This is a genomic window from Alicyclobacillus sacchari, assembly GCF_004366795.1.
In the GTDB taxonomy this organism is placed as follows: domain Bacteria; phylum Bacillota; class Bacilli; order Alicyclobacillales; family Alicyclobacillaceae; genus Alicyclobacillus; species Alicyclobacillus sacchari.
Window position 1 is genome coordinate 1 of record NZ_SORF01000015.1, and the last position, 55408, is coordinate 55408.

Genomic DNA, 55408 nt, shown 5'->3' on the forward strand with positions numbered 1-55408 from the left:
AAACTCTCAATGAAATCTCACTATCCCGCATACGCGAGACAGATAAACTGGCGTGGTGTGTGTTTAGTTTTCAAGGAGCGACGCTGCCGTTCGAGGCAGCCCAATCAATATATCACAGCTTACACTTCATCGTCAATCGGTAAGTTTTGCATCGCTCACTCGCTGGCGAGAAACAGCTTCTTACCGACTGTGCTGCTTGGCGTCGCAAACTGCGCCGTCCGAAGCGGCATCGACTACTATACTACGCAGTCTCACGTTTGTCCACTAGAAGATGTTGGTGCAAAGCCATCATCTGAAGTGAACCTGAAGACGCGTAACTCTGCAAGATGAAGGCCGCTGAATCAGCGGCGAAAAGGATGTTAACACCTTTTGATACAAGTGTCAATATATCAAAATAAAAGTTAAAGGGGACTGTCCACCAGTTCAGCGATAGAACTGTGTCCAGCCCCCAATTTCCTGAAATCCAAGGCGATAATAAATCTCGCCCGCTTTGGGATTATCATAGAACAAACAAAGCCTCTTCCCGCGTTCGTCGTACGTTTCGCAGATTTTAGCCACGCACTGCGTGGCATATCCTTGTCCACGGTACAAAGGCCTTGTACATACACCTACAACCATTGCCGAAAGCGAATTCTCAGCGACAGTTGAAGCGGCCGATGCGAGTTCTCCCGCTTCGCCGGGAACAAAATAGTGGAGTCCTGTACGCGACTGAATGGACTGTCTGAGACTTTCTCGCGTCGTTGTACTATCCGCAAACTCCACGATGGTACGCCGCAACTGTAACAGCGCATCAACGTGATCGAGTGTCGCCTCTTGCACCAGCGACGTATCGATGTGTGGACGGGGCGCACCAGGTTTGCGTTCTGCAAAGTGAAACTCTCGCGTGCGACTTGGTATGTACCCAGCTTGCTTCCGAAACGTCGCAAGCGACAGCGAATCTCCCTGAAGCAACGTCCATGCAGTGTTTGCCGAAAGAATGCGCACAGCTTCCTCGGAGCCTTCTCCCGTTTCTGTTGAGTAAATAAAGCTGCCAAAGTAGCGTAGGAGCACGGTGCGCACATCGCCCCTATCGTCGATGTACCCCCACACTTCCTGAAAGGGCACATCATATCCGTGTGCCTCGATATCACCAAGCAGAAACAGATTCTGCGACGGTCTGCGCGTCAAGAACGGCAACACCCGGTCGTGATCGCACGCGGTCAACTTCCGGAACATTCTTTTCCCTCATTTCCCGATCCGCCGCAGTAACCGGCAGCCAAAACATATTTCGTTATTCCTTAACGAGTGCGTTCACCACGATAAAGCAAAGCCCTACAAAGACCGCAAACGCAAGGTACATGGCTCCTGTATGAACTAGAAACGTCCAAAGCACGTTGGTCATCGGCGTCTCCTCCTCGGATCCTCATCGTAGCAAACTGGAACCACGATCTCCAGTGGGCGGTATGTAGAACCGCCCACTGCGACAACACTCACTCAACTTTGTGAATCGGCTTCGTCAGTGTCGTCGTCCCCAATCACACGGCTGACGGAAGCCACTTCCTGTCCCTCGTCTACGTTAATCAATCGCACGCCTTGTGTATTCCTGCTCTGCGTAGAAATGTCGCGCACATGAATACGTATTGCGACGCCCGATTGCGAGATGATCATCAAGTCGTCATCCGCCGTCACCATGCACATTTCAATCGCCTGCCCGTTCTTTGGCGTGCAATTGATGGTCTTAATCCCTTTGCCGCCTCTGGACTGGGCACGATACTCCTGCACCGGCGTACGCTTGCCGTAACCGCGGGACGTGACCACAAGGACATCGTGATCGTCTTCTGCAATGTCCATTGCGATCACCTCGTCCTTCGCGCCCAGCGAAATGCCTTTGACACCCGTAGCGGCACGCCCCATCGGACGTACATCGGTCTCGGGGAAACGGATCGCCAGGCCCAGGCGAGTCACCATCATGATTTCCTTCGATCCGTCTGTCAACTTAACTCCGACCACATCGTCGTCATCGCGAAGATTGATCGCAATCAAGCCATTCTTGCGGATGTTGGAATACTCGCTTAGCGGCGTCTTTTTGACAATTCCCTGCCGGGTGGCAAAGACGAGATTGATCCCGTCAATCTCGGACGGGTCCAACGATTTTACCGGAATCACGGCGTTGATTTTCTCGTCTTGCTCGACGTTCAGCAAATTCACGATAGGAATACCGCGCGCCTGCCTGCTGAACTCAGGTACGTCATAGGCCTTAATCGCGTACATGCGCCCACGATTCGTGAAAAACAAGAGGTAATCGTGCGTCGACGTGACGTGTAACCCCTCGACGAAGTCCTCATCGCGCGTTCCCATCAGCGACATGCCACGGCCCCCGCGTTTCTGACTGTGGTACGTCGAAAGCGGAATCCTTTTAATGTAGCCGCGATGCGTAATGGCGATCACGACGTCATGTACGGGAATCAAGTCTTCCTCGTTAATCTCGCCCTCTGCCGCGATGATCTTCGACTTCCGATCATCACCATACTTATCCCGAATCTCCAGCAATTCGTTGCGGATGACACCCAAGAGCAGTGACTCGTCGGCAAGGATCGAGCGCAAATAGCGAATGCGCTCCATCAACTCTGCATATTCCTGCTCAATTTTCTCCCGCTCCAAACCTGTCAACCGTTGCAAGCGCATGTCGAGAATCGCTTGTGCCTGTTCCTCGGACAGACCGAATGAAGTCATCAACCCTTCGCGCGCTTCATCGACCGTCTGCGACGCGCGAATGAGTGCGATGACGGCATCAAGGTGATCAAGGGCAATCCGCAAACCTTCGAGGATGTGGGCCCGTGCTTCCGCCTTGTTCAAGTCGTACTGCGTACGCCGACGTACAACTTCGCGTTGGTGATTGAGATAATGAACCAATGTCTCCCGAAGCGTTAGAATCTTTGGTTCGCCGTTCACCAAGGCCAAGTTGATGACACCGAAGCTCGCCTGCAAACTCGTGTGTTTGAAGAGATTGTTCAGCACAACCTGTGGGCGCACGTCACGGCGCAACTCGATCACGACACGCATGCCCTTGCGGTCACTTTCGTCGCGCAAATCGGTAATACCATCGACCTTCTTGTCGCGCACCAGTTCCGCAATCTTCTCGACGATTCGGGCTTTATTCTGCTGGTATGGAATCTCCGTGACGACAATTCGCGTTTTGCCCGCAGACATCTCTTCAAAATGCGTGACGGCACGAACCGTGATGGACCCCCGCCCTGTCTCATACGCTTTGCGGATCCCATCACGGCCGAGAATCAAGCCGCCCGTGGGAAAGTCTGGACCTTTAATCACCTTCATCAGGTCATCCACCGTTGCCTCGGGCCTGTCGATAAGCATGATGACCCCATCGATGACCTCACGCAAATTGTGCGGCGGAATGTTGGTCGCCATACCAACGGCGATCCCACTCGATCCGTTAACAAGCAAATTTGGAAACCGCGAAGGCAAAACGACGGGTTCCTGCTCCTGCTCGTCGTAGTTCGGGATAAAATCGACCGTCTCTTTGTTGATATCGCGCAGCAACTCCAGCGCGATCGCAGACATACGAGATTCTGTATAACGCATGGCGGCGGCTGAGTCACCGTCGATGGAGCCGAAGTTACCATGGCCATCGACCAGCGGATATCGCGTCGAAAAGTCCTGTGCGAGACGCACCAATGCGTCGTACACGGCCGTATCGCCATGCGGGTGAAATTTACCAAGAACGTCGCCGACGATGCGCGACGACTTTTTGTATGGCTTGTCCGGCGTCATGCCGGCATCGTACATCGCATATAAAATCCGCCTGTGAACAGGCTTGAGGCCATCGCGAACATCGGGAATTGCCCGAGCAACGATGACGCTCATTGCGTAATCCATAAACGAGTTCCGCAACTCCTGGCTGATATCGATCGGTAGGACGCCGCGAGAACTATTCTGTTCTGCCATGTCATTCACCCCTCATCGGAATTTTCCCGTCTGGGTTCCCCTGGCGGACTGCCGTCACACGTCGAGGTTCCGCACATAACGCGCGTGCTCTGCAATGAAATCTCGGCGTGGTTCGACCTTGTCGCCCATCAAGGTGCTAAAGATCATGTCGGCGTCCATCGCGTCTTCCATCGTGACTTGCAGCAATGTACGAGACTCTGGGTCCATCGTCGTTTCCCAGAGTTGGTCGGCATTCATTTCCCCGAGGCCCTTGTACCGCTGCAACTTCACGCCCTGTCTGCCCATTTCTTGCAACGCTTGCTCCAGTTGCGCATCGGAGTAGGCGTAGCGAATCACTTTGCCCTTCTCAATCTTGTAGAGTGGCGGTTGTGCGATATAGATATAGCCGGCATCGATGAGCGGCCGCATAAAGCGATAGAACAACGTCAACAGCAGGATGCGAATATGGCTGCCGTCGTGATCGGCATCTGTCATAATGACGATTTTGTGATAACGGGCTTTGCTCAAATCAAACTCGTCGCCGATACCGGTGCCACATGCGGTAATAATGGCCCTGATTTCTTCGTTGGACAACACCTTGTCCAAGCGGGCCTTTTCGACGTTGATAATCTTCCCCCGCAGCGGCAAGATGGCTTGTGTTTGCGGATCTCGCCCACCCTTTGCCGATCCCCCGGCCGAATCACCCTCGACGAGATACAATTCCGAGACTTCTGGGTCCTTTGAAACGCAATCCGTCAACTTTCCAGGCAAACTCGTGACTTCCATCTTTTTGTTGCGAGTAAGTTCGCGAGCCCGTTTAGCTGCCTCTCGGGCACGTGCGGCAAGCACACACTTTTCGAGAATCCTGCGAGCCACAGACGGATTCTCCTCGAGGAAGATTTGTAGCCGCTCTCCGAACAGACTTTCGACGATCCCGCGGACTTCGCTGTTACCCAGCTTTGTCTTGGTTTGTCCCTCAAATTGTGGCTCCGGAACTTTCACACTGACAACGGCTGTAAGCCCTTCGCGGACGTCATCGCCTGTCAGACTGCCGTCACTGCCTTTAACGAGGTTATTGCGACGACCATAATCGTTGATAATACGGGTCAGTGCGCTCTTAAAACCGGCTTCGTGGGTACCACCCTCGCCGGTGTTGATGTTGTTTGCAAACGAGTACAAGGTCGAACTGTAGCCGTCGTTATACTGCAATGCAATCTCGACCGTGACCTCTTCTTTCACGCCCTGTACGTAAATCGGCTCAGGAAACAAGACGTCCTTTGAGTGGTTCAGATAGAGAACGAACTCTTTGACACCACCTTCGTAGTGGTACTCGAAACGCTTCCCGCCCTCGCGCTCATCCTCGAGCACAATCTCGAGCCCGGCGTTTAAAAACGCCAGTTCCCGTAAGCGATTTTGCAGCGTCTCCGCTGAAAACTCCGTCGTTTCCGTGAAAATCTCTGGATCCGGCCGGAACGTGACAGTTGTGCCTGTTCGATTCGTCTCCCCGACAATCTTTAAGTCGTACAGCGGAGTCCCGCGCTCGTATTCTTGTACGTGAATCTTGCCGTCCCGATGGACTTCAACTTTCAGCCATTCAGACAAAGCGTTCACAACGGATGCACCGACACCGTGCAAACCACCTGATACTTTATATCCGGCACCGCCAAACTTGCCACCTGCGTGTAGGACAGTTAAGGCCGTTTCCACCGCGGGCCGCCCTGTCTTGGCGTGAATCCCGACGGGAAACCCGGCGCCGTTGTCTATGACACTGACGCTATTATCCGGGTGAACCTGGACGACGATCCTCGTGCATCGCCCCGCCAGTGCTTCGTCGACGGCGTTGTCGACAATTTCCCAGACCAGATGGTGCAGGCCTTTGACACTGGTCGATCCGATGTACATACCAGGGCGTTTCCGCACAGCCTGCAAGCCTTCCAGGACCTCTATTTGCGACTCGTCGTACACTTGTTCTGACAACTAGGTTCCCTCCACACTCACGTCAAGACAGAGCAAAGCCTCTCGGATGTTCATCTTTACAGAATCACCGAGTTTTTGCTCATTCAGACGTTATCACAGCTTATTATACCAGAAGCGACTCGGAAGAGCCGGGCACCGTCTGCAAGCTCGCGCTCCAAGTGGTATAGGCTCGTCGTTGTAATCATCGTCTGTACCTTTCGGCTCATGGACAAGACCAAATTTCTCTGTCGTCTATCGTCCAACTCGGATAACACGTCGTCCAAGAGCAGCACCGGATACTCGCCGAGCTCCTGGTACATAAAGTCAATTTCGGCCAAGCGGAGAGCGAGCGCGATCGTGCGCTGCTGCCCCTGGCTTGCAAAACTCTGGACATCCTGGCCGTTTAGATAGAGACGCAAGTCGTCCCGATGCGGCCCAACGGTTGTATATCCCATCCTTAAGTCTGTCGAGTGCTTGCCGAGAAGCGCCCGCTCGATTCGTTCCGCGATCTCGTCGATAGAATGGCCCGCTTGCACCTCGCCAATCGAACTTGCATAGCGGAAAGTGAACTGTTCACGTCCTTCGGAAATTTCATCGTAAATCTGCTTTGCATACCGTTGTAGCTCTTCTAGAAAACGCAACCGTCGTTGCAGGACATGAGCACCATGATGAGCAAGCTGTGCGTCAAATGACATGTAAAGAGTTGGATCACTCGCACCGTCTTTTAAAAGCTTGTTGCGCTGGGCAAGAGTTCGGTTGTAATGGGTTAGATGGTGCAGGTACAGAGGTTGGGTTTGCCCAAGTTCCACGTCAAGAAAGCGCCTGCGCTCGCGCGGACCTGCCTTGACCAATTGGAGATCTTCCGGTGCAAACAGCACAACCTGAAAATGACCGATAAAATCGGTCATTTTCCCTAACTGAAGGCGATTGATGTACGCTTTGCGGCCGTTTCCGCCAAGCTCAAGGCGGAGCGAACGAGAACCCGAATGGCACACAATGTCTCCTGTGATCACGGCCTTATCGGCTGTCCAACGAACCATGTCTTTGTCCTTACTGGTACGATGGGACTTGCCAACGGCGAGCAGCAACATTGCCTCGAGTGCGTTTGTCTTGCCTTGTCCATTCTCCCCGCAGAACACATTGACTTCTGGTCCTAATGCGAGCAATTGCTCTTCATAGTTGCGAAAGTTATGCAACGAGAGATTATGGAGCCGCATGCTCATCTCCGACCAATCGATACGTCTGCGAGTCAATCACAAGAACGTCCCCAGGAACTAATTTGCGTCCGCGGCGCTGCTCGGCTTCACCGTTGACATGAACCTTCCGCTCCGCGAGATACGCTTTGACCTCTCCACCCGAAGACACGATATCAAGGCGTTTTAAAAGCTGCCCCAATGTGATGTAGCCATGTTCAATGCGAATTTCCATAGTTACCTCCACAACACTGGCGAGATCAGCTGGAGGATCGATGAATCGCCCGTCTTTTCGATGACAAATGCTTGTGTCGGACCGTTAAACCGAATGTTGACTTCCGCCGCATTGAGGGCTCGCAACGCGTCCATAACATAGCGGGCATTGAATGCGATTTGCAAGTTATCCCCTTGCTTCTGCAAGACTTGAACGGTCTCCAAGACATTGCCGATCTCCGGTGAGCTTGATGAGACAGTGATGGATTCCTGCTCCATTTCTAGACGAACCATGTTGTTATCGCGATCGCGCGCAATCAAGGCGGCTCGGTCGATGGCGCCAAGCATTTCATCGCTTGATACGATCACTTCAGTTTTGGCCGACGTGGGGATCAAGCGAGACGTATCCGGGTATGTGCCTTCGAGCAATCGTGTATAGAAACTCGTTTGCCCGCATACGAACAAGCTATGGCTGGGTGTTAGGTAGATGTCGACTGGATCGTCGTTATCTGGCAAAATCTTGGCCAGTTCAATCAGGGATTTCCCCGGTATGACAGCTTCCCAGTTCGGGAGATTGGCTTGGACAACGCGATGTTTGGCCAAGCGCAAACCGTCTGTCGCGACAAAGGTGAGCTCGTCATTTTTACAGGTAATCGAAATCCCTGTCAAAATCGGGCGAACTTCGGACGTTGCCGTGGCAAATGCCGTAGTCTCAATCAATCGTGCAAGCATTGATGAAGGGATTTGAGCCCCTGTGATACCAAGAAACTTAGGTAGTTCAGGAAACTCATCGGCATCAATGCCGTGCAGGTGGAACTGCACATTTCCAGATGAAATTTCGGTCATATAGTTGCTGGCGACGTGCATAGAGATCTGTGTATCCGGAAGTTTGCGAACGATGTCGCTGAAGTAACGTGCTGGTAGAACGATGGAACCCGGATCGGCAACGATCAACTGGTTATGATCATCACTTGGGATTCGCATTTGGATCGCTAGTTGCAAGTCATATGCCGTTGCAACGAGCTCGTTTTCACTCACTTCAAGCAAGATTCCCGCCAATGCCTGTTTTGGGGTACGAACCGCAACCGCCTTCGAAACAGTTTGTATAGCAAGAGCCAATGCTGTTTTGGATATGGCGAAACGCATGCACGTCGACTCCTTCCTGAGGCCGAAGATGAGCCTTAGGTGTCTCGTTTTCTTGATTTAGAATGAGTAGATTTAGATCTTTAACAAGATCGTATTCATAGTCATAGGTGCGGTGAATATGTGGATAAGTGTCGGATCATGAAGAAATATATCATACACAGCCTGTTGATAAGCATGTGGATAAGTGTAGGGTTCGCGTTGTCCACATGTGCATAGGTGTGTATATCTTCACATCAGGGTTCGGATGGCTTCAGCCAGTCGATCAATCGTTGCTCGTAAATCCACATCTTTCTCCAATTCCTCCGCGACGCGATCGCAAGCATGCATGACGGTTGTGTGATCGCGCCCACCAAACGCCTCTCCAATTCGCGGCAACGACATATCGGTTAATTCGCGTGTCAAATACATGGCGATTTGGCGCGGAAACGCAATATTGCGCGTGCGCTTTTTGCCGCGCAAGTCGTCGATGCGCAAGCCGAAGTGATCACTGATGACTTTTTGTACTTGGTTGACCGTGACGGCGCGTGGCCGATTCGGTTGAATAATGTCTTTCAGCGCGACCTGCGCAAGTTCCGGCGTTACGTCTTCATTGACCAATGACGAATAGGCGACGACGCGTATCAGTGCGCCCTCCAGCTCGCGGATGTTGGAGTCAATCTGATCTGCGATGTACGCGAGTACATTCTCGGAGATATCGAGTCCGTCGGACTTTGCCTTTCGCTGTAAGATTGCAATTCTGGTCTCTAGATCAGGCGGCTGGATATCGGTGATGAGCCCCCATTCAAAGCGCGATCGCAACCGGTCTTCCAGCGTCGGGATTTCACGGGGAGGGCGATCGCTGCTGATGACGATTTGTTTGCCCGCTTCATGAAGGCTGTTGAACGTGTGAAAGAACTCTTCCTGGGTTTGTTCTTTGTTCGCGAGAAACTGAATATCGTCAATAAGTAGTACATCTATGGATCGATACTTGCTTCGAAAACTTTCCGTACTGCCGTCGCGAATCGCCGTGATGAATTCGTTGGTGAACCTCTCGGATGAAAGGTAGCGAACCTTGGCTGGTGGATTGTGCTCTTTGACGTAGTGTCCAATCGCGTGCATTAAGTGCGTCTTGCCCAGGCCGACACCGCCATAGATAAACAACGGGTTATAAGCTTGCGCCGGGCGTTCTGAGACCGCTAAGCAGGCTGCATGGGCAAAACGGTTACTGGCGCCGATGACGAAGGTCTCGAAGGTATAACGAGGGATGAGCGACGCGGTGGTATCTCCGTCCTCTTCGGCCGACGTTTGTCCAGCGGTAGGCACAGGTTGACGATCCACCGGTACCTCCAACGTGGCGGCGGTTTCCTCTTCTTTAGAAGGTGTGACGAATCGAATCCGGTATTCCTGCTCGGTCAGCGCAATAATGAGGTTTTGGATCATCGTTGTATAGCGCTGTTCTATCCAGTTTCGTACGAAGGTAGACGGCACAAGGACATATAAAGTACGCGCTTCTTCATCCAGCCGTATAATCTTCGTTTCTTCAAACCAGATGTTGAATGTTGGGCCGGATAAGCGCTCCTTGAGCATGATCAGCACCTGATCCCAGAGGGTATCGAGGTACGTCGCGTCTAAGCCTGCACTCATAAGACAAGAAGCCCCCTAGTGATGAAAGAAAAAGTTATCCACAGCACCCGGGAGTCGAGGAATGACATGAGACGGCAGCCCTTCAACGAGGCTTCCTGTGGATATTATCTGCGAATCTATCAACATATAAATAGGGTGTGGGAAAGGTTATCCACAATCTGTGGATAAAGCTGTGGATATAAGCGAATCATACACAGCGTCTGTGGATAACGATAGGGCTTATCATAGCAGATAAATTCGGCGTCGAGCAATGTCGAAATGTATCTTTTCCACACAATCCATAGTCACTAGTGTCGAAATGTAGTGGGGCTGTGGAAATGTGTGTTCGGCTGTGGATGATGTAGGAGGTTGGGAGAAAAAATAAGGTTGTGTTCAATGTTATCCACATGTGGATAGGTGGATGGACCCTCGATTGACAAGTGGAGTATCATTGTGTATTGTACCTAACGTCTGTCTTTTGCCTGAAAAGGGAGGTGTCCTGATGAAGCCGACCTATCAACCGAATGTACGGAAACGCAAAAAGAACCACGGATTTCGTAAGCGGATGTCGACAAAGAACGGTCGTCGCGTCTTGGCCGCACGCCGCGCCAAGGGCCGTAAAGTTCTATCAGCGTAAGGGCCACGTTTCGTGGCCTTTTTTGATGAATGTACCGGGACTGGAGGACTGGGTTTGCAGAGCCAGTTTCGTTTAAAAGAAAACCGAGATTTTCGCCGTGTGTTTCGGCGCGGGAAGTCGTTTGCGACAGCGAGGCTCGTATTGTATTATTGCGACAATCGTGAAGGTCGTGTACGTGTTGGTTTCTCCATCAGTAAAAAAGTGGGCAATGCGGTGGTTCGCAACCGTCTAAAACGGGTGTTGCGGGCGGTTTTCCAAACGTGGCTGCCAGAGTTGAAAGACAAGTCCATTGATATTGTAGTGGTTTGCCGTACGGACGCCGCAGGTGCGGATTTTCAAATTTTGTATCAAGATGTGTCGAAGCTCCTCCATAAGTCCAAAATCGTGATATGATGTGACCGGAGATGAGTGCGGATGCGATGGTTTCTGATCAAGCTGATTCGTGCATATCAATTGTTCATTTCACCGATGACGCTTCCAACTTGTCGGTTTACACCATCGTGTTCTGAATACGCTGTACAAGCTCTTGTGAGATTCGGGCCTGTCTACGGTAGTTGGCTCGCGATTCGCCGATTGGTTAAATGCGGTCCATGGCATCCAGGCGGCGTTGACGAAGTTCCGCAGACGAAGTAGGGGGATATCTGGTTGAAGTCGAAACGCACGCAGAGAAAATGGACGTTTTTACTCAGTGCGGTGGTAGTGCTTGCCCTGACAGGGTGCGGTATGTACCCAAGCAAGCCGGGCCATTGGCCACATAATGTATGGGGTACAATTCTTCATGGCATTTCAGACTTGATGGATTTCTTTGCCCGGCATCTCGGCAATAACTACGGGATCGCCATCTTGATCATGACGGTCATCGTTCGTTTGATCATCCTGCCGCTGTTTATTCGGCAACTTCGGTATCAGCGTGTCATGATGGAGTTGCAGCCGCAGATTCAGAAGATTCGTTCCAAGTACAAGGGAGACAACCAGAAGATTCAAGAAGAAACCATGAAGCTGTACCAAGAGACAGGTGCCAATCCGCTTGCGGGTTGTTTCCCCATGCTCATCCAGCTTCCGTTTTTATACGCGTTTTACGGCGCTATTCTCGGCAATCCCAACATGCGTGAGAGCACGTTTCTTGGGATCTTTCGTTTAGGACAGCATGATCCTTATTACGTTTTGCCTATTTTGGCAGGCTTGTCGACGCTGCTATCGTCGTGGTTGACCATGCGTAACCAGCCTGCGCAGCAGCGTGCCATGTTGTTCGTGATGCCTGTCATGATTTTCTTCATCGGTGCGCGTTTACCCGGTGGACTTGTGTTGTACTGGATTTACACAAACCTAATCACGGCGATTCAAACATACTTTTTCATCACCCGTCCAACTGCAAAGGGCAATTTGGCCACAGCAGGAACGACTGCTGAAGTAGCGGCACCTGTGAAAGCGAATCAAAGATCTACGAAGGTCTCGACGGGATCGAGAGCTTCCGGCCGCGGATCTTCTGCTAAGGCAAGTGGTGATCGGAAGGACAAGTCGAAACCTGTTTCGGCAAGCGGGGGTAAATCGGAAAAGCGTAAATCAAGTGCTCCTAAACAGGCTGATCAACAGGATGACTCGACTGCGCGTTCCGATACAGAGACGGTGGACTGAGGGATACTTGAGGGCTGCGTGTAACGTGTTGACTGAGGGAGTGGCCTAGATGAAAAAAGTGGTCGCAACCGGACGGACGGTTGAAGAGGCGGTTACGTCGGCGCTTGTGCGCCTTGGCGTCTCGAGGTCGCAGGCGGAGATTCGTGTGATTTCTGAGCCAGTGAAGGGGCTGTTTGGTTTTATTGGTGGCAAAGATGCCGAAGTGGAAGTTCGCGTCATTGATACTCCGCTCGATATGGCCAAGGAGTTCTTGCATGGGTTGCTCGAAAAGATGGGGATTTCCGCAGGTGTTTCAGCCGATGAGCAATTGACAGAGGAGGGCGCAGTGCCCTTGTCCATTTCATGTGGAGAAGATGCATTGCCAATTGTGATTGGACGTCACGGGTCGACGCTTGATTCCATGCAGTACTTGGTCAATGTTGTTGCAAACCGCAATGCCCATTCCGTTGTCAAATTTGCAGTCGATGCCGGAGGATATAGACAGCGACGTAAGGATAACTTGCGTCGAATAGCTGACCAGGCGGCGGAGCGAGCTGTTCGCTTGGGACGGCCAGTGTCGTTAGAAGCGATGCCGTCGGCGGATCGCAAATGGGTTCACACGTATTTGCAAGGGCGAGAAGATGTCACCACGTTAAGCGAAGGTCAAGAACCGTATCGGCGGGTGAAGGTGGCCCCTAAGCGGAACCATTTTGTCGATTAAGCGGACGAAGGGACAGTTGGTACCCATCGGATAGAACTGAACGACTCTTGCGTGACCCCGCTGCGAAGTGGGGTTTCTTGTTACGATCTGTTGGAGGTGAGGGTGTGCAGGAGGATACCATCGCGGCTATCGCTACGGCAATCGGAGAGGGCAGTGTTGGCATTGTCCGAGTGAGCGGTGAGATGGCACAATCCATCGGTGAGAAGTTGGTGCGAACCCCTTCTGGACGGCCGCTCCGTTTGGCTCGACGCACAATGCGCTATGGGCACGTTGTGCAGCCGGGTTCGGATGATCCGCTTGATGAGGCGATCGTGCTATGGATGCCTGGACCCCACAGTTATACGGGCGAGGATGTTCTTGAGTTGCAGGTGCACGGGGGCGTGCATGTGTTGCAATCGGTGCTTGCGGCATGTCTCGCGGCAGGTGCCCGCATGGCGGAGCCGGGGGAGTTTACGAAACGTGCATTTCTCAATGGGCGGATGGACCTGTCGCAAGCCGAAGCCGTGATCGACCTAATCAGGGCGAAGACAGAGTTCGCCGGCAAGATGGCGTTGCGACAGGTGGAGGGCCGCTTTGGTGACGAGGTGCGCTCTATTCGCAAGGAATTGTTGGCCTTGCAAGCGCATGTAGAGGTGACGATCGACTATCCCGAACACGATGTGGAGGACGTGGCTTGCCAGCAGGTGTTGACTGTCGGCGAACAACTGTTGGGGCGTATCGATCAATTGATTGCCTCGGCAGCGCTTGGGCGGGTGTTGCGCGAAGGTGTAGCGACGGCCATCGTCGGTCGTCCGAATGTGGGTAAGTCGTCGCTGTTAAACGCGCTGCTGCAAAGGGAACGTGCGATTGTAACGGATATTCCAGGGACGACGCGCGATGTGCTCGAGGAATATATCAATTTGCGCGGCATTCCGCTCAGGCTGATGGATACAGCGGGCATCCGGGAAACAGAGGATGTCGTCGAGCAGATCGGCGTTGTTCGATCACGCCAATCGATGGCCGACGCGGAGTTGGTTCTTCTGGTTTACGACGGAAGTCAACCACTGACGGACGACGATTGGGCACTCGAACGGGAGACGGCCAAAATGCGGCGAATTGTCGTGGTCAACAAGGCGGACCAGGGAGTGCGGCGGGATACGCAAGCATGGATTGAAGGATTGGTTGCTCGGGGTGTCGTCTACCTTTCAGCGAAGACGGGAGAGGGCATTGATGCACTTGCGGATCGCGTGATCGACGTCATCGAACAGGAAATCGCAATGGATATGGACGCCAGTTATATGGCAAATGCACGTCAGACGCAGTTGTTGCAATTGGCAAAGCAGGATTTGTCCTCCGCTATGGATTCGGCTGCCGCAGGTGCTACGCTCGACTTGATTGCCGTTGCGCTTCAATCGGCCTATGCCCAGCTTGGTTACGCGATTGGCGAAGAGGCGGGAGAAGATCTTTTGGACGAGATTTTTTCACGATTTTGTCTAGGTAAATAGAACAAGGTTTCAATTTCAGAAAGAGGTGAAACAGATGCGGTTCTTTGCTGGTGAGTATGACGTGATCGTCATTGGAGCAGGCCATGCTGGCTGTGAAGCGGCGTTGGCGTCGGCACGGATGGGGTGCAAGACGCTTTTACTCACGATCAACTTGGATACCATCGCGTACATGCCTTGCAATCCGTCGATTGGCGGGCCTGCGAAGGGGATTGTCGTTCGCGAAATCGATGCGCTTGGCGGCCAAATGGCTCGCAACACGGATGCGACCTATATTCAGATGCGGATGTTGAATACGGGGAAGGGGCCTGCGGTGCAAGCGTTGCGCGCACAGGCGGACAAGGCGTATTATGCGTTGAACATGAAATGGACTTTGGAACGGACAGAGAACCTTGATCTGAAGCAGGCTTTGGTCGAAGAGTTGTTGACGCAAAATGGTGCCGTATATGGTGTTGTCACCAAAAGCGGGCAGGAGTTTCACGCGAAGGCGGTCGTGTTGACAACAGGAACGTACTTGCGCGGGCGTATTTTTATCGGGGATGTCTCGTATGAAAGCGGTCCGAATGGACAAATGCCAGCGGTGAAATTATCCGATTCGTTGCTCGATCTCGGTTTTCAACTGGTCCGTTTCAAGACCGGCACGCCGCCGCGGATCAATCGAAATTCAATTGATTTTAGCAAATTAATTGCACAACCCGGGGATCCAGTTCCCAAGCACTTTTCGTTTGATCCAGACACTCCGATTCGCGATCAGGTGCCGTGTTGGCTGACTGGCACTACGGAAACAGGGCATTCTATTATTTTGGAAAACCTCGATCGCGCACCGATGTATAGCGGCGAAATTAAGGGAACGGGACCCCGCTATTGTCCGTCCATTGAGGATAAAGTTGTGCGTTTCCGCGATAGACCGAGTCACCAGATTTTCTTGGAGCCAGAAGGTCCCAATACGTGCGAATGGTATGTACAGGGCCTATCGACGAGTCTGCCTGAAGATGTGCAGATCAAGTTATTGCACAGTATTCCTGGCCTTGAAAAGGCAGAGATGCTGCGGCCGGGTTACGCGATCGAGTACGACGCCATTGTGCCAACGCAACTTTGGCCATCGTTGGAGACCAAGCGCGTTGCAGGTCTGTTTACGGCGGGGCAAATCAACGGCACATCTGGGTATGAAGAGGCTGCTGGCCAGGGCATTATGGCGGGTATCAACGCCGCTCGCAAGGTGCGGGGTGAAGAACCTGTCGTGTTGTCGCGATCAGACGCCTATATCGCGGTCATGATTGACGATCTTGTCACCAAGGGTACCAATGAGCCGTATCGGCTCTTGACTTCGCGGGCCGAGTACAGGCTTTTGCTCAGACATGATAATGCGGATCTTCGGCTGATGGAGATTGGTTATCAGGTTGGGCTTCTGCCAGAAAAGGCTTATAGTCGGATGATGCGTAAGAAAGAAGGTATTTCGCAGGAATTGCAGCGTTTGTCGAGAACGCGGGTCAAGCCGGCGGAAGCCAATCCGAAGTTGCTGGAATGTGGTTCGCAACCGTTGGAAGATGGGGCAACACTTGCTCAATTGCTCAAGCGACCGGAATTGAGTTACGAGCAGGTGAAGATGATGGATCCAACGGGCGGCGTTGAGTTGGATCCTGAGATACAGGAACAAGTCGAGATCGAAATGAAATACGCTGGATATATTCAAAAGCAGGCCCAAGTCATCGAGCGTCAGAAGCGGCTTGAGAATCGCGTGTTGCCAGACGAGATTGACTATCAAACGATCCGTGGACTGGCTATGGAAGCGCGAGAGAAATTGTCGCGTATTCGACCTCGGACAGTGGGGCAGGCCTCGCGCATACCTGGCGTAACGCCGGCGGATATTTCTATCCTGCTCGTCTATCTTGAATCATACGAAGGACGCATGATGCATGGTTCATGAAACGGAAGGGCCTCTTTGGCCAATTGAGTTGAGTGAATTACAGTTGAGTCAGTTCGCTCGCTATTATGCAATGCTTGTCGACTGGAATGAGCGTATCAACTTGACCGGTATTGTCGATAGGGATGAAGTATATATTAAGCACTTTTACGATAGCCTCGCCGTCTCGAATCTGCCTTTGTGGCAGGAGATGGTGAGGCGAGGGGCGCGTGCCATCGACATCGGGTCGGGTGCTGGCTTTCCTGGAATTCCGTTGGCAATTGCCTATCCAAATATGTCGTTTGTTCTATGTGATGCGCTTCAAAAGCGTATTCATTTTTTGCAAGCGGTCTGTTCTGATCTCGGCCTGAATAACGTTGCGTGCATTCATGGTAGATCCGAGGATATGGGACGCGATTCGGCTCTGCGGGGTGCGTTTGATGTGGCTCTGGCAAGGGCGGTTGCACGTGCGAATGTGCTGATGGAGTACATGGCTCCTTTTTTGAAGTCTGGTGGCGTGGGCATCTGTTATAAAGGGCCTTCGTTTGTACACGAAGAGTTCGACGATGCCAAACGTGCCGCGCCCACATTACATTGTCGTCTACTTGAGCCCCTGACATATGAGTTGCCCCACGGCCTAGGGAGCCGAGCTTTAGCTCCTTTTATACAGATGCAGCCTGTGCCGAAGGCCTATCCGCGGAGAGCAGGTATACCGACTAAGCAGCCGCTGTGACATCCTGCAGACGTGGTGTGTCGAAACGTGTCAATTCGGTTCAAGTTTTGTAAATATATGAGAACGTTTGTCACCATGAAGGAATCCGAAGCTTATATGGTGAATTCGACAATTAGTGTCGATACTCGTTCGTTGATCGGAATTGAGGGGTCATCATGAGGGAATCTTGGGGACGATTCATCAGTCTGCGCGATTCCAGCAGCGCGAATGCACAGACGCAGGTAGTGGATATCCCTGTTCAAAACATTGTGTCGAATCCATATCAGCCACGTACCATCTTTAATCAAGAAGCGATTGAAGAGTTGGCGAAGACGATTCACACACACGGCGTCATTCAGCCGATTGTCGTCCGGAAAAAGGGGAATGTGTATGAGTTGATCGCGGGGGAGCGCCGTTTGCGTGCGGTTCGTCACCTCGGCTGGTCATCGATTCCGGCGATTGTACGCGACATGAACGATGCGCAAACGGCTTCAGCGGCGTTGATCGAAAATTTACAACGCGAAGGGCTAACACCTATTGAAGAAGCGGTGGCTTATCAGCAGTTACTGGAGTTGCACGGCTTGACGCAGGAAAGCCTCGCTCAGCGTTTGGGCAAGGGTCAGTCCACCATTGCAAATAAATTACGACTGTTGCACTTGCCGGAGACGGTACAACAGGCTTTGTTGACCAAGCAGATCACGGAGCGACATGCCCGGGCTTTACTCGCATTGCCAAGTGAAGAGATGCAGATTGAACTGTTGCATGAGTGCGTGGAAAAAGGTTGGAACGTCAAGCAGATGGAGGAGCGCGTAAAGGCTAAGCTCACCTCGCTTGAAGCAGCGGGTGGTAAGCGGTCGAAGTCACGTCGACGCGCATTATCAAAGGATGTGCGTTTGGCGGTCAATACCATCCGGCAGTCACTGGAAATGATACAGCAGACGGGTCTTGATGTCATGTGTGAAGAGTCTGATGAAGAAGCATTCTACCAATTTACCATTCGTGTACCAAAATCAGTATGACGAGTAGACACTCTTTTGTTTTGGTAATAATAACCTTATATCTTCAATTTGCGTGAAAGCGGCCGTACAGGCCGCTGATTCGCAATCTTCCTCCCCTGGGTGTATGCTAGAATGCGTTGTTTTCTCCATACTTTTTCGCCACATCCACCAGGTTTTGAAGTAGAATGATAAAAGTCCGTGACGTTATGGTCACCCACGTATTTGTAAGGAGGACTGTTTGTGTCCAACGCCCGTGTGATCGCCATTGCAAATCAAAAAGGTGGCGTGGGGAAGACGACAACTGCAGTCAACCTTGGCGCGTGTTTAGCAACACTGAATCAGCGCGTCTTGCTCATTGACATCGATCCGCAGGGCAACACCACGTCCGGTGTGGGCATCAACAAGGCGGATGTGAAGTACTGTGTGTACGATGTCATCATCAACGACGTCGCGATGGCGGATGCGATTATGCCGTCAGGGTTGGAGAATTTGTCGCTTCTGCCTGCTACCATTCAGCTTGCCGGTGCGGAAATTGAGTTGGTACCGACCATCTCGCGTGAAGTTCGCTTGCGGCGGGCAATTCAAACCATGCGTAATCAATATGACTATATCGTGATCGATTGTCCGCCATCACTGGGTCTTCTAACTGTGAATGCCTTAACGGCTGCGGACTCTGTCATGATTCCGATTCAGTGCGAGTACTACGCTCTGGAGGGATTGAGTCAGCTCCTCAATACCGTACGTTTGGTGCAGAAACACCTGAATACTTCACTTGAAGTTGAGGGTGTCGTTTTGACGATGTTGGATGCGCGGACCAACTTGGGATTGCAGGTTATTGAGGACGTGAAGAAGTTCTTCCGCGACAAGGTCTACAAGACCATCATTCCGCGAAATGTACGTTTGAGTGAAGCACCAAGTCACGGGAGACCTATTATTCACTATGATCCGAAGTCACGTGGAGCCGAATCCTACATGGAGTTGGCGAAGGAAGTGATCGGGCGTGACTAAACGCGGTTTGGGGCGTGGGCTCGATGCTTTGATTCCGCAGTTGAGTGTATCCGACGAAGATAAGGTCGTATCTGTCGACATCCGCGATTTAAGGCCAAATCCATACCAACCTCGGCGTACGTTCAATGAGGAGAAGCTTCAAGAACTGTCGAATTCGATCCGTGAGCACGGGATTATTCAACCACTGATCGTGCGGAAGAGTGAAATTAAGGGGTTTGATATCGTCGCAGGTGAACGGCGTTTTCGAGCGGCTAAGCTTGCCGGACTTCAGGTCGTGCCTGCGGTTGTGCGTGATTTTAGCGATGTCCTTCTGATGGAGATTGCGTTAATTGAGAACTTACAACGAGAAGACTTGAATCCCATCGAAATTGCAGACGCTTACGCCAATTTGATCGAGAAGTGTGATCTAACCCAAGATGAATTGGCGAAGCGAGTTGGGCAGAGTCGCAGTCATATTACAAATATGCTGCGTTTATTGCAGTTGCCGAGTGAGATTCAAGATATGGTTTCACGTGGAACCTTGTCGATGGGGCACGCACGCGCCTTGCTTTCTGTCGAAGACAGCGATGTACAGCTAAGTTTGGCTGAGCAAGCCGTGCGAGAAGATTGGAGTGTTCGTAAATTAGAAACGGTGATTTACGAACCTAAGAAGAAAGTTTCACGTGAAACCAAGTCGAACAATTTGCCAGCCGAATTTAGACGGTATCAGGAACAGGTACAAGCGTATCTTGGTACGTCGGTTCGTATCCAACCAGGGAAAAAGCGTGGCAAAATTGAGATCGAGTATTTCTCGGATGAAGATTTGAAACGCATAATGGATTTGATGCTTCTGCATGCACCATGAACTTGGATGTCAGCTAAGCACGATTTTAGATGAGGTGAACGTATGTTTCTGTTCGGAACCGTCGTGGACGCATTATCCATCATTCTAGGAACGGCGATCGGGATGATGCTTCCACGAATTCCGGACCGAATGCGCGACACGGTAACAAAGGGACTTGCACTCTGTGTGATCGTCATTGGCCTTAGCATGGCTCTGAGTGATATGTCCGACATCCTGTTGATCATTATCTCCATCGTCGCTGGAACAATCCTGGGAGAGTTGCTGAATATAGAGGGCGTGCTGAACAAGATTGCACATCGATTGGAACGTGTGGTGACACGGATCTATCGTGGCCCCATCGCGGAAGGTTTTATTTCATCTACTCTATTGTATTGCATCGGATCCATGGCGATTGTCGGTGCCATCCAGGATGGCATTCAAGGTGAACATAGGACTTTGCTTGCCAAGTCGATGCTAGATGGATTTATGGCAGTTGTGCTGTCCTCCACACTCGGACTAGGTGTTGGTCTGTCAGCCATTCCGGTTTTTTTGTACCAAGGTACCATTGCGTTTGTTTCGCACTTGGTCGGTAACGTGTTGAACACACCAATGTTTATCGACACGGTGACAGCGACAGGAGGCTTGTTGATTGTCGCTATCGGGCTGAATATCAGTGGCCTAGCCAAAATTGCTGTCGGAAACATGTTGCCAGCGATTGTGCTGGCGCCAGTTTGCAAAGAAGTGGTACACGTATTCCATGGCATTTTGTGATATTCTAGCCCAGCATGGTCTGGATGATGCAACCAATGATTGGATGACGGAAGGAATGGCGATCACGCTATACTACAACCGTTCGCGTATTCGGGGTTCTCTGCAATACATCCCGTATGTATCCTTTTGCGAAAGGACGACACGCCACAATGAGCTTAGCTTCTCTACAGCCGTACACCCTGGATATCGCGTTAGCGAGCGGTGCAGTGGCCATCATTTGTTTTATCCTTGCAGTGTCCAGTTTGGCACGAGCATCAAGTTTACTCCGGAAATTCAATCGATTACGGGAGATCAGCTCAGCCGCGGACTTGGAGCAGGTATTTACAGAAACCAAGGATGCAGTTCAGTCTTTGCAAGAGCAGCTGAGCGCCGCAAAGGCACATATTTCACAGTTAGAGAAAGCGCTGAACAAAAAAGTGTCAACTCCTGTGATTCGTCGGTATAACGCATTTTCGGAAGTGGGCAGCGATCTGAGCTATTCGGTTGCGTTCCTCGACGATGAAGGGGATGGTGTTGTCCTGACATCCATTTATGGTCGAGAAGATTCCGTAACGTACGGAAAGCCAATTGAAGCAGGGGAGTCTCCGTATCTTCTGACGGAGGAAGAGCAAAGCGTGATATCCGGTGCGATGGGCACTTTAGAGCGTCAGCCTGCAAGAATTTCATGATGATACATCGGGACTAGCGTGGTGCTATTTCGTGGGGATGTGAACAGGCAGTTGGTTCACATCCCCACTCGCATTGCCGTCGATCGTTGCCATGTTTGCAGGCTCGACGACAACGCCTGTGCCACGATATCCGACATGCGCATGACAATTCCGAGGCGCGTGTTCTGCAGCACGAAGTACTCCATAAAGCCACTGACATTCACAATTCCTGTGATTGTCAGATCTCCGAACTCTGGCAACACTTTTTTGACGCCAGCCCCGGGGCGTAAAGGGCCACGTTCGATGGCGATTTGGCCAACGTGATCGAACTTGCCAAGACAGGCGTCTATCGCGATGATAAACGGGCGTTCGCTATAGATTGTCTCGATTTTGTCCAGAGTTGCACTCAAATTGACGGCGTGCACTGGCTCGTCCAGCGTGCCTAACACGTCGACGTTGGGAATGAGGAGGTTATGACAAAGGCGAGAACCGATGATGGGACCAAACGCATCACCGGTTGAACGGTCTGTACCCACACAGACAATTACAATGCGCTGTGACCGGACGGAATCAAGAATGCCATCCAAATGTCTCTCGAGTTTCTGTGCCGCGAAGGTGTCGTCCAAGGAAACGCGACCGATCACGTCCCCGGTTTCAACTGCAGGAGTCTCTATCTGCCGATTGTTCACGGGATATCCCCCTAGCATGGAATATTCCCAGTATACGTTGGCGTAGCATCAACTATACCTGTCCAAGATTCCTGTAAATTAGGGGAGACAAGCGTGATTGACCTGTGTCTATTCGTAGAGGTCTGCTGGGTTTGGTTGTGGATTCGAACGAAGTCAGCCGAGCGGGCGCTTTTGTACATGGCGGCCATTTTGACCTCTATGTATGTGGCTTTGCATCTCACACCATGGTTTGTACGGACATTCATTCAAACGGGGGCTGCATTTTCGTGGCTCTTACGGGAGATATCCTTGAACACACACGCCGTTGGGTGGATGCAACACATCGTACCGCCTGTTCCCACTTCCGGTGTGGACGCGTCAACATATTCACGATGGCTAAGCCTGCAGGTATTACACACCTTGGTCACTATTCTGATGGCTTGGGCAGTCTTTATGGTGTTTGTTGCCGCTGATTCACTTGCAGAAGCGGTTTGGGACGAGCCGGAACATGTTCAATACGTTGTGGGCGAGCGAATGTTCCGGAATCTTGCTGGGATGTTTGCTGGATTATGGATCGCAGCCACCACATTGTCCCTGCTGGTGACGTTGGACTGGATTCAGCCGTTTCAGCCAGTTGCGGAGCATGCAATCCGGTCGTTGAGTTATCAAGGGTTGGATATGATTCTGCGTGCCATACCCGGACTGCGCGTTATGATATCATGAGCATAATGCGGGACAGGGGGGTGGACGATTGCAGTCGTTCTGGAAACATATTCAGGACAAGGCGTTCAGCGACATGCCGAGCGTGGAAGTGGTCATCTGGGACGTCGTAAAAATCGCCGTGTTTTACTTGCTCGCAAGGCTCGTCATCCGTGCAGGTATCCGCATCATGAAGCGTATGCTCGCTATGCATACGCGCATGGAATTGCGGCGAAAGGCAACTATGGAATCACTATTTGCCAACGTGATTCGTTATACCGTGTATTTCGTACTTGTTGTGCAGATATTGGCGGTTTTTCATGTCAACGTCTCGGCGATCCTCGCCGGTGCAGGTATTGTCGGTGTAGCCGTTGGGTTTGGAGCCCAGAGTCTCGTCAAAGACGTGATCACGGGGCTGTTTATCTTATTTGAAGATCAGTATGCTGTGGGCGATACGGTTCAAATCAATGGATTCACGGGGACGGTTGTATCCATTGGTGTTCGCTTGACTCGCGTTCAGGCGTGGACGGGAGAAGTGCAGGTGATTCCAAACGGACAGATTGCGATGATCACCAATTTTTCGCGAACCCATTCCACGGCGGTGATCGATATCACGGTTCCGTACGACACGGACGTCAATCAAGTGAAATCAGTCATGGAGTGCGTGCTCAGTGCGATGAAGCGGGAGCAGCCAGATGTTCTGACTGGTGATATCCATGTGCTTGGGGTTCAAGAAATGTCCAACTCGAATGTGGTTGTCCGGGCTACAGCCATCTGTGCGCCGACGAAAAATGCGTCCGTTCAACGCGAAGCACAGGAACGGATTAAGGAAGCTCTTGATAGGCTACAGCAAACGGAAGCTGAAGGTGGCTACCAACATGGCACGGGGGAGTTGGCGACCGAATGATCAGGGGGCGATATCATGCCGATCTCGTTTGGCCTAAACGACATAGTAAAGATGAAAAAGCCACATGCGTGCGGAGAAAACATGTGGCAAATCATCCGGCTGGGCATGGATATTCGCATCAAATGTCAAAGGTGCGGTCACAGCGTGTTGATTCCAAGAGCGCGCTTTGAGCGGTTGGTTCGCAGTGTGATCAAGAAGGGGGAGGAGGCCAACGATGAAAGTCAAAACAGCATGTCCGATGGACTGTTATGATGGTTGCAGTATTCTTGCCGAGGTCGATGAAACGGGCAATATTAAGCTCGATGGCAATCCAGAGCACCCGATTACAAAGGGTGCTTTGTGCAACCGTGGTAGGCAACTGAGCGTACGGCGTAACAGCGAGAACCGGGTATTGCATCCACTCAAACGAGTGGGTGATGGGTTTGTTCAAATCTCCTGGGAGCAAGCGATCGCCGAAATCGCTCAGCACGTTCATACGACGCTTGATGAAGTGGGGCATCATGGTATATTCCACTGCTATGACTGGGGTTCTGGAACGCTGCTGAAGAATTTGAATCAGCGCTTTTTTTACGGACTTGGGGGTTGTACCGAGACGGTCGGGAGCTTGTGCTGGGATGCGGGGCTTACAGCACAAACGTACGATTTCGGCCGCGCAAACAGTCATGCTCCTGAGGATACAGCGGAACATGCACAGGCCATCGTCGTCTGGGGACGCAATGTGGCTAACACCAATGTGCACATGACTCCGTTCATCAAGACAGCCCAAGCACGTGGGGCTCAATTGGTGGTCATCAGTCCGCTGGCACAGGACCTCGGCCGCCGTGCAGATAAGTGTATCTATCCGCGCCCAGGGACGGACGGTCTTTTAGCTCTTGCCGTGCTTCGCATCTGCCGCGACCGCGACTGGCTCGATCACGAATTTATCCGCGAGGCCGCGCTTGGCTGGGAAGAGATTGCTACCGAACTCGATGTCTACGATCCCCAGATGGTTGCTTCGCTGACCGATGTGCCGATCGAGGACATCTACTGGTTGGCTGAGCTATACGGGCGTAAACGACCTGTGGCGACCATTCTTGGCATTGGCATGCAACGTTATGCGCAAGGTGGACAGACGGTGCGCGCCATCGACGCCCTGGCTGCTGCCACGGGTCATGTCGGCATACCGGGCGGAGGTGTGAGTTATGCACAGCGTCAACTTGCCCTCTTTTTTGACGAAGAGGCGTTGACAGGGCGTAGTCGAGCCGACGTTCGCGCGTTTGAGCGGACCACACAGGCAACTGACATTCTCTCTGCCGATCCGCCGATTCGCGTCGTATTTGTCACACGCACGAATCCGGCGTTGCAGGTGCCTGATTCGGCACTGTTCCGCAAGGCGTTCGCGTCCATACGTTGCAAGGTTGTCATCGATACGTTCATGACGAAGACGGCGGAAATGGCTGACTATGTCCTGCCGTGTACGAATGTACTGGAAGAAGAGGATGTCGCCTACACGACGATGTGGCATGACTACGTGAGCTATGTCCGACCCGTCGTTGAGCCAAAAGGGGAAGCGAAGCCAGATTGGCAGATCTTCGCCGATCTCGCTAGTGCGCTTGGCAGGCCCGATATCATGGCGGGGAGTGTGGAGGCGTGGATCGACATGGCGTTGTCCAAGTGGCCACAGGAGAAAATTGAGGCATTGAAAGAGCATGGCTTTGTCAAATTAGATGTGCCGCCTGTTGCCTGGGCGGATCGCAAATTTGCTACACCAAGCGGGAAGTTTGAGTTTGTATCGAGTTTGGCGATTGCGGATGGGCATCACCCTGTCGCACGTATCGAGATCGACAAGCTGCAAAGGGGAACTGAGGCGTATCCGTATGTTCTCCTGACCATCCATCCTCGCAAATGGCAGTTGTCGCAGCGCGAGACGTTCCCGGAAGCCCGTAAGGAATATCCAATCGTCGAGATTGGACTTGCGATCGCGCATGAACAGGGGATTGCCGATGGCGACGTCGTCTATGTGGAAAATGAGCGGGCTCGGATTCAGGCGATTGCTCGCGTGCAAGCAGCCGGACATGCGAAGTCAGTGCGCCTTGAAATTGGTTGGTCGGGACAGGGCGTGACTGCGAACGACTTCACGGATACACGAAAAGCCGATTTCGGAAGCCAAAGTGCCCAGTACGATTGTTTTTGCAGTATTGCTCGCGTTCAAGAAGAAGAGCCCTCCAGACGAGAGCTCTCCGCAATCGCACCGGCAAATACCGGTCAGTGAGTGTAGCTGTAGGAATTACGACGCATGATAACGGGGTCTTGTCCGGTTCGCACGAGCGGAGGGTCCAGTTTCGATGGCCAATGCTTTCGGTGAGAGCTTGCGGACCCTCAATCGACGCAAAAGTCGACGCAGCATTCGCAATCACCTCCTCAGTGGATTAGTATTCCTACGTGGAGATTCTCTATCCAGGTAAATGTCCGGGTTACGACTGTATTGACAAAAATTTTTTTGATTACGCGTACCGGACGTTTATGAATCTCCAATTGTGCTTTGCCAGTTGGGGACAACCGTCTATACTTATCCTGCAAAGAACACGGCGAGGTGTCAACATGCCACTACAGGCTGGAATTGTGGGCTTGCCAAATGTCGGCAAGTCGACTTTGTTTAATGCTATCACGAAGGCTGGGGCAGAGGCCGCAAACTATCCTTTTTGTACAATTGATCCGAATGTCGGTGTCGTGGAAGTACCGGATCCGAGGCTGCAAGGGTTAGCGAAAATCGTACATCCGAAGCGGATCGTACCGACAGCCTTTGAGTTTGTCGATATTGCAGGTTTGGTCAAAGGGGCAAGTCAGGGTGAGGGGCTTGGGAACCGGTTTCTCGGCCACATTCGTGAAGTCGACGCCATTGTTCATGTTGTTCGTTGCTTTGAGAATGGCGACATCACGCATGTGTCTGGTTCTGTTGATCCCATCCGGGACATCGAGACTATTGATCTCGAGTTGATTCTGGCTGACCTGGACACTGTCCAAAAACGTTTGGAGCGCACCAAGAAGAATATGAAGAGTGGCGATAAGCGCTTCAAGATGGAAGCGGAAGCCCTCGAACGTTTGGCGGCTTCTCTGGAAGCGGGACAAGCAGCCAGAACCGTTGAACTCAACGACGAAGAGCAAATACTGCTACGGGATCTTCATTTATTGACGCGCAAGCCGGTTCTGTATGTGGCCAACGTGGGGGAAGAAGATGCTTCCGACAGTTCTGGCAATCCGTACGTAAAAGCGGTTGAATCAAGGGCAGAGGCCGAAGGGGCACAGGCAGTGGTTGTCTGTGCACAGTTGGAATCGGAGATTGCTGAACTCGAGGGAGAAGATCGAGATGCCTTTTTGTCCGATCTCGGCCTCGCCGAGGCTGGCTTGGATAGGCTGATCCGCAAGGCCTACCAATTGCTTGGGCTGCGGACGTACTTTACAGCTGGCGAACCTGAGGTTCGGGCGTGGACGATTCGCGCCGGAACCAAGGCTCCACAGGCGGCTGGCGTCATTCACAGCGATTTCGAGCGCGGCTTTATCCGGGCTGAGGTGGTCGCTTATGAAGATTTGATTGCCGCTGGCGGTTATCAGGCTGCCCGAGAGCAGGGCAAGATTCGTTTGGAAGGCAAGGATTATGTTGTGGAAGATGGCGACGTGATGCACTTTCGCTTTAACGTCTGATGAATTTTGCTTGTGAAGTTTGGATGTTCGTGATAGCATAGACAATCGGTGCATGATCTATGCTGCCAACATCCTTGCTCCGCAAGGGGCCATCAGACCAGAAGGAGGTGTCACGGTATGCGTCAGTACGAAACGATGTTCATTGTGAATCCAACGTTGGAGGCTGAGCAGACCTCTGGGTTGGTTCAGAAATATCAAACGCTCATCTCTGAACAAGGCGGTCAAATCGACGAACTTCAGGAGATCGGCAAGCGTCGTTTGGCGTACGAAATCGAAGGCAACCGTGAGGGCTACTACGTGTTGTTCAAATACACGGCGGGCACAGATGTGTCCAAAGAGCTCGAACGAGTCATGCGCATCGACGAAAATGTCGTTCGTTATTTGACGGTCCGCGTAGGTGAGTAATTCGCGGAGGGGAAAACGATGCTGAACCGGGTCATTTTGATTGGACGGTTGACGGCGGATCCAGAACTGCGCTACACAAACAGCGGAACGGCAGTTGCGTCGTTTACGCTGGCGGTGGATCGGATGCGTTCAGGGCAGACCGGCGAGCGCCAGACTGATTTTATCAACATTGTCGTGTGGCAGAAGCAGGCCGAGATTGTCGCGCAGTATCTGCAAAAAGGCAGATTGGCGGCGGTGGATGGCCGCCTTCAGATTCGGACCTACGACAATCGGGAAGGTCAAAAAGTTCGCGTCGCGGAAGTGGTCGCGGAGACGGTTCGCTTTTTGGATCGCGGATCGGATACTGGCCAGTCAACTGCTGGCTTCGGCGGTGGCACTACACCAATGAACAGACCACGTCCTGATCGGAGTTCAGCGCCTCCTCTTTACGAAGATGATCCGTTTGCGGATGACAGCCAAACCATCGATATTTCGGAAGATGACTTGCCTTTCTGATTTCTGAGCCCAGGGCCAGACAATTTCTCGCACGGCTGTGTGGGACAGGCGTAAGGCTGCTGGAGAAAACGACGAGGAGTGAGTGGAATGCCGCGTAAAGGTCGTGGTGGAAAGCGCCGCAAGGTATGTCAGTACTGCGTCGATAAGATTGACTACGCAGACTACAAAGACGTAGGCCGTTTGAGCAAGTTCTTGACGGAGCGTGGTAAAATCCTCCCGCGGCGCATTTCTGGAAACTGCGCGCGCCATCAGCGCCAGGTGACGGTCGCTATTAAGCGGGCTCGCCAGATTGCGTTGATGCCATACACAACAGAGTGAGCTGTCTAGATACGGCGAATGGCCGTTCGGGATTGCGGATTGCCCGCAATTTCGGGCGGCCTTTCTTCATCTCGCTGCAGCAGGACTTATCCGTGAACTTGTGGAATGCGTTAAGATATAGGATTTGCCGAGTGCACCAATTGGGAGGTAGCGCGGTGACTGGTATGGAAGCGGAGACAAACTTGACGAGGAAGCTGCAAGCTGTGGAGCATGATCGAATTGAGTTGGTGCAGCAGGCGGTTGAGGTTTTACGCAGTGTCCAATCGGGCAACCAGACACTTTTGACCGAAGCGTTAGCTGGCGTCGTCGGTTTCGCATACCTGCTTGGTGTGCAAATGGGCATCGCACCGCATCGGATCGATCGCGAAGTCATAGCGGCCTTTCAGGATGCGCCGTCTGTAGACAACCCACGACGTGAGGAAATGGCGGACGTCGTGCGCCATCTCCGCGGTCGCATCTGATCTAATACGTGGTTGGCGGGACATGCCTGTCCGATCCGAAGGTGACCGATGTTGGTCGGTTTTGCATTTGCGCCCGTATCTAAGCGGCGATACGATGGATTTTGATCGGGGGTCGGTACGATGAAAGTGATCCTTTTACAAGATGTTAAAGGTCAAGGTAAACAAGGCGAGATCAAAGATGTGAGCGAAGGGTACGCCCGCAACTTTCTGTTTCCACGCGGGTTGGCGGAGGAGGCTACGCCTGCTGCCTTGCGGGAGTTGGAGCAGAAACGCGAGAAGGACAGGCGCCACAAGGCACAGGAATTGGCTGACGCAAAGCATTTGGGCGCACAGCTAGAGAATCAAAAGATTGTCGTGAAGACGCAGGCCGGTGAAGGTGGACGCCTGTTTGGAGCCATTACGAGCAAACATATTGCCGATGCGATGAAACAGCATGGCTTTAGCGTCGACAAGCGCAAAATCAGCCTCGGTGAACCCATTAAGTCCTTGGGAGGGCACCGTGTGACCGTTAAGCTCCATCCGGAGGTTCACGTTCAGGTGCTCGTCTACGTCGAGGCGGAATGACGGATGGCCATGGCGAGTGAGGGTGCCGTCTGGCAATCGACAGCTGCGGACACAGGACTTCGCATGCCACCGCAGCAAGTTGAGGCGGAGCAGGCTGTCCTTGGCGCGATGCTAATTTCGCCGGACGCTGTCGCAGAGGCGCTTGAAATACTTGAGCCGGACGATTTTTATCGAGCGGCTCACCAGTCTATATTCCGGGCGATGCGCGATGTCTACGATGCGGGGAATCCAGTCGATGTGGTCACCGTGGCGGCCGCCTTGCGTACGCGCGACGATGCCCTCGATGCCGTAGGGGGTGCGGAATACCTCGCCGATCTCGCCGCTGCGATGCCGACCGCGTTGCATGTCGTTCAATACGCAGAAATTGTGCGCGAGAAGGCTCTCATGCGCAGAATTATTGCGGCTGCCACGCAAATTGCAGAAGCCGGCTATGCGCAGGAAGCGCCAGCGGCAGACGTTTTAGCTGATGCAGAACGTGTGATACTCGAACTTGGACAGTTTCAACGCACTCGGGATTTCACACACATCTCCGACGTACTACAGACGACGTTCGAGCGGATCGAGCAGCTATATGAGAGCGAAGGCAACATCACAGGCGTTCCAACGGGTTACAGTGAGCTCGATAGGATGACAAGTGGCTTCCAAAAGTCAGACCTCATCATTGTTGCGGCTCGTCCTTCTGTCGGTAAGACGGCGTTTGCTCTGAACATCGCGCAGAATGTGGCGGTGCGAAGCGGATTGCCGGTTGCGATTTTCTCTCTCGAAATGTCAAAGGACCAGCTCGTGCAACGTATGCTTTGTGCTGAGGCATACATTGACGGTCACAAGTTGCGCAACGGAACGCTGGATGACGAGGATTGGCCGAAGCTGTCCATGGGTGTGACCACTTTGGGAAATTCGCCGATTTACATCGACGATTCGCCGGGGATCACCGTGCCGGATATGCGCAGCAAGTTGCGCAGATTGAAGATGGAGCATGGGCTTGGTTTCGTCGTGATCGATTATTTGCAGTTGATTCACGGCCGTCGTTCTTCTGGCGAAAACCGTCAGCAAGAGATCTCGGATATTTCCCGATCTCTTAAGCAACTCGCCCGTGAGCTGGAAGTCCCCATTGTGGCGCTCGCGCAGCTCAGTCGTTCGGTCGAGCAGCGTCAGGACAAACGCCCGATGCTCTCGGATATTCGCGAATCTGGGTCCATCGAGCAGGACGCGGATATTGTCGCGTTTCTCTATCGCGATGATTACTATGACCCGGAGACAGAGCGTCAAAACATCGTCGAGGTTATTATCGCGAAGCAGCGTAACGGCCCAACTGGCAAGGTCGAGTTGGTATTCCTCAAAAACTACAACAAGTTTGTCAATCTGGAGAAAGCGCACAGCGGACCATGAACAACGATGATTCGGAACAACTAGCAGGGCTTGGAGCGCCGCGGACACTGACGCGGAAAGAGCGCCGCGAAATGATGCTGAAGCAGCAAAAGCGCCGCCGCCGCCGCAGACGGGCGCGCTTGCGTCGCGTGAAGGCGTGGCGGGCCTTGCGCAGTCTGCAATTCTGGACGCGCACGGCGATCGCGCTCGTACTGCTGCTATTGTTCGCATTTTGGGCGCGTTTCGCGTACGTGTATGACATTCCAAGCTATGCGGCGTCTGTTTTGCCGCCGCACATACGCGCATATGTCACAGTTAAGCCGTGGTGGTTTGGACCGCCCGTGTTCGATCTCGGCCTGTACGCGCCGGATGTGGGCGGCGGTGCGATCCCTGATCCATATGCGGTGTTGCTATACAAGCTGGGACAGTATGCGCCGATATTGACCCACCCACAAATCATCTGGGTGAGCCACTGAACACCGTCGGGAGGAGGGCAGCATGTGCAGCACATTTTGGTCGTCGAGGACGAGGAGCCCATTGCCAACATTCTGCGTTTTGCACTCGAACGCAGCGGCTACCGCGTGACATGTGCGTACGACGGGCGGGAGGCAGTCGATCTCTGGCGGGCACATGCGCCGGATTTAGTATTGCTCGACGTGATGTTGCCAGAGTTAGACGGTTTCGATGTATTGCGCACTGTGCGTCAAACTTCCGGTGTACCGGTCATCATGTTGACGGCTAAGGATGACGAGGTTGACAAGGTGCTCGGTTTGGAGCTTGGCGCAGATGATTATGTGACAAAGCCGTTTAGCACGCGAGAGTTGCTTGCGCGTGTCAAGGCAAACTTGCGGCGGGCTGGCGATGTGCTGAACGATGGTAAGGCAAGCGAGCGATACGTGGTGCAGGATGTGGTCGTCGATCTCGGAGAGTACAGCGTGACGAAGGATGGACAGCCCATTTCGTTGACTCACCGTGAGTTCCAAGTGCTCGCACTGCTTGCGGCGCATCCTGGGCGCGTTTTTACTCGCGAACAGCTGGTCGACCAAGTATGGGGCATCGATTACGTCGGGGACACACGAGCGGTCGACGTCACGATCCGCCGCCTCCGCGAAAAACTCGAACCTGACCCGAGTCAGCCGCGCTATGTCATGACGCGACGCGGCGTCGGTTACTATGTGAGGAACGAGTAAATGCGCTGGCGGAGTCTGCGCGTCAAACTTGTGCTGGTGTACACCTTGCTCATCCTGTTTGCGGTCGAACTGATTGGTGCGTACTTTGTACGAGCCTTGACGTCGTCGCTGATTCACAACCAAGCTGCGGCTGCCAAAAACCAAGCTCAGCTCATGGCGACATTGGTGGCACCCCAAATTCAGAGCGATGCCAAAAGTGTTGGCACGTCCATCACGACCGTCTTGCAATCGGTTCCGCAATTTTTGAATGGAACCGTTTATGTCCTGAACGAGGACGGCTATGTCATGTATACAACCGCAGGCGGGGCGTTAATCGGGCAAAAGCGGATCGACTCTGTCGCAACCGAGGCTTTGTTACATCACTCGAATGCCCAATCGGTACGGTACGATCCGGTTTCAAAAAGCCATCTGCTGGCGATTGCAGTCCCAATCGAGCTGCATGGATCATACCTTGGCATCCTCGAATATGTCTTATCCATCCAACCCACGTATGAGACGATTCATCAGGCGACCAGCATCTTTTACACCGGATCGATGGGTGTCCTGGTACTTACCGTGATCCTGGGGATGGTCGTCGCGCGCGCACTCACGCGCCCTGTGTTGGAAGTGACGCAGCAGGCCCAAATCATGGCGAAGGGCGACTTCTCCCAGCGGTTGGTGGCGAGTGGGAACGACGAGTTTGGTGAACTCGTTGCCTCCATCAACCACCTTGCGGATGAACTTGATGAAGCGCTTGCCAGCAATCGACTGGAGCAGGAGCGGCTGCGCGCTGTCATTACGTCGATGGGCGAGGGTGTCATTGTGCTCGATTCGTCGTGCAAGGTCTTGATGATGAATCGGGCGGCCCGACAAATGCTGCGGACTGCTGCGAGCGAAGAGGACGAAGCACTCGCGCTTTTGCAGCTCGACGAAATGGCGAATGCGGATGTGTCATCCGGTGTCCGCCAAGTGCGTGTCGTCGGCAACGCCATTTTTCATGTCATCCTCACGAGCATTCAACGGCGCGGTCAAATCGATGGATTCGTTGCCGTCGTCCGCGATGTCACCGAGCAGGAGCAGCTCGATCAAGCGCGCCGCGATTTTGTCAGCAACGTTTCGCACGAATTGCGCACACCGTTGACTACCGTGAAGTCATACATCGAAGTTCTGCGCGATCTCGATGATGACGAACATGCAACCAGGCAGGAGTTTCTCGGCGTGATCGCAGAGGAGACGGATCGCATGGTACGGCTCACACGAGATTTGCTGCAACTGTCCGGGCTGGATCGCGGTGGCCCGAGGGCGTTTGCACTAAAGCTGCTGCACGTCCAGCCCTTGCTTGCCGGCGTGGCACAGCGATTTGCGCTGCAAGCATCGCGCCAGCAACTGACGTATCGAGTGCACGCAACCGAACCGTCACTGGCGGTGTATGGGGATGCCGATATGGTCAATCGGGTTCTCGACAATTTGATTTCCAACGCGCTGAAATACACGGCGCCTGGCGGCGAGATCGAGGTTCGGGTGAAGGTGGCTGGAGAATTCGTCACGTTTGCTGTGTCGGACAATGGTATTGGGATTCCCGCTGAAGATTTGCCTCATGTATTCGAACGATTCTATAGGGTCGAAAAAGGGCGCAGCCGGCGGCGCGGCGGGACAGGCCTTGGTCTTGCACTTGCCCGCGAGATGGTTGAGCGCATGGGTGGAGAAATTCGCATTGTCAGTGAACCCAACCGCGGAACCACAGTATACGTATCGTTGCGCCGCGCAGAGGAGGCAATCGTATGATGCTGCGATCCGCTCTGCGAACGGCGAAAACAGCGACTCTCGTCCTGCTTGTGGCAAGCAGTATGGTCTTGAGCTATTTGCTGTGGTCAGACAATCTTCAAGAAGGGACGGAGATTGGTCTGGCCCAGCCACATTCTTTGCCCATCGCAGCGACGCCAAGTTTAACGGAAACGATCCGGCCATATGAGATTGATGTGAAGACTGGCAATAGGTATACCGTGATCCGGCCCGGCAGCAGCGCGTATTCGTTTTGGACCGAGCAATTGCTCACCGTTCGGCCCACGCACCCGGTTGCGACCGTCGACATGCCCAGTAGGATGAGCTTGCGCGTTGCATTTCAGTTCGGCATTCCGCTCGATGGAGCCATCGGCAAGGCGTGGCTGGATGGACTAGGACAAGAGTTGGTCGGTTGGCAGTGCCGCACCATCGTGATCTACGCTATGCCCGGTTGGCGCACGTGCAACATTGCATTGATGGGAACCGATGCAGGAGGACAGACGCAAAATTTCGTCGAGCAAACGCCCCTGTCCGTGCAGTCAATCGAGAGCGCGGCGCAAAGCGAGGCAGGATCGGCACCATACAGCGTATGGAGCGACTTTGAGGGAGAAAGTATGGTTCCCGAAAACGGCCATATGCAACGTATTGTGTACAGTTCTACGGAACCACAAGTGCTACCGCTCATTCAGTCGTTTTTCCTCAATCCACAAGCCATCACCAAAATACAAGAAAACGCTTCAACGACACTCTGGACCGATGGAAGCCGGGCTGTACAAATCGACAAGGGTGTGGACGAGTTGGAATATGAGGACCCGAATGCAGGAGCCTCCGGCCTACATACGGAAGATTATCTTACCGCTATCGATTTCTTGCACGCGCACGGGGGAGGTCCCGAAAACCTTATCGGCTTTGATCTGCTGGGGATGTTGACCGTCAATTTGAATGGGCCAACACTGTCATTTGCGCAGTTTGTCGATGGTTATCCCATTCTCGACAATGCGGCTGATTATAATCTCGATATTGCGAGCGGACACGTACTGGAGTTTGATCGCCCGTTGTGGACACTCGGCACGGTCGTGAAAACAACACAGGTTGGCGTGATCGGCCAAAGTCAACTGGCGTCATCCCTAGAGAGGCTTGGATCACGGGTTAGTGTACACACGTTTCACGTGGAACTTGGTTATATTCCTGCGCGCCAAGGTATGCCTGCAGGTGAGATAGAGCTCGAACCGGCTTACTATGTGACCAATAGCAGCGGCGACGTCTGGGTCTTGGATGCCGTGAACGGAACCGTCATTGCGGAGGGGTTGGCGTGAACTGGGAGGTTGCAAAATCGTGGCTGATCGCGTTGTTTATCGTTCTGGATGCTGTCCTGGGCTGGCAGTTGTATGAGTCAAAGCAGTTGGCTAGCGATTATGCAGAATCCCCCGCAGACTTGCTCGCAAATACAAAGACGTTGTTGGCTAATCATGGTTTCAGTTTGGACACTCAGGTGCCAAGCGGGCAACCCAATCTTGTGACTTTCCAGGCGGATCTCGCCAACCCCAGATTAAGTGCGTTGGTTCAGGCTGCATTCCCAAATCCAAAGGGCAAGTGGACCTACACAGGCAATGTTGGCGTGACGACCAACCAAGGTAGCATTACCGTAACGGCAGAAGGCAACTGGACGGTCGAATATCAAAGTCCAATGCAGATTACGCCGACACACACGGTGCTTTCCTACGTATATCGGGGCAGCGAATACACAGCCGATCCCATCTCGTCGGACCCAAATCACGCGGTATATTATGAGATGGTGGACAACTACCCGATTTTCGATGCCGCCATTGTTAGCACAGAGTCAAAAGGTCTATTGATGGCATACAGCCAGACGCTGGTCGAACATGTTGTGGCGAACAGTTCGCCAAAGCCTGTGATCAGTGCGTTAGATGCCTTGGACAGTTTGGCTGAGGCAGTCGACAAGACCGACACCGCTACGAGCAGCACGGTTGTCAGGGTCGATCTCGGGTACGCGCGTAAGGTCCAGGTCGCGTCAGGCAACCAACAGGTACTGCAAAGCTACTGGTTTCCGGTTTGGCGCATTGTGACGACGGCCGGAACCTATTACGTCAATGCATTTACGGGCGAGGTCGAAATGGCGACCGCGTTTTAATGATTCTGGATGAGAGAACCGAAACGTAATCACCTAAGGAGGTTCCATTCGTGCGCTTTTCAGTACTTGCGAGCGGAAGCAATGGGAACGCCGTCTATATTGAGTACGGCGAAACCAAGATTCTGCTCGATGCAGGCATCAGCGGCAAGCAGTTGCAGATGCGGTTGCAAGCTGCTTGTGCTCGGGAAATGTCTGATTTAACGGCCATTTTGGTCACGCACGAGCACGATGACCATGTCCGCGGTTTGACGCAGGTATGCAAGAGAAGCCATGCCTCGATCTACATGACTGAGGGTACATACGCAAGCCTCCCAGACAAGGCAAAACTCGATGACGAGTCGCGTTTTCATGCGATCCGTGAAGAACAGTCGTTCACCGTTGGCGACATCCAAGTCACTCCTTTTGCCATCTCGCACGATGCGGAACAACCCGTGGCGTTTCGCTTTGATACGCCAGACGCCAGTCTTGCCGTCGTGACCGATCTTGGATATGTCAGCGATCGCCAAAAAGCGCTTCTGCAAAACTGTGACGCATATGTGTTTGAGAGCAATCACGATACGGATATGCTGCGAGCCGGCAGATACCCATGGCACCTTAAACGGAGGATTCTTGGTGACAAAGGGCACTTGTCCAACGTCGATGCAGGTTACGCTCTAATCGACATTCTCCCTGAATCGCCTGTTGAGGTCTATCTGGCTCACTTAAGTGCCGACAATAACTTACCCGATCTCGCCGAATTGACCGTGGAACAAATCGTGATCGACGCGAGGCCAAGACTGGCTGAGGTCCTTAAGCTTAAACGTACAAGTCGCCAAGAGGCAACGGCCTTAACGGAAATTTCCCGGGCAAGGGTATGATCCCATGCCTCAACGCCCAAAATAATCCCTGATTATCGCGTGGTATGGTTTTGGCTCAAACCGCGCAGGCCGGCAGGAGGGGTGTTGAGGTGAACGGGAACCAGGACAGAGGGCAAACGCGCCGTTCAAGGAGGTTACGATCAGGGACTGTGGCTCGCTGGATGACAGCGGTCGCCTTGTCGGCACTTTCAGGATCCGCTTTGACGATTGGGTTGACACGCGTTTCTGCACAAAGTCATCATGTGGCTGCGTCGAAGCCCATTGCGACACGTTTGGTTGAGCAGCCCATGATGATTCAAATTTCAAGCGATGTCACACAAGCAGTTCGTAAAGTAGAACCGAATGTGGTTGGAGTCGAGAATTATCAACTGGTCTCCAACTTTTTCTCCCAGCAATCAAAACTGCAGGCTACCGGCATTGGAACTGGTGTCATGTTTTATAAGGACGACAAGTTGGCGTATCTGGTCACCAACAATCATGTGGTTGAAGGTGCCGCGAAAGTGGACATTGTCCGTGATTCGGGTAAACACTATAATGCTGAGGTCGTGGGCACAGATCCGTACACGGATCTCGCGGTTTTGAAGGTCCCGGCGAATGTGTTCAAAGGCGTCGATCCCATTAACTTCGCTGATTCCGATAAAATTGAAGCGGGGGAACCAGCCATCGCCATCGGCACCCCGTTAGGACTGGACTTTGCGGACACGGTGACAAGCGGTATTGTAAGTGCGAAGTCGCGCATTATGCCGGTACAGGATGAGGCAACTCAACAGACCTTGGATTATCAGACGGTGATACAAACGGACGCTGCCATCAATCCAGGCAATAGCGGCGGGCCTTTGGTTGATATTCATGGCGATGTGATGGGTATTAATAGCAGCAAAATTGTTGCGCAAAATTTTGAGGGTATGGGCTTTGCCATCCCGTCGAACGAAGTCAAAGTTGTGGCCAAGCAACTCATGCAAACTGGACACGCGATTCACCCTGCTCTTGGAATTGAGGCGTATTCGTTGACCTCATTGCCGCAGCAGATGTGGCCGGACGTGCCGGTGGATTACGGTGTTTGGGTGAAGAAAGTCACCTCTCCGGAGACGCGTGCAGCTGGGTTGCGATCCAACGACGTGATCGTCGGCTTGAATGCCGCAACGATTCGCACGATGGCAGATCTGCGGACGCAGGTGTTCCAGACGAAGCCTGGGGATACGGTGACGTTGAAGGTGTACCGGGACTCGCGCCTATTGACGATGCGAGTGAAGATTGGCTCGATGGACACGCAATTGACGACGGGAGATGTGGGCTCTCCGTAAGAAGAGGACGAGAGGAACATGCAGGTTGCCGTGATCGCGGTGGGGAAACTGAAAGAACGGTACTGGCTGGAGGCGCTTCGCGAATATGAGAAGCGCCTTTCGGCATATGTCGAGCTGACGATGCACGAAGTTCAGGATGAGCCTGTGCCGGAGCGGCTCAGCGAGGCGGACAGGCAGCAGGCCTTGGCGCGGGAGGCGGATCGCATTGAGAGGCTGTTGCGGCCGCGCGACGGCGTGATCGTCCTTGACATCGAGGGGAAACAGTTTTCGTCGGAAGCATGGAGTCAGGCGTACGCCGATCTACAGGAGCAGGGTTATGGGCGATTGGCGTTTGTGATTGGTGGATCGTGTGGTGTGCATGAACGCTTGCGAAAACTTGCGGCGATGCGGTGGAGTTTTGGGCCGATCACGCTGCCGCATCAGCTGGCCCGAGTGGTGCTGCTCGAGCAGTTATATCGTGGGATTCGGATTATGCGAGGGGAACCGTATCATAAGTGATGGTGGTTTTTTCACTTTCCTGATAAGGCGTGGATTCATATTTTTACGGTACCAGGTTATTCAAATCCGGTTGCCGTTTTCTTCGTAGAACATAGAGCATGATAGCTCCAACAAGGAACGCGACGGCATCCGCAATCACGAGTGACCACACCACCCCGTGGAAGCCATACGTACGATTCGCGATATACAATACAGGAATCAGAGTCATGCCTTGAATCACAGACCTAGTAAATGCTGCGGTTCCCTGCGCTGTTGCTTGGAAGATATCCGTAAACAGAGAAGTAGAATGTAAAAGGCTTGCCGTAATGGCGGCTGGCGTAGCGAACCGGATCATAAGTAGATTCGGACAAAGCGTTGACTACCCATGGGAGGTCCTCGAGGCGGCTCTCTTCAAACTTACGAACCGCACTTTAATTTTGGACGAGAGAAGGGCGACGGGCCCCTTCAACGACCTACCAGTCTTGCCGCCTTGCTCTTGGCAAGTGGGATATGCCTATCGAAGACACTCAGGAGGAGTATAGAGGAATGGCATCATTCCATACGTTTTTGTCTAGAAGTACTAGGGGCGAAGCGATTCTTTGCTCAATTTGCCGGACAAGCGGACAATCTCCCCATAATTCAGACAGATGGAGGATTGAACCCAGTCTTCGCGTGTGGCCTTAGGGAGTTGATTCACGGCCGTTGACCATGTGTAATTATGTAGAAAACGAACGAAGCGCTCTTGCATATGTGCCCTCCTGTTTCAAAGACGGTGTGAAAGCCTTATCAAGATGTTTCGTCAAATGCGCAGGATTGTCAATGATCAAAAGTTGATGACAGCCTCGGAGGGCAGTTTTTAGCTGTTTTCAACCATTTCAAAGCATAGAGTTGCGATCGTTGGCACAAGGTTTACCCGCGCAGCAGTTGTGCCAAAATTCACGGCTGGAGCGGCTGCTCAAAGACAAGTGGGCAGCCGCTTTACAAATCACTGATGGAACACAGAATGATTCGGCGTGTACATATGGCCGTAAGTCGGCGTGGAGAGAGAGCCTTGGTATGCAGATTGTACTTCCGCACCCAAGCGGTCGCACATTTGCTGAATGTGTTGTAGTTGTTGCATGACCATCTGGTGTCCCTGTAACGCCTGTTGGATCATTTGTGCGGCTTGGTGTTCTCGTTGTGCCAACTGTTCGAGCGTTTGGGCGTTTTGTAGTTCTTGTTGCATCATTTGTTGATACTGCATCGACGCTTGTTGGGTTTGCTGCATCAACTGCTGAGCCGTCTGCCGGCACTGGTTCAGATATGTGTACGTTGCGCTCAGAGTATCCATGTCCAAGCCCCCATTTTACGTGAATTTGGAAATCTCCAATTCGAAGGCTAGAATACCCAGTCCTCGGCGATGTATACCAACTTGCAATGCGATCGCGCTGAGACAAAAGGGCACAGCGGGGGCTATGCCTCTGTGCCGGATGAATAAGCCTGGAGTTACGCGTGAGGCCTGCACAGACAGCGGGGGGCGGGGGAGCCGCCGCGCAGTGTTCGGCCTTTACGCGGCTATGTTACCGTGTGGGCTCATCGCGATCGTTTCGTTTGCCGCGAAACCGCACAAGTGCGTATATCCACACAATCAACAGAAACACGACTCCGGAAAAGACCGATATGCGTGTGAGAGGCGACAGGACAATGAACACAAATGTACCGATGAGCAGAACCATGCCGACGTACGACAGAATTGGCGTGTGCGATGCCGTGGAACGCGCGGCTGCTTCGCCCATCATGGCCGTTTTACGCCCGGTGACGTGCAACAGCAGGATGATAAACCAGGTCCACAGGGATGCGAACGCGGAGGCGCTGGTAATCCAGACATAGGCGTGGTTGGGGTTCAGATACGTAACCAGGATGCCAGCCGCAATCGCGAGCGATGTAATCCATACAGCCACATGTGGCACGTCCCTGCGGTTCAAGCGAGCCAATCCATCCGCGAGTTGTCCTTGCCGGGCCATGGCGTACAACATGCGGCTACCGCCATAAAGGCCGGTATTGCAGGAAGACAAGCCAGAACACACAATGATCAAGTTGACGAGGCCTGCCGCGATAGGGATGCCGGCGCGTGCAAACATCAGGGCATACGGACTGCCGTTATGGTGAATGAGGTAGGTCCAAGGGAACGCACAAAGCATGACGAACATGGACCCGATGTAGACGACGAGGACCCGCCAAGTCACACTGCGAAACGCGCGCTGCAACGTGTGTTTCGGGTTGGCCGTCTCCGCGGCTTCCACACCAAGTGTCTCAATGCCGCTGTAGGCCTGCACCACAAGGGACAAGGCCATGACTGCGCCTAGCCATCCGTTTGGCAGAAAGCCTCCATGTGCATACAGATTCGCGACGCCGAGTGGACTGCCTGCATGCAGCCAGGGAGTGGCCATCATCAGTAAGCCAAATACCATAAAAACGGCGATGGCCAACGCTTTAAGCACGGCGAACCAGTATTCGATCTCGCCAAACATCCGTACAATCAGCAAATTCGACAATGTAAATAGCACGAGTGCAATCAGCCCAGGCAACCAGGCTGGAACGCTCGGCGCCCAAAATTGAATCAACTTGCCGATGGCGGCCAGCTCCGACATCACCGTCGCTACCCAGTAAAACCACCACATGCCTGCCGTGAGAAAGCCGAGTCGATCACCCCATCGACGCTTGGCAAGCATCGCGAACGATCCGGCCGACGGATCGGCAACGGTCATCTCGCCGAGAGCGCGCATGACAATAGCCACCATGATGCCGCAAAGCAAGAAATCGAGAATCACGGAAGGACCGGCGAGTCGTACGGACACCGTGGCACCATAAAACAATCCGACGCCAATAACGCCGCCAAAGGCGAGCATCTGCACGTGACGTGACGAGAGTGCCCGTCTTAAGTGCCTTTCGCCGCGCGATTGGTTTGCAACTTTGTTGTCCATGCCATCACCACCAGGTAGGCTGATACACTTACCCTATGGTCGGTGCAGGGACACCTGTGTAGGATTCCAGCCTAGGTGGATATCTGCCCACTCTGTAAAAATTCCCGGAACAACAAGGTCGCGCGTGTTTCAAATTCGGATCGCCGCGTAACGATCGAAAACCAGCGGGTGATCGGTTGGTGGATTGCCGGTACGATGCGCAGCGTTCCCCATGCCAGCTCTTTGCGAACGACCCAGCGCGACAGTAGTGCAATGCCGAGTCCGGCCTCCACAGATTCTTTAATGATTTGCGTGCTGTTGTACTCGGTGACAGACGTGGGAGCGATACCGAGGCGCAAAAAGAGTTGATCGACAAATTCCCGCGTGCCTGAGCCGGGTTCGCGAATCATCCAGTTGGCCGCCGCGAGATCGGCCGGAGTGACATCACCTTCCGGCGGCCACGGCGCATTCTTGGCGCATACAATGACCAACTCGTCCTCGGCAAAAGGCGTCAGTTCCACGTCGTCGTGGACGACGTCACGGCCCTCCACCACGCCGATGTCAAGATCGCGTACCGCAACGCGATGGGCAATGGTTTGCGTGTTTGCGATCTCGACGATGGGCTGAATCCTTGGGTACCGTTGGCGAAACGAGGCAATCACATGCGGGAGTACATATTCTCCGTATGTGAGGCTGGCGCCGACACGCAATGCGCCGGACGGCTCCTCTTGGGCCTGTTCGAGCATGCGCTCCATGCGGTCGTACAGAGCGAGGATTTCCTTTGCATGTCGATATACGATCTCGCCGGCAGGGTTCAAGCGAACTCGTCGCCGTTCACGATCGAGCAGGCGCACGTCCAGCCGCTGCTCTAGTGTTTGTATGTGCTGGCTGATGGCCGGCTGGCTGATATGCAGCTTCTCGGCGGCACGCGTGAAGCTTTGTTCTTCGACGACTGTGACAAAAACAGTGAGTTGCCAATCCACACAACCGCCCTCCTTGCGATGCCATCATAATAAATCGCTTATTACCTATATTGATATTATGTATTTTACCTAATGGTAAACAGGTCATACCATAAAGGAGGTTGAAATAGGAGGGGGACTTATGAAGCACATCATTCGTCAATTCGGGTTAAACTGGTTTACAACCGTGATGGGTATCGGTATTGTAGCCGCTTTGACGTACACATCCCCAGTGGAGATCCCGTTGCAGCATGTGGTAGGAGTCATCCTGTTTGTCATGTTAAACATCGTGTTCATCCTCGCATTTGTCATGTGGCTGTTGCGCTGGCTGATGGCAACGAAAACCGCGGTGGACGATTTCCACCATCCCGGTAGAGCGCTTTTTTACGGCGCGTTTGCCATGGGTATCAACGTGCTCGGCAACGATTACTTTATCATCGGAACACATCTCGTGCCGCGTGTGCTGGCGATTCACATCAGTATGTGCATCTGGTTGGCAGGCACCGTGGCTTCGCTATTTACGGTCATCGTCATTCCGTACCTATTGTTTACCGAACACCGAGTTGAACGCGACGAGACCGTTGCGTCTTGGCTCATTCCGTTGGTACCACCGATTGTGGCAGCAGCGACCGGCACAAACCTCGTTCCTTACGTGGGTGGTACGGAGAAACAGTTCGCGATGATAGCCGTTATTGTTGCGATGTTTGGCGTGACATTTTTTCTGTTTATGTTGACAAGCACCTTGGTTTATGCACGGCTGGTGTACCATCGTCGACTCAGTGGTCAGGAGGCACCAAGTCTGTGGGTGGAAATTGGTCCGATAGGCATGTCCATGGGCACGATGTGCGGCCTGCCCACCGTAGCGAGTCATTTGTTTGGGGCTTATGCGAACACATTGCATGTACTGGCTGCCGTCTTTGCGATGGCGATGTGGGGAATTGGCCTCTGGTGGATTCTCATGTCCTCACTGCACACGCTTTTGCACTTGACCCCGCGGGGAGATGGGCTGCCATTTCACCTGGGGTGGTGGAGTTACGTATTCCCGATTGGGAGTTTTACGAGTGGGACCTACGCGCTTGATCATCTCCTGGGGCACTCGTTTTTTGCAGTGGCGGGAGTCGCACAACTCGCCGTACTGTGGGTATGTTTTGCAGTGGTCTTTGTCCGCACCATCATTGGTACCGTCAAGGGCGATTTAGTCGCTTGGCGATCCGTACGGCAAGTGAAAACAGGCGGCGACATGGGTACACGAGTCAAGCAAGCTTGACGCCAGCGGGGCGGGCTGGCTCCCCAGCCCGCAGCGAGAGAACGCCGCTACGCCGATTCATCAAAACTCCGGATTGCGCTTGCGGAATCCCATCCACATCTGTTGTGCCGCCTCTGCCAGTTCCTCGCGGGAGGCGTGCAATCGCCGCTCGGAATCTCCGTACCCGATTTCGATCTCGCCGCGCTCGAGTGACGCGAAGACGCCATCTACAAACTCGTTGAGCGGCGCACCAAACGTATGTAGCCCTGGGCCGCCGAGATCGGTATTGACGGCGGGAGGCAGGATTTCGATCACGTCCACATTGGTGCCTTCGAGTTGCAAACGCAGGCTTTGCGTGAACGAGTGCAGCGCTGCTTTCGTCGCACTGTAGATGGGGGCCCAAGTTGCGGGCGCCAATGCCAATCCAGACGACACATTGACGATGGCCCCATGCGGCTGCTTTACCAAGTGTGGGAGAAGGCGCAGGGTCAGATGAATCGGGGCATCGAAATTAATGGCGATTTCCTGATGGAAGTGTGCCCAGTCGTCGTCCGCACGCAACACGTTGACCCACTGTTGAATTCCAGCGTTGTTGATCAAAGCATTCAGGTTCGGGAATTCACGGACAAGCCAGTCGCAAAGCTCTAGACGGTCTTGTTCATTCGCTACGTCACAGACACGAGTATGAAGTGCCGGAAACTTCGCTTTCGCTTCTTCCAGCTTTTCGGCGCGGCGGCCGCAAACGATGACCTGGTTTCCGGCTTCTAAAAAGCGCTCGGCAAACGCTAGGCCGATGCCCGACGCACCGCCTGTGATCAGGATGGTATTGCCGCTTTGCAGCATGAGGGATGCTCCCTTCCGGTCGGTGTGGAGAGCCAGGTCAGGCTTCGGAATCGACACCAAGCTTCGTCAGCAGATAGAGAAGCTGCAGTGCGCCAACCATGGCGAGTCCCAATAGTACCACGAGCGCCAATTTCGATCCAAATAGCCCTGTAAAAATGGCCCCACTGATGGTCAAAGTCGTAAAAGCACCAACTCCGGCAAATGCATAGCCAAGCCAGCTCCTTTGCGCCTGCGAGGGCATCTGCCTGCCGCCAAAGCTATAGCGTCGCCAGATGGGGCCTTCCGGCTTGCCGCGATCATCCGCCTGCCTCTGCCCCTGAGCCCGTGTCTGTCGGTATTCCTTTGGCTTTTTGGCCGTCCCTTTCGCCTTTGCATCCTTTGTTTTGTTGCCCTTATTCGAAGTACAGTTTGCGTCACCTGCCGATGCGGCAAGTGACAAGTCATACTGTTCGCGCATGATTGGATCGCTCAATATGGAGAACGCCTGCGCAATTTTCCGAAATTGCCGTTCAGCAAACGCTCGATCTGGGTGTACATCTGGATGCCAAGTCTTCGCTGCGCGTCGATAAGCAGCTTTGATCTCGTTTGCCGAAGCGGCCGATGTGATACCGAGCACTTCGTAGTGAGTCAGTGCTATCGGAGATCCACACTTGCCGCAGCGACAGGTGAGGCCGATTTCGACACGAATTCGATTTGTGGTTCGACAGGATGCGCACTGTTTAAACACAACCGTATCGCCCACCCCAGACACGCCCCTCATCCATAGCAATGGCATTCATATACATTGTAACACGGCACGGACAAACAACTGAAACAATTTCCACAACTGCCCCTTGACTCATACACCTAAATATATTAAATATACATAGTGGTTAAATAGTACACTCTCTAAAAAGATAGCGATCGAAAAACAGCCGCAAAGGCAACGTCGGATCGCAGATACGAGGAGGAAGCGTATGAACCCAGCAAACAGTTTTCGGAAGGTCATCGTCTTTAACATCATTCTATTCGTCGTTTTGGTTGCGGCGGCCATCACGGGCTACTACTTCTACAACCAGTCGACATTGTATTTGAAGACGGACGATGCGCAAATCAGTGGCACACAAATCACCGTTGCAGCACCTGCTACCGGCAAGTTGATCAATTGGCAAGGTAACGTTGGCACGAATTTCACAAGCGGACAACAGGTAGCTGAAGTGCAGACTCAGGAAGGGAACAAGGTGGTCGATATCCCTGTCACGATGCCTGCAGCAGGAACGATTGCCCAAGATGATGCCGTCAACAATCAAATTGTCGCAGCTGGTACGCCGCTTGCCTATGCATATGACATGAGTCACCTCGACGTCGTTGCGAATGTCAAAGAGACGCTGATCGACAAGGTGAAGGTTGGCCAGCAGGTCGACGTGTATGTCGCCGGTAAGGCGGGTTCCATCAACGGCACGGTAACGCAAATTGGCGATGCGACAGCGGGTACGTTCTCGCTTTTGCCATCGCAAAGCACGACGGCTGACTACACGCCAGTGACACAAGTTGTACCGGTGACCATCTCGCTTGGGACGACGGCTGGCAGTGGATTGGTCCCGGGAATGAGCGCGACGGTTCGCATTCATAAGTAAGAGGTGAGCTTAATGTCGAACGACACGCTGCAACCGACCGCGAACCAGGCGGTCATCGCCGCCTCGCCCGGTGCAGCTGGCGCCCCGCCGCAGGAGGCGGCGCATGGCCATCCGCACCGGGGTTCTATTCTCGCAACTCTCATATTCGGCGCCTTTGTCGCCATTCTCAACCAGACCTTGTTGAACGTAGCCTTGCCGCATTTGATGTCGGCGTTTAATGTCAATGCAACCACAGCGCAGTGGTTATCGACTGCGTACATGTTGACCAATGGCGTATTGATTCCCATCACTGCGTTTTTGATGGGGACGTTTACGACGAGACAACTGTTCATTTCCGCCATGTCCCTGTTCGTCGCGGGATCGTTCTTGTGTTCCATCGCTCCGGTGTTTTCCATGATGATTGTTGGACGTATTGTTCAAGCATCGGGATCGGCGGTGATGATGCCACTGCTCATGACCGTCATCTTGGAACTCTATCCGGCTGAACAACGCGGTAAAGCGATGGGGACGATGGCAATTGCCATGTTTTTTGCACCGGCGATTGGCCCTACGCTTTCCGGTTGGATGATTATGCACTGGTCTTGGCGCCTGCTGTTCTGGGTCGTCATCCCCTTGGGCCTGCTCGACATGGTGATTGCGATTTTTGTGCTCAAGAACGTATCGAGGCCGGTTCGTCCGAAATTTGAAGGGATCGGCTTGATTACGTCGCTGATCGCATTTGTCAGCTTGCTTTATGGGCTGAGTGAAGCGGGGAACAAAGGTTGGGGCAACTCGACCGTCGATATCTCGCTCATCATCGGTTGCGTGTTCCTTATTGTCTTCGTGATTCGCGAGTTGACCTGTAAAGAGCCCATGCTCGATTTGCGCGTCTTCAGGTACGGAACGTTTTCCTTAACTACCGTCGTCGGTTGTGTCATCAACATGGCGATGTTTGGCGGCATGATTCTGACGCCGATTTACTTGCAAAACATTCGTGGTTTTACGGCCCTGCAATCAGGCCTCCTGATGTTGCCAGGCGCAATTTTAATGGGTGTGATGGCGCCTGTCTCCGGTGCCGTTTTCGACCGTATCGGCGCTCGCCCGCTTGCCGTGCTTGGGCTTGCGATCACGACGGTGGCAACGTACGAGTTCACGAAACTCAATGCCCAGACGACCTATGGTCACGTCATGCTGCTCTACACGTTGCGCATGTTTGGTATGTCAATGCTTGCCATGACCGTACAAACGGCAGGTATGAATCAGTTGCCAAGACACTTGTATAGACACGGCACGTCGGCATCCAACACCGCACGAACGGTTGCGTCGTCCATTGGCACGGCGGTATTGGTGACCGTTATGACGGATCGCACGAAGGTGCACTATGCGGAGTATCAGAACGTCATGACGAACAACAATCCGTCCGTGAGTGGGTTCTTCCACGAGCTTGTACAATACTTCACACTGCAGTTACATGATTCGACCGTTGCTGCGACACAGGTCGCACATGAAGTGTTGTACGAGCTCGCCATGCAGCAGTCGACCATTCAAGGTATTAACGACGCCTTCTGGTGGGCGACGATGGGTTCACTGCTCGCCTTCGTACTCGCATTTTTCATTCGCCGCGTCAAGGCTCCGGAAGCGGCACAAGCCGCGGCTGGTGCGGGTGGCGGATCTCCCCAAGCGGGGATCCAGGCGACACCATCACTGCCCGGTGAGACGCCGCAACCACAAGGTGATGCGGTCGACGCGGTTGGCGAAAACAGCTTGCCTGGAGAGGGTGCGGTTGCGTCAACGCCAGATGAGGAATCCACGCCGCATGAAGAGGACGAGCGAACGGACGGTGATCCGGCTTCGCCCCTCGACGACATCAGTGACGACGAATTTGACGATATCGATTCGCATCCGGATGTTGAACGAGAGCCAGAACCGGTACAATAAAGTATCATGTTGAACAGCGCTGCGAACGCGTCATTGCGTTTCGCAGCGTTGTTTTCGTGGAAAGAGGGATGATGGGTGGAGTCACTGAACTTCCGATTAGATGGTAAAATTGCGCTCGTCACGGGGGCGTCGCGCGGGATTGGGCGAGGGCTGGCTCGCCATCTTGCAGCCGCCGGAGCGACGGTCATCGCCGCTGGTCGCGACGCAAATGCGCTCGAATCGCTTGCAAGCGAAGGAGGCGACCGCGCAGGCGTCATTGAGCCGCTATTGTTGGATGTGCGATCCGTCGCCAACATCCGCCGGGCATTCAGCGTGATCGACGGCAAGTACGGGAGGCTCGACGTGCTCGTCAACAATGCTGGGCTCGGGTACAACCATGACGCCATCGACGTCACGGAGGAAGATTGGGACGAGATGATGGCGGTCAATATGAAGGGCGTCTTTTTCTGTAGTCAAGAGGCCGCGAAGTTGATGATGCGGCAGAACAAGGGGCGCATCATTCAGATGAGTTCACAGGCGGGCATCGTTGGTATTGAACGGCATGCGGTGTACTCGGCATCCAAGGGCGGCGTCAACATGCTGACGAAGGTCCTTGCGCTCGAGTGGGCGCCGCACGGCATCACCGTCAATGCGATCGCGCCGACATTCATCTACACGCCAGGGACCGCGGAGCGGCTTGATCAACCGGAGTTTCGCGAATCGGTGGTTTCGCGCATTCCCGTCGCACGGGTCGGCACCATTGAAGATGTGGCTGGCGCGGTTTTGTACCTCGCCTCCGACGCGGCTGGCTTAGTCAATGGCACGGTCTTAGTCGTGGATGGCGGTTGGACGGCAAGATAAGGCTGGCTCCAGGCCACTTGCCATTACCGCTGTTGTAACTGTCGCAGCAATCCCCAATCTCCCCGCCAATAGGCCTCCACATGGGCCGCCTGCGAACTGCGAGCGGGTGATACGTCGCGATGAGGATTTGATCGCGCCATGTATGCACTCGCCCGCGCATGTCCTTGACATGAACCTCCGATTTCATCAGGGCACTCAGCGCGACATCTCCCATCGCGAAGATGACGAGCGGATGTGAAGGACGCAAGGGCGTTGTCGCGACAGGATCTTCCGGCGAGGCCGTCGCTTACGGTTGTGCCGGGGCTATGCCACGCGTCGCACCGCGAGTGGCAGCAGAATGGGCTCTGGGAATACGGACAACAAATGTCGTACCGCGATTTATTTCGCTCGTGACTTCAATTGTTCCACCGAGTTCGTGCACCATTTTATATACGAAGGTCAGCCCCAAACCGGTTCCACGCGATCTCGTCGTGTAATGCGGTTGCCCAATCCGCTTCAAGGTTTTGGCGTCCATGCCACGGCCATCGTCCGCGACACGCCAGATGATCCACTTGCCCTCGCATCGCGTGGACACGTCGACGTTCCCTGCGCGATCGTGCGATTCGATGGCGTTTTTGATGAGATGAATGGCACACTGCAACAAACCATCGCGATCCGCCAACACGACGGCACGCTCGTCGCAATCGCTGTGGAGCATGACGGCGTGCGACTGTGCGTACGGCCCCAACAAGTTACACGCGTGATCGACGACAGCTTTAAGGGATATCTGTGATTTTTCTTCGTCGCTACCCATTTGCGAGAGTTGCAGGTAGCTGGCGATCATGGCGTCTGCTTGATCCAGTTCGGCCATGATGGTCTCCAGATACGTTCGATGTGTCTCCGAGGTCTCGGGATGATGCGCCATCAGTTGGGCGAAGCCGCGAACGACCGTGATCGGATTGCGAATTTCATGTGCCATGGAGGCCGCCAACTGGCCAATGAGTTCATATTGCTCTTGCGTCTTCGCGGCAGATTTGGTGGCGTCGATAGCTTGCACTGCAAATACGAAACGAACGCAGATTAACCACAGTGCGATAAAGCCCAGCACATACGTGATGTACATCCCGACGTGAAAGCCAATCAAGTCGCTGTCGTGCTGTACAATGGCGTAATCCAAGCTGGCATACAAAAATAGCACAAGTGCAAACCAATAGCTGCGCCGATAGGGGTTTTTTGACCGCGTCGCGTACGAACACAACATCATCAGCCCAACGTACACGATCACGATGGCAAGAGATTTCGGGAGAATGTGGACCAAGTTCCCTACAGAGTGCGATGAGATGTGTCCGTGACCAATTATGTAGACGCCGACAGCCGTCTGCACAACGATGTACACAAGCATCCAGAACAACGACCACAGCGGGCTCAGGAGAAAGAAGTTAAATGTGAGTGGAACAATACTGAAATTGACCATGATCGATGGACCTAGGTGGAAACTGAAATAGTTGCTAGCAATGGCCGAAGTTACGAACAGTGGGCCAGCGACGTACGGGGATTGATACGTACGCGTTGGTGGCAACGCACTGCGCAGATGCCAGGCGTCTAACACCAGTAGTGGTAGCACGACACAAACCAGGTCAATCCAAAAGTGAAACAAATCCAAGTTATCACACTTCCTCGGCGATGGTCGGCATGTGTGTATGCACATCGGATATAATAACGGTGGTCTATGGCCGTTGGACAGTCCTTTTTGGCGTCGATTTTTGACAGGATGGGGGAATGATCAACATGACGACAGCGACAGCCAATCAAGACTTTTTAACAGCATTGCGGGAGAGGCGATCCATATACGGCATCGGCAATTCTTCACCAATTCCTGACGCAAAGATTGAACAGATTGTGGCTGATATCGTAAAATATATGCCTTCCGCGTACAATTCGCAGAGCACACGGTTGGTTTTGTTGCTTGGTAAGCATCACCAGAAATTCTGGGAGATTGCCGAAGAAGTTGTCAAAGCCATCATGCCTTCTGAGAAATTTCAAACGGCACAAGCACGGTTGCAGAGTTTTCGCAACGGTTACGGAACCGTTTTGTTCTTCGAGGATCAAGCCGTGGTGGAAGAATTCCAGCAGAAGTTTCCGATGAATCAAGAGCTTTTCCCAGTTTGGTCCGAACAAACCAACGGAATGCACCAGTATGCCGTTTGGGTTGCACTGGAAGCCGAGGGTCTGGGAGCGAGCTTGCAGCACTATAACATGGTCGAAGAACGCGCCAAGGCAGAGTGGGAGCTTCCAGAGACATGGCGGATGATCGCGCAAATGCCTTTTGGAACGCCAACGCAAGAGCCACGCGCAAAGGAAGTAAAGCCCGTGGAAAAACGAATGCGCGTGTTCCGGTAATCATCAACCAAAAACGCCTTCCCTGGCGATGTGCCAAGGAAGGCGTTTTTTCCGAAGTGGACCGCGCTTTTCATATTCTCGCATTCAGCTTCAGCTGTGCAAGTCAAACACACTGCGCATACTTACGCACCGCTTCCGATATCTACGTTGTAGCCGTTCGTCCTATCTGTCGCTTGCCGGCGATTGGCCATCCATACAAGTACGATGCTGATCACAAACGTCGCAATCACCAAGTCAATGGGGATTTGCGGATTTATCCCATACGTATACCCGCCGATCACGCCTGCAGGAGACGTGCAGGCAAGGATCATGACGTTCAGCACCGAGAGCATGGTTGCCCGTTGTTCATCATCCATCGCATTTGCCACGACAGACTCGACGAACGGATTGGCAAGAATCGTGCCAATCGCCGCAAGAACCGTGCTCACGACGGCCCATGCAAAGTTACCTTGAGGCATCAAGATGAGCACGAGATTCGCAAGCCCGATGAGCACGAAGCCTGCATTCATCCAACGGGCCGCATGTTCCTCACGAAAACGCGGAACAGCGGTCAACAACAGGGCCATCATGGCCAGCGATGAAATCGCCGGGAACAGCGAAATCAGCGAGGCGGGAATATGGAGATAATCGATTTGGTACACCGATACGAATGTCGTGCGAATGGTGGTTTGAATATTCCACAGCACATAGACCGCAAATAGCAGCAAAAGCCTGCGACTTTTCATGATTTGGCGGACGACGTTCATGTAACTGTGCCATTCGCTGTGGGCATCGAACGTATGGCGCTCTGTCATCTTGCGCAATCCGATGTCAGTCTCGCGAAGACCGATATGACGGACATAGATCATGACCGACATGCTGAGACATGCAAACAAGTACATGACTCTGGTTGCAGGTACCAGTGAAAAGTGATTGACTAGAATACCGCCGATGGGCGCAAACAGGCCGCCTACAACACTGACAATTTGGAGACCCGTAAATACCCAGGTTCGTTTGTCGACAGGGGTGTCTTCGACCAACAAGCAGTACCAAGCGGTTGCAGGTATTCGCTGAAAACCGTTGAGTACTGCCGCGAGCAAGAACCACCAGATGTTTTGGGACACTGCCCAGACCAATGTGGCGAATGACCAACTGACAATGTCATACAACCAAAGGGCTTTGCGTCTGCCCATGCGATCAGTCAGATATCCGCTGACAAAAGCGGACATCATTTGCAGGATGAGGTTGATGGTGGTCACGATCCCAAGTCCAGCATCAGACACATGAAGATCAAGCATGTAGACAGATGCGTATGTTGTGTACATATTGTATGGGATGACGAATAACGGTTCCGCCAACACACAACTGCGGGCGTTTCCTCGAACTTTGGCGAAAGCCATCATGGCACCTCTATGAAAAAGTCTAATGATCATAATACATCAAAAAACTGGGGGGTGCGAATGCGTTTTCGGCTTGGTGATGCACGATCTTCCGGGAACTATGTGACGTTTGAACGATACGCGTTTTTCGGTAGACTCTTCATAGCGAACTGTGAAGGAGACTGGCAAGTTGGAGCAAGGGTTAGAAACACCAAACTACATACGATTGATATCCGATAAGACTGGCATTGCGGAAATCCGGGTGGAAGCGGCGCTTCGCCTGCTGGATGAAGGCAACACCATTCCATTTATAGCTCGTTATCGAAAGGAAATGACTCGCGAGCTCGACGAAAATGAGTTGCGATCGATCGCGCGCGAGTATGAACAAGCCAAACATCTGGAAACGCGGCGCCAGGACGTGCTACGGCTCCTCGCGGAGCAAGGTGCGCTGGAAAATGAACCCCAGGCTAGCCAATTGCGGCAGGCCATTCAAGCGGCGCAAACGCTCACCGAGATCGATGACATCTATCGCCCTTACCGGCCGAAGCGGCGAACACGCGCCTCCATCGCTCGCGAACGGGGATTGGGGCCGCTCGCGGTCTGGCTCCAGGAAGCGGATCGGACGACGCCCTTGGCGAGGGTGATGGAAGAAGCGCAGTCCTATGTGAACGATGAGGCAGGCGTCGAGTCGGCTGACGCAGCCGTGCAGGGGGCGTTGGACATCCTGGCAGAGGCCATTTCAGACGATGCCAATAACCGCCGTTTTATCCGCACGGCCACGTTGCGACACGGCAAAATCGTCAGCGCGGCAGCCGATGAAACAGCAGAAACGGTGTACGAGCAGTATTACCGCTACGAAGAGCCACTTTCCGGTGTGCCGCCGCACCGCATATTGGCCATGGAACGGGGCGAGCGCGAAGGAGCCTTGCATGTGTCGATCACGGCGCCGGAAGCCGACGTTGTCGCTCGGTTGTATCGTCGCTATGCCGGATCGGACAAGCCGGATACTGCTACGGCTGCCGGGCTGCTGGCGCGCGCGGCACTGGACGCATATAAGCGGTTGATTCAGCCTGCCGTGGAACGAGAGGTGCGGGCTGAACTGCAGGCGCGGGCAGAGGAGCATGCCATCGGGATATTCGGGGCGAATTTGCGCAGTCTTCTGTTGCAGCCGCCTCTGCGCGGAAAGCGAGTTCTCGGGGTCGATCCCGCTTACCGGACGGGCTGCAAATTGGCGGCGGTCGACGATACAGGGAAATTGCTGGAGGTCGCTGTCATCTATCCGACGCCGCCGCAAAATCGAGTGGAAGAGGCGCAAAAAATCCTCCTTTCGTTCGTCGAGCGGCATCGAATTGACGTGATCGCCATCGGCAATGGCACCGCGTCGCGCGAAACGGAAGCGTTTGTCGCAGATTGTATTCGTACGTGGCATGCGCAGCCGGATCATTGGCAAATTGCCTACGTTATGGTGTCGGAAGCGGGGGCAAGTGTGTATTCTGCGTCGGAATTGGCGGGCGAGGAGTTCCCTGACCTCGACGTCGCCGAGCGCAGTGCGATTTCAATAGCCCGCCGTTTACAGGATCCCCTCGCAGAGTTGGTCAAGATCGATCCGAAGTCGATTGGTGTTGGCCAATACCAACACGATGTCTCGCAAGCCCGGCTCGGCGAACAGCTTGGCGCGGTCGTCGAAACGGTGGTCAATGAGGTCGGTGTTGACGTCAATACGGCTTCGTCGAGCCTGTTGTCTTATGTCGCCGGGTTGAATCGCACAACGGCGCGCAACATCGTGCAGTTTCGGGAGGAAAACGGGCGTATCCGCAACCGCAAGCAGCTGGCCAAGGTCCCGCGGTTAGGACCAAAAACGCTGGAACAGTGCCTCGGTTTTCTGCGAGTGATGGACGGGGATGAGGTGCTGGATGCAACGCCGATTCACCCTGAGTCGTACGGCGTCGTGGAGCGCTTGTTGGCAAAACTGGGGGCGAATGCGGACGATTTGCGCGAGACATCCAAGCGTCGGGCGCTGATCGCGGGGGCACGGCAACTGTCGCAAAGCGATTTAGCAGAGGAACTCGGGACGGGTGTACCCACATTGCGAGACATCCTTGACGCTCTGGAGCGTCCTGGCCGCGATCCGCGTGAAGATGTGCCACCGCCCATCCTGCGCACCGACGTCATGCGCATGGAGGATCTGTCGGTGGGTATGGAGTTAAACGGAACCGTGCGTAACGTGGTCGATTTCGGGGCATTTGTCGATATTGGGCTAAAGCATGACGGACTGGTTCATATTTCGGAGCTTGCCGATCGATTCGTGAAACACCCGCTTGATGTGGTCTCTGTCGGCGATGTTGTGCGTGTAAGAGTGGTACAAATTGACGCAGCCCGCGGGCGGATCGGCCTCTCGATGAAAGGGCTGCAGGACAGGCTGTGAGCGGCGTAGGTTCTCGGGGCGTTCATTCTGATGGTGGACGTCCCATTTGCCGTGCGGACTCACACAAGATACAATGAACCGATGGACTTGTACGGATCTTATATAGGAATTGGTGATACATGATGAGCACGCCAGCCAAATACGTGGTGGTCAAGGAACAAATTAAAGAGTGGATCCGCAGTGGGAAGGTAAAGCCGGGGGAGAAGATATACTCGGAGAACGAG

Annotated in this window: 54 protein-coding genes and 1 pseudogene; 38 read left to right on the top strand and 17 right to left on the bottom strand. The window is 53.4% G+C overall.

Annotated elements, in window-relative coordinates; all coding sequences use genetic code 11:
• Positions 1-423 precede the first annotated feature (423 nt).
• From C7445_RS12335 to dnaA, 7 genes are all read right to left on the bottom strand, one after another.
• The gene (locus C7445_RS12335) at positions 424-1215 is read right to left on the bottom strand and encodes a GNAT family N-acetyltransferase (RefSeq protein ID WP_134160749.1); all 792 of its coding nucleotides are present in this window, start codon (positions 1213-1215) and stop codon (positions 424-426) included.
• A 258-nt stretch (positions 1216-1473) separates the two neighbouring features.
• Complete coding sequence (gene gyrA / locus C7445_RS12340) at positions 1474-3945, bottom strand: DNA gyrase subunit A (RefSeq protein WP_134160751.1); 2472 nt, start codon at positions 3943-3945, stop codon at positions 1474-1476.
• 54 nt (positions 3946-3999) lie between these two features.
• Positions 4000-5901: a DNA topoisomerase (ATP-hydrolyzing) subunit B gene (gene gyrB / locus C7445_RS12345; RefSeq protein ID WP_134160753.1), complete on the bottom strand. Its 1902-nt coding sequence runs from the start codon at positions 5899-5901 to the stop codon at positions 4000-4002.
• An 83-nt stretch (positions 5902-5984) separates the two neighbouring features.
• Positions 5985-7097, bottom strand: a complete 1113-nt coding sequence (recF, locus tag C7445_RS12350; RefSeq protein ID WP_134160755.1) for a DNA replication/repair protein RecF — start codon at positions 7095-7097, stop codon at positions 5985-5987.
• Positions 7084-7308 (bottom strand): S4 domain-containing protein YaaA, encoded by a 225-nt coding sequence (yaaA, locus tag C7445_RS12355; RefSeq protein ID WP_134160757.1) that lies wholly within the window; start codon positions 7306-7308, stop codon positions 7084-7086. The genes recF and yaaA overlap by 14 nt, the downstream gene beginning before the upstream one ends.
• Positions 7309-7310: 2 nt before the next feature.
• On the bottom strand, positions 7311-8432 hold the full coding sequence (dnaN, locus tag C7445_RS12360) for a DNA polymerase III subunit beta (protein WP_134160759.1): 1122 nt from the start codon (positions 8430-8432) through the stop codon (positions 7311-7313).
• A gap of 228 nt (positions 8433-8660) precedes the next feature.
• Positions 8661-10055, bottom strand: a complete 1395-nt coding sequence (dnaA, locus tag C7445_RS12365) for a chromosomal replication initiator protein DnaA (RefSeq protein ID WP_134160761.1) — start codon at positions 10053-10055, stop codon at positions 8661-8663.
• 481 nt (positions 10056-10536) lie between these two features.
• On the opposite strand from dnaA, the gene rpmH reads away from it, so the two are divergent.
• From rpmH to C7445_RS12430, 13 genes are all read left to right on the top strand, one after another.
• Positions 10537-10671 (top strand): 50S ribosomal protein L34, encoded by a 135-nt coding sequence (rpmH, locus tag C7445_RS12370; RefSeq protein WP_040288739.1) that lies wholly within the window; start codon positions 10537-10539, stop codon positions 10669-10671.
• Positions 10672-10725: 54 nt separating this feature from the next.
• A complete protein-coding gene (gene rnpA, locus C7445_RS12375) occupies positions 10726-11064 on the top strand; it encodes a ribonuclease P protein component (protein WP_134160763.1) in 339 nt (112 codons plus the stop codon).
• 21 nt (positions 11065-11085) lie between these two features.
• Entirely contained in the window at positions 11086-11304 is a 219-nt protein-coding gene (yidD, locus tag C7445_RS12380; protein WP_134160765.1) for a membrane protein insertion efficiency factor YidD, read from the top strand.
• Between the two features lie 12 nt (positions 11305-11316).
• Positions 11317-12306 (top strand): YidC/Oxa1 family membrane protein insertase, encoded by a 990-nt coding sequence (locus tag C7445_RS12385; protein WP_134160767.1) that lies wholly within the window; start codon positions 11317-11319, stop codon positions 12304-12306.
• 49 nt (positions 12307-12355) lie between these two features.
• A complete protein-coding gene (jag, locus tag C7445_RS12390; RefSeq protein WP_134160769.1) occupies positions 12356-13006 on the top strand; it encodes an RNA-binding cell elongation regulator Jag/EloR in 651 nt (216 codons plus the stop codon).
• A 104-nt stretch (positions 13007-13110) separates the two neighbouring features.
• Positions 13111-14490, top strand: a complete 1380-nt coding sequence (mnmE, locus tag C7445_RS12395) for a tRNA uridine-5-carboxymethylaminomethyl(34) synthesis GTPase MnmE (RefSeq protein WP_134160770.1) — start codon at positions 13111-13113, stop codon at positions 14488-14490.
• Positions 14491-14524: 34 nt separating this feature from the next.
• Positions 14525-16414, top strand: coding sequence for a tRNA uridine-5-carboxymethylaminomethyl(34) synthesis enzyme MnmG (gene mnmG, locus C7445_RS12400; protein ID WP_134160772.1), 1890 nt, complete (start codon positions 14525-14527; stop codon positions 16412-16414).
• Positions 16404-17123: a 16S rRNA (guanine(527)-N(7))-methyltransferase RsmG gene (gene rsmG, locus C7445_RS12405; RefSeq protein ID WP_134160774.1), complete on the top strand. Its 720-nt coding sequence runs from the start codon at positions 16404-16406 to the stop codon at positions 17121-17123. The genes mnmG and rsmG overlap by 11 nt, the downstream gene beginning before the upstream one ends.
• A 155-nt stretch (positions 17124-17278) precedes the next feature.
• Positions 17279-18121 (top strand): nucleoid occlusion protein, encoded by an 843-nt coding sequence (gene noc, locus C7445_RS12410; RefSeq protein WP_134160776.1) that lies wholly within the window; start codon positions 17279-17281, stop codon positions 18119-18121.
• Positions 18122-18340: 219 nt separating this feature from the next.
• Positions 18341-19108 (top strand): ParA family protein, encoded by a 768-nt coding sequence (locus C7445_RS12415; protein ID WP_074693577.1) that lies wholly within the window; start codon positions 18341-18343, stop codon positions 19106-19108.
• Positions 19101-19952 (top strand): ParB/RepB/Spo0J family partition protein, encoded by an 852-nt coding sequence (locus tag C7445_RS12420; RefSeq protein WP_134160778.1) that lies wholly within the window; start codon positions 19101-19103, stop codon positions 19950-19952. Before C7445_RS12415 ends, C7445_RS12420 begins: the two co-directional genes overlap by 8 nt.
• Positions 19953-19994: 42 nt before the next feature.
• Positions 19995-20702: a DUF554 domain-containing protein gene (locus C7445_RS12425; RefSeq protein WP_134160780.1), complete on the top strand. Its 708-nt coding sequence runs from the start codon at positions 19995-19997 to the stop codon at positions 20700-20702.
• A 149-nt stretch (positions 20703-20851) separates the two neighbouring features.
• Complete coding sequence (locus tag C7445_RS12430; RefSeq protein ID WP_134160782.1) at positions 20852-21370, top strand: DUF4446 family protein; 519 nt, start codon at positions 20852-20854, stop codon at positions 21368-21370.
• 56 nt (positions 21371-21426) lie between these two features.
• Here the strand turns inward: C7445_RS12430 and yyaC are convergent, their stop codons facing one another.
• Positions 21427-22038, bottom strand: coding sequence for a spore protease YyaC (yyaC, locus tag C7445_RS12435; RefSeq protein WP_243835175.1), 612 nt, complete (start codon positions 22036-22038; stop codon positions 21427-21429).
• Between the two features lie 93 nt (positions 22039-22131).
• Here yyaC and C7445_RS12440 point away from each other — a divergent pair, with 93 nt between their 5' ends.
• The 19 genes from C7445_RS12440 (at position 22132) to rlmH (ending at position 38677) form a co-directional block, all read left to right on the top strand.
• The gene (locus tag C7445_RS12440; protein WP_134160786.1) at positions 22132-22740 is read left to right on the top strand and encodes a hypothetical protein; all 609 of its coding nucleotides are present in this window, start codon (positions 22132-22134) and stop codon (positions 22738-22740) included.
• Positions 22741-22768: 28 nt separating this feature from the next.
• Entirely contained in the window at positions 22769-23623 is an 855-nt protein-coding gene (locus C7445_RS12445; protein WP_243835176.1) for a mechanosensitive ion channel family protein, read from the top strand.
• Between the two features lie 15 nt (positions 23624-23638).
• Positions 23639-23875: a DUF951 domain-containing protein gene (locus tag C7445_RS12450; RefSeq protein WP_134160788.1), complete on the top strand. Its 237-nt coding sequence runs from the start codon at positions 23639-23641 to the stop codon at positions 23873-23875.
• On the top strand, positions 23838-25874 hold the full coding sequence (locus C7445_RS12455) for a molybdopterin-dependent oxidoreductase (protein ID WP_134160790.1): 2037 nt from the start codon (positions 23838-23840) through the stop codon (positions 25872-25874). The genes C7445_RS12450 and C7445_RS12455 overlap by 38 nt, the downstream gene beginning before the upstream one ends.
• A gap of 329 nt (positions 25875-26203) precedes the next feature.
• The gene (gene ychF / locus C7445_RS12460; protein WP_134160792.1) at positions 26204-27304 is read left to right on the top strand and encodes a redox-regulated ATPase YchF; all 1101 of its coding nucleotides are present in this window, start codon (positions 26204-26206) and stop codon (positions 27302-27304) included.
• A 117-nt stretch (positions 27305-27421) separates the two neighbouring features.
• Positions 27422-27709, top strand: a complete 288-nt coding sequence (gene rpsF / locus C7445_RS12465) for a 30S ribosomal protein S6 (RefSeq protein ID WP_134160794.1) — start codon at positions 27422-27424, stop codon at positions 27707-27709.
• Positions 27710-27727: 18 nt separating this feature from the next.
• Positions 27728-28204, top strand: a complete 477-nt coding sequence (ssb, locus tag C7445_RS12470) for a single-stranded DNA-binding protein (protein ID WP_134160796.1) — start codon at positions 27728-27730, stop codon at positions 28202-28204.
• Positions 28205-28291: 87 nt separating this feature from the next.
• Positions 28292-28522, top strand: coding sequence for a 30S ribosomal protein S18 (gene rpsR, locus C7445_RS12475; RefSeq protein WP_134160798.1), 231 nt, complete (start codon positions 28292-28294; stop codon positions 28520-28522).
• A gap of 164 nt (positions 28523-28686) precedes the next feature.
• Positions 28687-28983, top strand: coding sequence for a MazG-like family protein (locus tag C7445_RS12480; protein ID WP_243835182.1), 297 nt, complete (start codon positions 28687-28689; stop codon positions 28981-28983).
• 120 nt (positions 28984-29103) lie between these two features.
• The gene (gene rplI / locus C7445_RS12485) at positions 29104-29547 is read left to right on the top strand and encodes a 50S ribosomal protein L9 (RefSeq protein ID WP_134160802.1); all 444 of its coding nucleotides are present in this window, start codon (positions 29104-29106) and stop codon (positions 29545-29547) included.
• A 3-nt stretch (positions 29548-29550) separates the two neighbouring features.
• Positions 29551-30936, top strand: a complete 1386-nt coding sequence (dnaB, locus tag C7445_RS12490) for a replicative DNA helicase (RefSeq protein ID WP_424923014.1) — start codon at positions 29551-29553, stop codon at positions 30934-30936.
• Positions 30933-31391, top strand: coding sequence for a hypothetical protein (locus C7445_RS12495; protein WP_134160804.1), 459 nt, complete (start codon positions 30933-30935; stop codon positions 31389-31391). Before dnaB ends, C7445_RS12495 begins: the two co-directional genes overlap by 4 nt.
• Positions 31392-31415: 24 nt before the next feature.
• Positions 31416-32105: a response regulator gene (locus tag C7445_RS12500; RefSeq protein ID WP_134160806.1), complete on the top strand. Its 690-nt coding sequence runs from the start codon at positions 31416-31418 to the stop codon at positions 32103-32105.
• On the top strand, positions 32106-33869 hold the full coding sequence (locus C7445_RS12505; protein WP_134160808.1) for an ATP-binding protein: 1764 nt from the start codon (positions 32106-32108) through the stop codon (positions 33867-33869). It abuts the gene before it with no gap.
• Entirely contained in the window at positions 33866-35182 is a 1317-nt protein-coding gene (gene yycH / locus C7445_RS12510) for a two-component system activity regulator YycH (RefSeq protein ID WP_243835177.1), read from the top strand. The genes C7445_RS12505 and yycH overlap by 4 nt, the downstream gene beginning before the upstream one ends.
• Positions 35179-36018, top strand: a complete 840-nt coding sequence (gene yycI / locus C7445_RS12515; RefSeq protein ID WP_134160810.1) for a two-component system regulatory protein YycI — start codon at positions 35179-35181, stop codon at positions 36016-36018. The genes yycH and yycI overlap by 4 nt, the downstream gene beginning before the upstream one ends.
• A 50-nt stretch (positions 36019-36068) precedes the next feature.
• On the top strand, positions 36069-36875 hold the full coding sequence (locus tag C7445_RS12520) for an MBL fold metallo-hydrolase (protein ID WP_134160812.1): 807 nt from the start codon (positions 36069-36071) through the stop codon (positions 36873-36875).
• Positions 36876-36964: 89 nt separating this feature from the next.
• Positions 36965-38179: a S1C family serine protease gene (locus tag C7445_RS12525; RefSeq protein WP_243835178.1), complete on the top strand. Its 1215-nt coding sequence runs from the start codon at positions 36965-36967 to the stop codon at positions 38177-38179.
• A gap of 18 nt (positions 38180-38197) precedes the next feature.
• Positions 38198-38677, top strand: coding sequence for a 23S rRNA (pseudouridine(1915)-N(3))-methyltransferase RlmH (gene rlmH, locus C7445_RS12530; RefSeq protein ID WP_134160814.1), 480 nt, complete (start codon positions 38198-38200; stop codon positions 38675-38677).
• A gap of 43 nt (positions 38678-38720) precedes the next feature.
• On the opposite strand, the pseudogene C7445_RS14850 reads toward rlmH, so the two are convergent.
• The 5 genes and pseudogenes from C7445_RS14850 to C7445_RS12550 all read right to left on the bottom strand — a co-directional run.
• Positions 38721-38960, bottom strand: a pseudogene (locus C7445_RS14850) (MATE family efflux transporter); the annotation flags it as partial.
• A gap of 276 nt (positions 38961-39236) precedes the next feature.
• A complete protein-coding gene (locus C7445_RS14670; protein WP_166669135.1) occupies positions 39237-39404 on the bottom strand; it encodes a hypothetical protein in 168 nt (55 codons plus the stop codon).
• A 237-nt stretch (positions 39405-39641) separates the two neighbouring features.
• Positions 39642-39986 (bottom strand): AMP-dependent synthetase and ligase, encoded by a 345-nt coding sequence (locus C7445_RS12540; protein ID WP_134160816.1) that lies wholly within the window; start codon positions 39984-39986, stop codon positions 39642-39644.
• 229 nt (positions 39987-40215) lie between these two features.
• On the bottom strand, positions 40216-41619 hold the full coding sequence (locus C7445_RS12545) for an amino acid permease (RefSeq protein ID WP_134160818.1): 1404 nt from the start codon (positions 41617-41619) through the stop codon (positions 40216-40218).
• A gap of 71 nt (positions 41620-41690) precedes the next feature.
• On the bottom strand, positions 41691-42581 hold the full coding sequence (locus C7445_RS12550) for a LysR family transcriptional regulator (protein WP_134160820.1): 891 nt from the start codon (positions 42579-42581) through the stop codon (positions 41691-41693).
• Positions 42582-42702: 121 nt separating this feature from the next.
• Between C7445_RS12550 and C7445_RS12555 the strand changes: the two genes are divergently transcribed.
• Positions 42703-43827: a TDT family transporter gene (locus C7445_RS12555; protein ID WP_134160822.1), complete on the top strand. Its 1125-nt coding sequence runs from the start codon at positions 42703-42705 to the stop codon at positions 43825-43827.
• A gap of 60 nt (positions 43828-43887) precedes the next feature.
• Here C7445_RS12555 and C7445_RS12560 read toward each other — a convergent pair whose 3' ends face one another.
• The gene (locus tag C7445_RS12560) at positions 43888-44649 is read right to left on the bottom strand and encodes an SDR family oxidoreductase (protein ID WP_134160824.1); all 762 of its coding nucleotides are present in this window, start codon (positions 44647-44649) and stop codon (positions 43888-43890) included.
• 37 nt (positions 44650-44686) lie between these two features.
• On the bottom strand, positions 44687-45391 hold the full coding sequence (locus C7445_RS12565) for a J domain-containing protein (RefSeq protein ID WP_243835179.1): 705 nt from the start codon (positions 45389-45391) through the stop codon (positions 44687-44689).
• A 214-nt stretch (positions 45392-45605) separates the two neighbouring features.
• Here C7445_RS12565 and C7445_RS12570 point away from each other — a divergent pair, with 214 nt between their 5' ends.
• The 3 genes from C7445_RS12570 (at position 45606) to C7445_RS12580 (ending at position 49022) form a co-directional block, all read left to right on the top strand.
• Positions 45606-46265, top strand: a complete 660-nt coding sequence (locus C7445_RS12570; protein WP_134160826.1) for an HlyD family secretion protein — start codon at positions 45606-45608, stop codon at positions 46263-46265.
• Positions 46266-46277: 12 nt separating this feature from the next.
• The gene (locus C7445_RS12575; RefSeq protein ID WP_134160828.1) at positions 46278-48182 is read left to right on the top strand and encodes a DHA2 family efflux MFS transporter permease subunit; all 1905 of its coding nucleotides are present in this window, start codon (positions 46278-46280) and stop codon (positions 48180-48182) included.
• A 75-nt stretch (positions 48183-48257) separates the two neighbouring features.
• Positions 48258-49022, top strand: a complete 765-nt coding sequence (locus C7445_RS12580; RefSeq protein WP_134160830.1) for an SDR family NAD(P)-dependent oxidoreductase — start codon at positions 48258-48260, stop codon at positions 49020-49022.
• Positions 49023-49308: 286 nt separating this feature from the next.
• On the opposite strand, the gene C7445_RS12585 is transcribed toward C7445_RS12580, so the two are convergent.
• Positions 49309-50664: a sensor histidine kinase gene (locus tag C7445_RS12585; protein WP_166669137.1), complete on the bottom strand. Its 1356-nt coding sequence runs from the start codon at positions 50662-50664 to the stop codon at positions 49309-49311.
• 125 nt (positions 50665-50789) lie between these two features.
• Between C7445_RS12585 and C7445_RS12590 the strand changes: the two genes are divergently transcribed.
• Positions 50790-51401 (top strand): nitroreductase family protein, encoded by a 612-nt coding sequence (locus tag C7445_RS12590; protein WP_134160834.1) that lies wholly within the window; start codon positions 50790-50792, stop codon positions 51399-51401.
• Positions 51402-51523: 122 nt separating this feature from the next.
• On the opposite strand, the gene C7445_RS12595 is transcribed toward C7445_RS12590, so the two are convergent.
• Positions 51524-52780 carry an MFS transporter gene (locus C7445_RS12595; protein ID WP_243835180.1) on the bottom strand — a complete coding sequence of 419 codons (1257 nt, stop codon included), beginning with the start codon at positions 52778-52780 and terminating at the stop codon, positions 51524-51526.
• Between the two features lie 169 nt (positions 52781-52949).
• On the opposite strand from C7445_RS12595, the gene C7445_RS12600 reads away from it, so the two are divergent.
• Positions 52950-55184, top strand: a complete 2235-nt coding sequence (locus C7445_RS12600) for a Tex family protein (RefSeq protein WP_243835181.1) — start codon at positions 52950-52952, stop codon at positions 55182-55184.
• The last annotated feature ends 224 nt before the right edge of the window (positions 55185-55408 follow it).

Bases quoted from the DNA above. Each gene is read 5' to 3' on its own strand.
- C7445_RS12335 (WP_134160749.1), bottom strand. From the start codon at position 1,215: ATGTTCCGGAAGTTGACCGCGTGCGATCACGACCGGGTGTTGCCGTTC.
- gyrA (WP_134160751.1), bottom strand. From the start codon at position 3,945: ATGGCAGAACAGAATAGTTCTCGCGGCGTCCTACCGATCGATATCAGC.
- recF (WP_134160755.1), bottom strand. From the start codon at position 7,097: ATGCGGCTCCATAATCTCTCGTTGCATAACTTTCGCAACTATGAAGAG.
- yaaA (WP_134160757.1), bottom strand. From the start codon at position 7,308: ATGGAAATTCGCATTGAACATGGCTACATCACATTGGGGCAGCTTTTA.
- dnaN (WP_134160759.1), bottom strand. From the start codon at position 8,432: ATGCGTTTCGCCATATCCAAAACAGCATTGGCTCTTGCTATACAAACT.
- dnaA (WP_134160761.1), bottom strand. From the start codon at position 10,055: ATGAGTGCAGGCTTAGACGCGACGTACCTCGATACCCTCTGGGATCAG.
- rpmH (WP_040288739.1), top strand. From the start codon at position 10,537: ATGAAGCCGACCTATCAACCGAATGTACGGAAACGCAAAAAGAACCAC.
- yidD (WP_134160765.1), top strand. From the start codon at position 11,086: ATGCGATGGTTTCTGATCAAGCTGATTCGTGCATATCAATTGTTCATT.
- jag (WP_134160769.1), top strand. From the start codon at position 12,356: ATGAAAAAAGTGGTCGCAACCGGACGGACGGTTGAAGAGGCGGTTACG.
- mnmG (WP_134160772.1), top strand. From the start codon at position 14,525: ATGCGGTTCTTTGCTGGTGAGTATGACGTGATCGTCATTGGAGCAGGC.
- rsmG (WP_134160774.1), top strand. From the start codon at position 16,404: ATGGTTCATGAAACGGAAGGGCCTCTTTGGCCAATTGAGTTGAGTGAA.
- noc (WP_134160776.1), top strand. From the start codon at position 17,279: ATGAGGGAATCTTGGGGACGATTCATCAGTCTGCGCGATTCCAGCAGC.
- C7445_RS12425 (WP_134160780.1), top strand. From the start codon at position 19,995: ATGTTTCTGTTCGGAACCGTCGTGGACGCATTATCCATCATTCTAGGA.
- C7445_RS12430 (WP_134160782.1), top strand. From the start codon at position 20,852: ATGAGCTTAGCTTCTCTACAGCCGTACACCCTGGATATCGCGTTAGCG.
- C7445_RS12450 (WP_134160788.1), top strand. From the start codon at position 23,639: ATGCCGATCTCGTTTGGCCTAAACGACATAGTAAAGATGAAAAAGCCA.
- C7445_RS12455 (WP_134160790.1), top strand. From the start codon at position 23,838: ATGAAAGTCAAAACAGCATGTCCGATGGACTGTTATGATGGTTGCAGT.
- ychF (WP_134160792.1), top strand. From the start codon at position 26,204: ATGCCACTACAGGCTGGAATTGTGGGCTTGCCAAATGTCGGCAAGTCG.
- rpsF (WP_134160794.1), top strand. From the start codon at position 27,422: ATGCGTCAGTACGAAACGATGTTCATTGTGAATCCAACGTTGGAGGCT.
- ssb (WP_134160796.1), top strand. From the start codon at position 27,728: ATGCTGAACCGGGTCATTTTGATTGGACGGTTGACGGCGGATCCAGAA.
- rpsR (WP_134160798.1), top strand. From the start codon at position 28,292: ATGCCGCGTAAAGGTCGTGGTGGAAAGCGCCGCAAGGTATGTCAGTAC.
- C7445_RS12480 (WP_243835182.1), top strand. From the start codon at position 28,687: ATGGAAGCGGAGACAAACTTGACGAGGAAGCTGCAAGCTGTGGAGCAT.
- rplI (WP_134160802.1), top strand. From the start codon at position 29,104: ATGAAAGTGATCCTTTTACAAGATGTTAAAGGTCAAGGTAAACAAGGC.
- dnaB (WP_424923014.1), top strand. From the start codon at position 29,551: ATGGCCATGGCGAGTGAGGGTGCCGTCTGGCAATCGACAGCTGCGGAC.
- C7445_RS12495 (WP_134160804.1), top strand. From the start codon at position 30,933: ATGAACAACGATGATTCGGAACAACTAGCAGGGCTTGGAGCGCCGCGG.
- C7445_RS12505 (WP_134160808.1), top strand. From the start codon at position 32,106: ATGCGCTGGCGGAGTCTGCGCGTCAAACTTGTGCTGGTGTACACCTTG.
- yycH (WP_243835177.1), top strand. From the start codon at position 33,866: ATGATGCTGCGATCCGCTCTGCGAACGGCGAAAACAGCGACTCTCGTC.
- rlmH (WP_134160814.1), top strand. From the start codon at position 38,198: ATGCAGGTTGCCGTGATCGCGGTGGGGAAACTGAAAGAACGGTACTGG.
- C7445_RS14670 (WP_166669135.1), bottom strand. From the start codon at position 39,404: ATGCAAGAGCGCTTCGTTCGTTTTCTACATAATTACACATGGTCAACG.
- C7445_RS12540 (WP_134160816.1), bottom strand. From the start codon at position 39,986: ATGGATACTCTGAGCGCAACGTACACATATCTGAACCAGTGCCGGCAG.
- C7445_RS12545 (WP_134160818.1), bottom strand. From the start codon at position 41,619: ATGGACAACAAAGTTGCAAACCAATCGCGCGGCGAAAGGCACTTAAGA.
- C7445_RS12555 (WP_134160822.1), top strand. From the start codon at position 42,703: ATGAAGCACATCATTCGTCAATTCGGGTTAAACTGGTTTACAACCGTG.
- C7445_RS12560 (WP_134160824.1), bottom strand. From the start codon at position 44,649: ATGCTGCAAAGCGGCAATACCATCCTGATCACAGGCGGTGCGTCGGGC.
- C7445_RS12570 (WP_134160826.1), top strand. From the start codon at position 45,606: ATGAACCCAGCAAACAGTTTTCGGAAGGTCATCGTCTTTAACATCATT.
- C7445_RS12575 (WP_134160828.1), top strand. From the start codon at position 46,278: ATGTCGAACGACACGCTGCAACCGACCGCGAACCAGGCGGTCATCGCC.
- C7445_RS12590 (WP_134160834.1), top strand. From the start codon at position 50,790: ATGACGACAGCGACAGCCAATCAAGACTTTTTAACAGCATTGCGGGAG.
- C7445_RS12595 (WP_243835180.1), bottom strand. From the start codon at position 52,780: ATGGCTTTCGCCAAAGTTCGAGGAAACGCCCGCAGTTGTGTGTTGGCG.